Annotated in this window: 51 protein-coding genes (2 of these 51 cut by a window edge); 24 read left to right on the top strand and 27 right to left on the bottom strand. The window is 65.1% G+C overall.

Features of this window, described 5'->3' with window-relative positions:
* The 9 genes from ABIA70_RS07335 to ABIA70_RS07295 form a co-directional block, all read right to left on the bottom strand.
* Positions 1–875 carry the 5' portion of a type II toxin-antitoxin system HipA family toxin gene (locus ABIA70_RS07335; RefSeq protein WP_354146933.1) on the bottom strand. It extends 349 nt beyond the left edge of the window, so only the first 875 of its 1,224 coding nucleotides appear in the window; its start codon is at positions 873–875; its stop codon lies off the left edge, out of view.
* Positions 872–1,171 (bottom strand): helix-turn-helix domain-containing protein, encoded by a 300-nt coding sequence (locus ABIA70_RS07330; protein ID WP_354146932.1) that lies wholly within the window; start codon positions 1,169–1,171, stop codon positions 872–874. The genes ABIA70_RS07335 and ABIA70_RS07330 overlap by 4 nt, the downstream gene beginning before the upstream one ends.
* Positions 1,172–1,305: 134 nt before the next feature.
* Positions 1,306–2,067, bottom strand: coding sequence for an HpcH/HpaI aldolase family protein (locus tag ABIA70_RS07325; protein ID WP_354146931.1), 762 nt, complete (start codon positions 2,065–2,067; stop codon positions 1,306–1,308).
* 65 nt (positions 2,068–2,132) lie between these two features.
* Entirely contained in the window at positions 2,133–3,110 is a 978-nt protein-coding gene (locus ABIA70_RS07320) for an aldo/keto reductase (protein ID WP_354146930.1), read from the bottom strand.
* The gene (locus ABIA70_RS07315; protein ID WP_354146929.1) at positions 3,110–4,009 is read right to left on the bottom strand and encodes an ATP-binding cassette domain-containing protein; all 900 of its coding nucleotides are present in this window, start codon (positions 4,007–4,009) and stop codon (positions 3,110–3,112) included. The genes ABIA70_RS07320 and ABIA70_RS07315 overlap by 1 nt, the downstream gene beginning before the upstream one ends.
* Positions 4,006–4,857, bottom strand: coding sequence for an ABC transporter ATP-binding protein (locus ABIA70_RS07310; RefSeq protein ID WP_354146928.1), 852 nt, complete (start codon positions 4,855–4,857; stop codon positions 4,006–4,008). Before ABIA70_RS07310 ends, ABIA70_RS07315 begins: the two co-directional genes overlap by 4 nt.
* Positions 4,854–5,774: an ABC transporter permease gene (locus ABIA70_RS07305; protein ID WP_354146927.1), complete on the bottom strand. Its 921-nt coding sequence runs from the start codon at positions 5,772–5,774 to the stop codon at positions 4,854–4,856. Before ABIA70_RS07305 ends, ABIA70_RS07310 begins: the two co-directional genes overlap by 4 nt.
* Positions 5,771–6,706: an ABC transporter permease gene (locus ABIA70_RS07300; RefSeq protein WP_354146926.1), complete on the bottom strand. Its 936-nt coding sequence runs from the start codon at positions 6,704–6,706 to the stop codon at positions 5,771–5,773. The genes ABIA70_RS07305 and ABIA70_RS07300 overlap by 4 nt, the downstream gene beginning before the upstream one ends.
* Positions 6,707–6,710: 4 nt before the next feature.
* Complete coding sequence (locus ABIA70_RS07295; RefSeq protein ID WP_354146925.1) at positions 6,711–8,339, bottom strand: ABC transporter substrate-binding protein; 1,629 nt, start codon at positions 8,337–8,339, stop codon at positions 6,711–6,713.
* A gap of 191 nt (positions 8,340–8,530) precedes the next feature.
* Between ABIA70_RS07295 and pdxA the strand changes: the two genes are divergently transcribed.
* Entirely contained in the window at positions 8,531–10,999 is a 2,469-nt protein-coding gene (gene pdxA / locus ABIA70_RS07290) for a 4-hydroxythreonine-4-phosphate dehydrogenase PdxA (protein WP_354146924.1), read from the top strand.
* A gap of 79 nt (positions 11,000–11,078) precedes the next feature.
* Complete coding sequence (locus ABIA70_RS07285; protein WP_354146923.1) at positions 11,079–11,855, top strand: DeoR/GlpR family DNA-binding transcription regulator; 777 nt, start codon at positions 11,079–11,081, stop codon at positions 11,853–11,855.
* A 28-nt stretch (positions 11,856–11,883) separates the two neighbouring features.
* Here the strand turns inward: ABIA70_RS07285 and ABIA70_RS07280 are convergent, their stop codons facing one another.
* A complete protein-coding gene (locus ABIA70_RS07280) occupies positions 11,884–12,612 on the bottom strand; it encodes a hypothetical protein (RefSeq protein WP_354146922.1) in 729 nt (242 codons plus the stop codon).
* 489 nt (positions 12,613–13,101) lie between these two features.
* On the opposite strand from ABIA70_RS07280, the gene ABIA70_RS07275 reads away from it, so the two are divergent.
* The gene (locus ABIA70_RS07275; protein ID WP_354146921.1) at positions 13,102–15,096 is read left to right on the top strand and encodes a rhamnogalacturonan lyase; all 1,995 of its coding nucleotides are present in this window, start codon (positions 13,102–13,104) and stop codon (positions 15,094–15,096) included.
* Positions 15,097–15,236: 140 nt separating this feature from the next.
* On the opposite strand, the gene ABIA70_RS07270 is transcribed toward ABIA70_RS07275, so the two are convergent.
* The 3 genes from ABIA70_RS07270 to ABIA70_RS07260 form a co-directional block, all read right to left on the bottom strand.
* Complete coding sequence (locus ABIA70_RS07270) at positions 15,237–15,704, bottom strand: nucleoside deaminase (protein ID WP_354146920.1); 468 nt, start codon at positions 15,702–15,704, stop codon at positions 15,237–15,239.
* A 74-nt stretch (positions 15,705–15,778) separates the two neighbouring features.
* On the bottom strand, positions 15,779–16,834 hold the full coding sequence (locus tag ABIA70_RS07265; RefSeq protein WP_354146919.1) for a 2,3-butanediol dehydrogenase: 1,056 nt from the start codon (positions 16,832–16,834) through the stop codon (positions 15,779–15,781).
* A 233-nt stretch (positions 16,835–17,067) separates the two neighbouring features.
* Entirely contained in the window at positions 17,068–18,858 is a 1,791-nt protein-coding gene (locus ABIA70_RS07260) for an NAD(P)/FAD-dependent oxidoreductase (protein WP_354146918.1), read from the bottom strand.
* A gap of 146 nt (positions 18,859–19,004) precedes the next feature.
* Here ABIA70_RS07260 and ABIA70_RS07255 point away from each other — a divergent pair, with 146 nt between their 5' ends.
* The 3 genes from ABIA70_RS07255 to ABIA70_RS07245 are packed head-to-tail and all read left to right on the top strand — an operon-like array spanning position 19,005 to position 21,152.
* Entirely contained in the window at positions 19,005–20,291 is a 1,287-nt protein-coding gene (locus ABIA70_RS07255) for a GAF domain-containing protein (RefSeq protein ID WP_354146917.1), read from the top strand.
* Between the two features lie 58 nt (positions 20,292–20,349).
* Positions 20,350–20,619, top strand: coding sequence for a type II toxin-antitoxin system TacA family antitoxin (locus tag ABIA70_RS07250; protein ID WP_354146916.1), 270 nt, complete (start codon positions 20,350–20,352; stop codon positions 20,617–20,619).
* On the top strand, positions 20,616–21,152 hold the full coding sequence (locus ABIA70_RS07245; protein WP_354146915.1) for a GNAT family N-acetyltransferase: 537 nt from the start codon (positions 20,616–20,618) through the stop codon (positions 21,150–21,152). Before ABIA70_RS07250 ends, ABIA70_RS07245 begins: the two co-directional genes overlap by 4 nt.
* On the opposite strand, the gene ABIA70_RS07240 is transcribed toward ABIA70_RS07245, so the two are convergent.
* Positions 21,062–21,928, bottom strand: a complete 867-nt coding sequence (locus ABIA70_RS07240) for a hypothetical protein (protein ID WP_354146914.1) — start codon at positions 21,926–21,928, stop codon at positions 21,062–21,064. The two genes, ABIA70_RS07245 and ABIA70_RS07240, sit on opposite strands and share 91 nt — an antisense overlap.
* Positions 21,929–22,256: 328 nt before the next feature.
* Here ABIA70_RS07240 and ABIA70_RS07235 point away from each other — a divergent pair, with 328 nt between their 5' ends.
* The 3 genes from ABIA70_RS07235 (at position 22,257) to ABIA70_RS07225 (ending at position 23,837) form a co-directional block, all read left to right on the top strand.
* A complete protein-coding gene (locus ABIA70_RS07235) occupies positions 22,257–22,403 on the top strand; it encodes a hypothetical protein (protein ID WP_354146913.1) in 147 nt (48 codons plus the stop codon).
* Positions 22,400–23,008, top strand: coding sequence for a hypothetical protein (locus ABIA70_RS07230; protein WP_354146912.1), 609 nt, complete (start codon positions 22,400–22,402; stop codon positions 23,006–23,008). The genes ABIA70_RS07235 and ABIA70_RS07230 overlap by 4 nt, the downstream gene beginning before the upstream one ends.
* Positions 23,009–23,111: 103 nt before the next feature.
* A complete protein-coding gene (locus ABIA70_RS07225; RefSeq protein WP_354146911.1) occupies positions 23,112–23,837 on the top strand; it encodes a hemerythrin domain-containing protein in 726 nt (241 codons plus the stop codon).
* A 132-nt stretch (positions 23,838–23,969) separates the two neighbouring features.
* On the opposite strand, the gene ABIA70_RS07220 is transcribed toward ABIA70_RS07225, so the two are convergent.
* Positions 23,970–24,821, bottom strand: coding sequence for a helix-turn-helix transcriptional regulator (locus ABIA70_RS07220; protein WP_354146910.1), 852 nt, complete (start codon positions 24,819–24,821; stop codon positions 23,970–23,972).
* Between the two features lie 141 nt (positions 24,822–24,962).
* Between ABIA70_RS07220 and ABIA70_RS07215 the strand changes: the two genes are divergently transcribed.
* The 3 genes from ABIA70_RS07215 to ABIA70_RS07205 all read left to right on the top strand — a co-directional run bounded on the left by ABIA70_RS07215 (position 24,963) and on the right by ABIA70_RS07205 (position 29,190).
* Entirely contained in the window at positions 24,963–26,435 is a 1,473-nt protein-coding gene (locus ABIA70_RS07215) for an MFS transporter (RefSeq protein ID WP_354146909.1), read from the top strand.
* Positions 26,436–27,007: 572 nt separating this feature from the next.
* Entirely contained in the window at positions 27,008–28,597 is a 1,590-nt protein-coding gene (locus tag ABIA70_RS07210; protein ID WP_354146908.1) for an alkaline phosphatase D family protein, read from the top strand.
* Positions 28,598–28,737: 140 nt separating this feature from the next.
* Positions 28,738–29,190: a DUF4383 domain-containing protein gene (locus ABIA70_RS07205; protein WP_354146907.1), complete on the top strand. Its 453-nt coding sequence runs from the start codon at positions 28,738–28,740 to the stop codon at positions 29,188–29,190.
* Positions 29,191–29,337: 147 nt separating this feature from the next.
* Here ABIA70_RS07205 and ABIA70_RS07200 read toward each other — a convergent pair whose 3' ends face one another.
* On the bottom strand, positions 29,338–30,123 hold the full coding sequence (locus ABIA70_RS07200) for an IclR family transcriptional regulator (protein ID WP_354146906.1): 786 nt from the start codon (positions 30,121–30,123) through the stop codon (positions 29,338–29,340).
* 175 nt (positions 30,124–30,298) lie between these two features.
* On the opposite strand from ABIA70_RS07200, the gene ABIA70_RS07195 reads away from it, so the two are divergent.
* Both ABIA70_RS07195 and ABIA70_RS07190 read left to right on the top strand, forming a co-directional pair.
* Positions 30,299–31,117: a maleate cis-trans isomerase family protein gene (locus tag ABIA70_RS07195; protein ID WP_354146905.1), complete on the top strand. Its 819-nt coding sequence runs from the start codon at positions 30,299–30,301 to the stop codon at positions 31,115–31,117.
* Between the two features lie 12 nt (positions 31,118–31,129).
* Positions 31,130–32,521: an SLC13 family permease gene (locus ABIA70_RS07190; protein ID WP_354146904.1), complete on the top strand. Its 1,392-nt coding sequence runs from the start codon at positions 31,130–31,132 to the stop codon at positions 32,519–32,521.
* A 67-nt stretch (positions 32,522–32,588) separates the two neighbouring features.
* Here the strand turns inward: ABIA70_RS07190 and ABIA70_RS07185 are convergent, their stop codons facing one another.
* Positions 32,589–33,209, bottom strand: coding sequence for a flavin reductase family protein (locus tag ABIA70_RS07185; protein WP_354146903.1), 621 nt, complete (start codon positions 33,207–33,209; stop codon positions 32,589–32,591).
* A gap of 34 nt (positions 33,210–33,243) precedes the next feature.
* Here ABIA70_RS07185 and ABIA70_RS07180 point away from each other — a divergent pair, with 34 nt between their 5' ends.
* Complete coding sequence (locus ABIA70_RS07180) at positions 33,244–33,990, top strand: haloacid dehalogenase type II (protein WP_354146902.1); 747 nt, start codon at positions 33,244–33,246, stop codon at positions 33,988–33,990.
* A gap of 21 nt (positions 33,991–34,011) precedes the next feature.
* Here ABIA70_RS07180 and ABIA70_RS07175 read toward each other — a convergent pair whose 3' ends face one another.
* Both ABIA70_RS07175 and ABIA70_RS07170 read right to left on the bottom strand, forming a co-directional pair.
* Positions 34,012–34,695 carry a haloacid dehalogenase type II gene (locus tag ABIA70_RS07175; RefSeq protein ID WP_354146901.1) on the bottom strand — a complete coding sequence of 228 codons (684 nt, stop codon included), beginning with the start codon at positions 34,693–34,695 and terminating at the stop codon, positions 34,012–34,014.
* A gap of 92 nt (positions 34,696–34,787) precedes the next feature.
* Positions 34,788–35,525 carry a hypothetical protein gene (locus ABIA70_RS07170; RefSeq protein ID WP_354146900.1) on the bottom strand — a complete coding sequence of 246 codons (738 nt, stop codon included), beginning with the start codon at positions 35,523–35,525 and terminating at the stop codon, positions 34,788–34,790.
* Positions 35,526–35,847: 322 nt separating this feature from the next.
* Here ABIA70_RS07170 and ABIA70_RS07165 point away from each other — a divergent pair, with 322 nt between their 5' ends.
* The 3 genes from ABIA70_RS07165 to ABIA70_RS07150 all read left to right on the top strand — a co-directional run bounded on the left by ABIA70_RS07165 (position 35,848) and on the right by ABIA70_RS07150 (position 38,929).
* A complete protein-coding gene (locus tag ABIA70_RS07165) occupies positions 35,848–36,615 on the top strand; it encodes a hypothetical protein (RefSeq protein ID WP_354146899.1) in 768 nt (255 codons plus the stop codon).
* Positions 36,616–36,709: 94 nt separating this feature from the next.
* Positions 36,710–37,291 carry an HNH endonuclease gene (locus ABIA70_RS07160; RefSeq protein WP_354146898.1) on the top strand — a complete coding sequence of 194 codons (582 nt, stop codon included), beginning with the start codon at positions 36,710–36,712 and terminating at the stop codon, positions 37,289–37,291.
* Between the two features lie 648 nt (positions 37,292–37,939).
* Positions 37,940–38,929 (top strand): S1C family serine protease, encoded by a 990-nt coding sequence (locus ABIA70_RS07150; protein ID WP_354146897.1) that lies wholly within the window; start codon positions 37,940–37,942, stop codon positions 38,927–38,929.
* A 242-nt stretch (positions 38,930–39,171) separates the two neighbouring features.
* Here the strand turns inward: ABIA70_RS07150 and ABIA70_RS07145 are convergent, their stop codons facing one another.
* The gene (locus ABIA70_RS07145) at positions 39,172–39,846 is read right to left on the bottom strand and encodes an aspartate/glutamate racemase family protein (RefSeq protein ID WP_354146896.1); all 675 of its coding nucleotides are present in this window, start codon (positions 39,844–39,846) and stop codon (positions 39,172–39,174) included.
* A 305-nt stretch (positions 39,847–40,151) separates the two neighbouring features.
* On the opposite strand from ABIA70_RS07145, the gene ABIA70_RS07140 reads away from it, so the two are divergent.
* Entirely contained in the window at positions 40,152–40,577 is a 426-nt protein-coding gene (locus ABIA70_RS07140; RefSeq protein WP_354146895.1) for a hemerythrin domain-containing protein, read from the top strand.
* Positions 40,578–41,089: 512 nt separating this feature from the next.
* Positions 41,090–41,851: a DUF4352 domain-containing protein gene (locus tag ABIA70_RS07135; protein WP_354146894.1), complete on the top strand. Its 762-nt coding sequence runs from the start codon at positions 41,090–41,092 to the stop codon at positions 41,849–41,851.
* A 378-nt stretch (positions 41,852–42,229) separates the two neighbouring features.
* Here the strand turns inward: ABIA70_RS07135 and ABIA70_RS07130 are convergent, their stop codons facing one another.
* The gene (locus ABIA70_RS07130) at positions 42,230–42,607 is read right to left on the bottom strand and encodes a VOC family protein (protein WP_354146893.1); all 378 of its coding nucleotides are present in this window, start codon (positions 42,605–42,607) and stop codon (positions 42,230–42,232) included.
* Between the two features lie 22 nt (positions 42,608–42,629).
* Entirely contained in the window at positions 42,630–43,085 is a 456-nt protein-coding gene (locus ABIA70_RS07125) for a nucleoside deaminase (protein WP_354147332.1), read from the bottom strand.
* 306 nt (positions 43,086–43,391) lie between these two features.
* Here ABIA70_RS07125 and ABIA70_RS07120 point away from each other — a divergent pair, with 306 nt between their 5' ends.
* Genes ABIA70_RS07120 through ABIA70_RS07105 form a run of 4 tightly spaced genes read left to right on the top strand, consistent with a single transcriptional unit; the run spans position 43,392 to position 50,125 of the window.
* Complete coding sequence (locus tag ABIA70_RS07120; protein WP_354146892.1) at positions 43,392–44,831, top strand: DUF3375 domain-containing protein; 1,440 nt, start codon at positions 43,392–43,394, stop codon at positions 44,829–44,831.
* Entirely contained in the window at positions 44,828–45,472 is a 645-nt protein-coding gene (locus ABIA70_RS07115) for a DUF4194 domain-containing protein (protein ID WP_354146891.1), read from the top strand. Before ABIA70_RS07120 ends, ABIA70_RS07115 begins: the two co-directional genes overlap by 4 nt.
* On the top strand, positions 45,469–48,876 hold the full coding sequence (locus tag ABIA70_RS07110; protein WP_354146890.1) for an ATP-binding protein: 3,408 nt from the start codon (positions 45,469–45,471) through the stop codon (positions 48,874–48,876). Before ABIA70_RS07115 ends, ABIA70_RS07110 begins: the two co-directional genes overlap by 4 nt.
* Positions 48,866–50,125: a Wadjet anti-phage system protein JetD domain-containing protein gene (locus tag ABIA70_RS07105; protein WP_354146889.1), complete on the top strand. Its 1,260-nt coding sequence runs from the start codon at positions 48,866–48,868 to the stop codon at positions 50,123–50,125. Before ABIA70_RS07110 ends, ABIA70_RS07105 begins: the two co-directional genes overlap by 11 nt.
* A 53-nt stretch (positions 50,126–50,178) precedes the next feature.
* Here ABIA70_RS07105 and ABIA70_RS07100 read toward each other — a convergent pair whose 3' ends face one another.
* The 5 genes from ABIA70_RS07100 to proA form a co-directional block, all read right to left on the bottom strand.
* Complete coding sequence (locus tag ABIA70_RS07100; protein ID WP_354146888.1) at positions 50,179–50,811, bottom strand: hypothetical protein; 633 nt, start codon at positions 50,809–50,811, stop codon at positions 50,179–50,181.
* Between the two features lie 264 nt (positions 50,812–51,075).
* A complete protein-coding gene (locus ABIA70_RS07095; protein WP_354146887.1) occupies positions 51,076–51,855 on the bottom strand; it encodes a DUF4230 domain-containing protein in 780 nt (259 codons plus the stop codon).
* A 108-nt stretch (positions 51,856–51,963) separates the two neighbouring features.
* Positions 51,964–52,851, bottom strand: a complete 888-nt coding sequence (locus tag ABIA70_RS07090) for an EcsC family protein (protein WP_354146886.1) — start codon at positions 52,849–52,851, stop codon at positions 51,964–51,966.
* A 174-nt stretch (positions 52,852–53,025) separates the two neighbouring features.
* Positions 53,026–53,265, bottom strand: coding sequence for a hypothetical protein (locus ABIA70_RS07085; RefSeq protein ID WP_354146885.1), 240 nt, complete (start codon positions 53,263–53,265; stop codon positions 53,026–53,028).
* A 48-nt stretch (positions 53,266–53,313) separates the two neighbouring features.
* Positions 53,314–57,671, bottom strand: partial view of an anti-phage protein ProA gene (gene proA / locus ABIA70_RS07080; protein ID WP_354146884.1) — the 3' portion only. 2,065 nt of this gene lie beyond the right edge of the window; 4,358 of the gene's 6,423 nt are visible here — the last part of the coding sequence; the start codon falls outside the window, past its right edge — the gene reads right to left on this strand; its stop codon occupies positions 53,314–53,316.

The following is a 57,671-nucleotide window of genomic DNA, read 5'->3' as shown; positions in this document are numbered from 1 at the left end:
AAGGCCATCCGCCGGAACAGTTCTTGGCGGTCCGCCTTGGGTTCCTCGGAGTTCTCATCAATGACGTCCAAGAGATCGAGGTAGTCGCCGTCCGCGCCGTCGCTCTTTTCAAGCATCGTCATCGCCGACAAGTAGCCGGTCCTCCGCTCCCCTTCCCGATCAAAGCGATCGAGGACCAGGACTGAATCAGTGCTGCCCAGGTGCACGAGCTGGTGTTGGGGAATGGTAATGCCGGCCGCTTGGGCCATCCGCAGCACGGCCGCTTCCCAAGCTATGACCGCCCAATCGTCTCCCTGATGTCCGAATTTGGCGATCGCCAACCGGCCGCCGTCCTGGATGGATGCCTTGGGACGGGCTCCCCCAAGGCTGCCCGTCCCGGCGTCGAGCAATTTCTTGAGTGCACTCAGGTTGTCTGGATCGTTCTCGACATCGCTGGCGGCCTGACGGAGCTCGGGCAGCTGGACGAGCTTGGGCACTTCGGTTCCGTCACTCAGATACGGGCCGTTCCCCACCCGGAACCGCAATGCGCCCTGCCTTGTGCGGTCGGATACGCCGAGGAGGAAATCCGGGGCCGTGAGGGTCCCGGCGTTCTTGCCAAGCTGCCGCGCCTCTGCCTGAAGCCGTTTGGTGATGATGTGGCGTCCCCAGCGGTCAGGCGAGGCGTCGTCAAAGGCTCCGGGGAGGCCCCTGGCCGCGTGGTTTCCACCCGTCAGGGGCAGCCTGGGGTCTATCGGATAGGAACCGGGCAAGGCGAGATAATCGAGGGCGTATGTGAAGTTGGTGGTGACGACCCCCCGCTTCGCGACAATGAAGGCACGTCCCACGTGCACGGTCCCCGATTCCATTTCGAGATCGACTTCAATGGGTTCACTCACCGGCGCACCCGCTGCGGCAATTCCTGGTCTGCCCGCGCGCGGCCGAAGTCGCTCTCGTACGGGTCAAAGGCGACGTTGAGCTGATCGCTGAGGCCGAGGACTCGCGCCACGTCGAGGAATGCCTCGAAACCGACTCCGAGCTCGCCATGTTCGAGCTTGCGAAGCGTATTGCGGCTTAGGCCGGCACGATCGGCTACCTGCTCCGCCGTCAGGCCTAGAAGCTTGCGCCACGTAACCAACTGTTCGCCGATGGTGCGCGCAGTCCGGTGAGTCTTCTGGGACGTTCTCTTTGTCACCACACCTTAAGGATAACGCTAATGATAGCAAATATGAGCATTAAGCCTTTTTATGGTCACATTAATGACCATTAGAACAGTTTCCTGGAACGACGACGGCGCTGGCCGTGGGCCAGGCAGGCGGGCCGACCGTGCTACTCCCCGCGGGCCCTGGACAGGTGGTTCGCGGCTGCCATTTCGAGGTGCGTCAGGTCGGATGCCACAGTGACGAAGGTGAATCCTTCCGCAATGCGCTGGCTGGCGATCTCGCCCGTCGCCGTGTGGATGGCTGCGATCACGCCGGCAGCCTGGGCAGCCTCGCGGATGGTCACCAGCGCGGCGTTGAACTCGTCCGCAACGTCCGGGTCGTTGGGGAACTTGCCGCCCACGGCCAGGCACAGGTCGGACGGGCCAATGTAGATGCCGTCGATCCCGGGCACGGCGCAGATCTCCTTCACGTTCGCCAGCCCCTCTGGGGTCTCAATCATGGCCAGGCACAGCACGGTGGCGTCGGCCTCAGCCGGCACAGGCCCGATCCGCAAGGCGGAGCGCATGGGCCCGTACGACCGCATGCCATGGGGCGGGTAGCGCACAGCCCGGACCGCCGCGGCGGCTTCCTCCGCATTGTTCACCAGTGGGACAATCACACCGGCGGCACCTGCGTCCAGTGCCTGCCCGATGAACGCTGCGTTGTTCGATGGGACCCGCACGATCCCGGCAGCACCGGCGGCGTCAATCGCCATCAGCCCGTGCAGCCAGCCCGAATAGCCCATCAGCCCGTGTTGCGCGTCCAACGCCACATAGTCGTAGCCCAGCCGTGCCACCCGCTCAGTGGAAACCGGCGAGTCCAGAACCACCCAGTATCCGACGACGGGCTCATTGGCTCGGGCTTTGGCGGCAAACGATGCGGCACTCATGTCAAGTTCCTCTTCAGTTGGGTTGATGACAAGACTCGCAGGCAGGCCGCGGTCAGGCAGGAAGGCTAGCGGTTGTACTTCGGCATGGGTCCATGGATTTCCGCGGCCACCGCATCGCAGGCCGCCACCACGGCCTCGGGCAGGGTCCCCTTCGCGGCAGCAGCGATATTGGCCTGCAGCTGATCCAGTTTCGAGCCGCCCAGCAGGATGGAGTTCACGCCCGGTTTGCTGAGCAGCCAGCGGAAGGACAGCTCGGGCAGGGGCAGGCCCGCGCCCGCGGCAATGTCCCCGAGCTGACGGACAGCGTCGAACAGCCGGGGGTTCCAGTACCGCTGCCTGTACATCTCGGCCAACCGCGAGGTGCCGAACCGGCCTGCCTCGGGGGACTCCGCGAACGAGTGCTTGCCCGTGAGCAGCCCGCCGCCCAGCGGGTTGTAGACCATGGTCAGCAACCCGGTGTGCTGCGCGAACTCCATATATTCGTCCTCGATCCGCGTGGCCAGCAGGTTGTAGAGCTGTTGGGCCACCACCGGCCGGGGCACCCCGGAGGCGTCGGCTGCGATGTTCAGCTCGCTAATCTGCCAGGCGGCGAAGTTGGACACGCCCCAGGCGCGGATCTTGCCGTCGCGGATCAACTGGCCAACGGCGGCAAGCGTCTCTTCCAGCGGGGCGTTCCGGTCCGGCTGGTGCAGGTAGAAGAGGTCCAGCCGGTCCGTGGCCAGCCGCCGGAGGCTTCCCTCCACGGAACGGCGGAGCCCCTCGGCGGACAGCGGCGAGTTCTCTCCCGCGTCCGGGTGCGGCATCCCGGCTTTGGAGGCCAGAACGACAGCGTCGCGGTGCGCGGGCAGGATCTTCGCCAGGATTTCCTCGCTGGCTCCGCCCGCGTACCCGTTCGCTGTATCCACCACAGTGATGCCGGCGCCGAGCGCGGCCGCCAGCATGCCGGCGGCCACCCCCTCCGACGTCGTGTCCCCGAACGTCATGGTGCCTAGGGCTAGCTGCGAAATGGGAAGCTCCAGGCCTGCCACGTTGGTTCCCTGCATCAGCTGGCTTCCTCCATCAGTACGGGTTCACCTTGGGGTGCCACCTTGTTCAGTCGTGAAACCAGCTCGCGGGGTTTGCGGCCGGTCATGGTCAGCGGATCCAGCGCCGCGGCCCGCAGCGCCCGGGTGTAGGGGTCCCGGGGCCTCGTGAGGACCTGTTCGGTGGGACCCTGTTCCACGATCTTCCCCTTGGACATAACCACCACGTGGCTGCTGCTTTCCCGCACCACCCCAAGGTTATGGCTGATCATCAGGTAAGTCAGCCCGCGGTCCCGCTGGATGTCCGCGAGGAGTTCCAGCACCTGCGCCTGAACGGAAACGTCGAGGGCGCTGGTTGCCTCGTCACAGACCAGCAGCTCCGGCTTCGAAGCCAAAGCTCGCGCGATGCCGATCCGCTGGCGCTGCCCGCCCGAGAATTCGGCAGGCCGCCGGCCCAGCGCTGACGCGGGCAGGCCCACCTGGTCGATCAATTTGGCTGCCTCCGCGCGGCGTTCCTTTCCGGAGCGGATGCCCCGCAGCGAAAGCGGCTCGGCTACGATGTCCTCGGCCGTCAGGTGCGGGTCCAGCGAGCCGTAGGGATCCTGGAAGACCATCTGCACCTTGGCCCGGAGCGGCCGCAGCTGCCGCGCGGGCATCCCGGCGATGTCCTGGCCGTTAAGCAGGATCTTCCCGGACGTGGGCGTGAGCAGGCGGACGATTGCCTTGGCGATGGTGGACTTGCCGCAGCCGGACTCCCCCACAATAGCTACGGTGCTGCCGCGCGGAACGTCGAAACTGACGTCGTCCACGGCCCGGAAGCTGGTTCGGTGCACAGCGTAGTCCACGGTGAGGTTCTTGACGGAAAGGACCAGGTCCTGCCCGCCGGCCGTTGCGGGCTGGGTGCTCCAGGATGAACTCACGGGTGTGCTCCGTTCAGTGCGGCCGGGCCGGATTCAAGCGGCTCCACGTGCGGTTCGCCGTCCCAGTGGCCCAGCTTGGGCACTGCGGCCAGCAGCTTTTTGGTGTACTCGGTCTGCGGGTGTTCCACGATCTGCTCCACTTCGCCGCTTTCCACGAACCTGCCGTCCTTCATGACGTGGATCCGGTCCGAGACCAGCCGGGCCACGCCCAGGTCGTGCGTGATCATCAGGATGGCCACGTGCGTGCGTTCCTGCAGTTCCATCAGGAGGTCCAGAATGCCGGCCTGCACGGTGACATCCAGCGCGCTGGTGGGTTCGTCCGCCACCAGCAGGACGGGATCAACGGCGAGCGCCATGGCGATCAGGACACGCTGCAACATGCCGCCGGAAAGCTGGTGTGGGTACTTCTTCAGTTGGACAGCCGCTTCGGGGATGCGGACCTGTTCCAGGAGTTCCACGGAACGGCCGCTCAAGTCCGCTTTGGAGGCCGGGCCTTTCCGCAGGATGGCCTCGCCCAGCTGCCGGCCGATGGTGTGGACCGGGGACAGCGCCGTCATGGCGTCCTGCGGGATAAGCGCCACGGACCGGCCGCGGAGCTTCGCGAACTTCCTGGGCTCGGTCACCACGTCCACGCCGTCGAGCACGGCGTGGCCGGAGACGACGGCGAGGTCGTCCGGCAGGAGCCGGAGGAGGCCCATCGCCGTCGTACTTTTGCCGGAGCCGGACTCACCGATGACGGTGACCGTCTGTCCGGCGTCGATGGAGAAGGAGATGCCATCCACGGCACGGATCACGCCGGCGGTGGTCATCAGTTCGATGGAAAGGTCCCTGACCTCCAGCACGGTCATGAGGTGGCTCCCTTCCGGCGGCGTACGCGGTCCCGCAGGCCGTCGGCCAGCAGGTTGACCCCCACCACCAGGGTGGCGATCACGGCACCGGGCAGGGTCACGATCCACCAGGAGGTGGTGATGAAGTCCTGGCCGTCGGAAATGATCCGGCCCCAAGTGGCGAAGGGCCGCTGCGGGCCGGCGCCGAGGAAGCTCAGCGCGCTTTCCATCAGCACGGCCGTCGCCAGGAGCAGCAGGACCACCACAATGACCTGGCTGATGACGTTGGGGATGATGTGCTTCACCAGCGTGGTGATCTGCGGCAGCCCCAGCACCTTGGCGGCCTGCACGTACGGCTTTTCACGTTCCACCAGAACCAACGAGCGGGTGAGGCGGGCGGGTTCGGGCCATTGGGCGATGGCGATCACGAAGGTGATCACCGGGATGGAGGGGCCGAACAGCGCCACCACCAGCAGCAGCATCATCAACAGGGGGAGGGAGAGTTGCGCCTCGATCAGGCGGGAAACCACGGCGTCCACCCAGCCGCCGAAGAACCCGGCCAGGGCACCCAGGACCACACCCACAAGGCCGGAAATCACGACGGCAAGCACACCGATGGTCAGCGACACCTGGCCGCCGTGCAGAACCCGGGAAAGGATATCCCGGCCCAGCTGGTCGGTTCCGAACAGGTGGCCCGGGCTGAACGGCGGCAGGAAACGGGAGGTGATGGCCTGCGCGTCCACATCGGGCAGCGGCAGCACCTGCGCGAGAATGATCGGCAGGACCACGACGGCGGTCAGGAAACCTCCCAGCACCATCTTCACCTTCGCCGAGCGTTCCCTGCGGGCCGCGGAGGAGCGGCGGAGCAGCCGTTTGGTGACGGCCGTCGGCCGTTTCACAGCCTGCCCCGCGGGCTGGGTTTCGTTGAGGGTACTCATGCGACGGACACCTTTCCGAGCCGGACCCGGGGGTCAAGCAGCGGGTAACACAGATCGATCAGCAACTGGACGCCGACTGCGAGCACGGACGTCACCAGTACGGTGGCCTGGATCAGGGGGTAGTCGCGGGTTTCCAGAGCCCGCACCACGAGCGAGCCGAGGCCTGGCCAGTTGAACACCACTTCCACCACCACTACGCCGTTGAGCATGCCGGCGAACCGGGTGCCCAGCGCGGTGAGGATGGGGATGGAGGAGTTGCGCATCGCGTAGGCCCAGGTGAGCTTCTGCTCGCCGGTGCCGCGGGCCCGGGCCACGGTAAGGTACGGCGCGGCCATGTTGGTCCCCACCTCGCGGCGGACCATTCGGGAGACAAGCGCGATCTGCAGGATGGCCACCGTGGTGACGGGCAGGACCACCCCGGACCAGCTGGTGAAGCCGGAGGACGGGAAGATGGGGAACACCACGGCGAACAGGGTCAGCAGCATGATGCCGATCCAGAAGTCCGGCATGGACTGCCCGGCGATGGTGAGGACGTTGACGCCGAGCTCCCGCTTCGTGTCTGCGCGCTTGGCCATCCAGACACCCAGCGGGATGGCCACCACGATGGCCAGCAGGATGGCGAGGACGGCCAGGAAGATGGTGTTAGGCAGCCGCGACAGCACAACTTCCAGGGCCGGTGCCTGGAACGAGTAGGACTTGCCGATGTTCCCGGCGCCCAACTCCTTGAGGAAGATGCCGTACTGGGCCAGCAGGGGCTCGTTGAGCCCCATGGAGGTGCGGATTTTTTCGAGGTCCGCCGTGGATGCCAGCGGCCCGGCCAGGGCGTAGGCCGGGTCCCCCGGTGCCATTCGGATCAGGACAAAGACTGTGGACACGGTCAGGAAGATCGTGAGCAGGCTCTGCCCCAACCGCTTGGCGACGTATGGAAGCATGTGCCTAGCCGTTCACCTTGACTGCGGAGATCTGGTACGAGTTGGTGGGACGCAGCTTGATGCCTTCGACGCGGGAGCGTCGGGCCAGCACGGCATTGGGGATGAAGGCCCACATGCAGGGCCATTTGGCCCAGATCTCCTTCTGGACCTGGGTGAGCAGTTCGGTGCTCTTGGCCTTGTCCGTCTCGGAGGTGGCGGCGATGATCTTGCTGCTGATCTCTGGGAAAACGAAGCCGTGGTAGGTGTCGCGGGTGGCTTCCTTCTCGGCGGTGCCCGCGTACATGCCTTGCAGGTTGGTCAGTGCAAGGCCGGTCTGGTTGCCGTAGCCGTTGCCCAGGATGTCCCAGTCGCCGGCCTTGCCCTGCCGCCAGGTGGAGATATCGCCGCCGGGCTGGAACTGCTGCAGCTCGGCCGTCACGCCGATCTTCTTCATCATTTCCACGAGGGCTTCCATGATGGAGACGTCGCCGGCGAACTCGCCGGTTTCCCAGATGACTTTGAGCTTGAGATTGGAGACGCCGAGGTCGGCCAGCATGGACTTGGCCTTGGCGGGGTCGTACTTGTACTCGCCCGTTTCCACCGAACCGGCCAGGGTCTGCGGGACCACGCCCTTGGCGGAGGTGACAGTGCCGCCGAGGATGCCATCCACCACGCTTTGGTGGTCAAAGCCGTAGGAGAGGGCTTCGCGGACCTTGGGGTCTGACATCGGGCTGTCCGCGGGCTTGCGGAAGTTATAGAACAGCTGGTTGTAGCGGGTGCCGGTGACGGACTCGATCTTGATCCCCTCAACGGACTTCAGCTGGGACACCGAATCCGGGGTGATGGAGTCAATGACGTCCACTTCACCGGAGCGCAGGGCCACCACACGGCTGGATTCCTCGGACATGAACCGGACGTTGATTTCACTGACGCTGGGCTTCTCGCCCCAATAGTTCTCGTTGATGACCAGCTTGTAGGTCCCGGTGCCGCGGTCAGCGGAGGCCACCTTGTAGGGTCCGGTGCCCACGCCTTCCTGCAGCTCTTCGGGCTTGTTTGCGGCAGCGGGGGTGATGAGGATGTTGGACATCAGGGTGTTGAGCACGGGCAGCGGGGCCTTGGTGTCCAGGGTGAAGGTCAGGTCATCCTTCTTGTTGACCTTGGGCCATTCGGGGAACTGTGGGGCCAGGAAGGAGCCGTTGACCTGGCTGTACATCTCCAGCGCCCTGGCCACGTCCTCCACGGCAACCTTGGTGCCGTCCGAGTACTTGATGTCGTTGCGGAGCTTGACCGTCCACTGCTTGGGGCTGGTGAGCTCGAAGCTTTCGGCCAGGACGTTGCGCGGCTTGAGGTCGTCCCCGATTTCGGTGAGCGCCTGGCGGACGGCGCGCTGGACAGTAACGGCAGCATCGAACTGATTGAGCTTGTTGTCCAGGCTGACCAGCGAGCGGTTCAGGCCCAGGGTGAGGGTGGTGGTGCCCGTTCCTCCGCCGCCGGAGGGGGCGCTGGGGCCAACGCAGGCCGTGACGGCGGGGGCCAGGACTGCGCCCGCTCCGGCCAGGGCGCCCCACCGGAGCAGTGAACGCCGGGAGAGGGAACGCTGTGCCACTTCGCCGAGGAATCCGCTGCCGCCGGCAACGCTGTCGGAACGAGTCATCTTTGACCTCCAAGTAAGGGCCGGCACCTGCCGGCCGGGGGCGTTGCATCCTGGTGATACGTGCCCCACTGGTGTTACTCCGATCACAATGCCACGATTGCGCAAAGCGCGCAATAGAGATAGCGTGTTTTGTGCAGGGCCGTTGAGCCTGCGTCCAGCACCACTTCCAGCCAGTGCCATAGGAGGCAGCGATGCAGCGCATTCTCGCCATTGCTGATGATCTCTCGGGCGCGGCTGAGACTGCCGCCGGGCTGCGGAGTTTTTCGCAAAACTTGATCGAACCTTTTGCGCAGAGTGCGCAAATCAGGGGTCCCCGCCAAGGGATGGCCGACGACGGCGCCCCGCGGGTGTGCCTGCTGCCCCACCTTATTGAGGAGCTTGGGCCCGCCGTGCGGCACCTTCTGAAGGACGGTGTTGGCTGGTCCGGCAATCAGCCCGGCGCAGGGCCGGGCAAGGGAGAGGGCGGTGGTGCCACGGCACCCTTGGTGCTGGACACGGACAACCGCAGGTTCCCGGCGAACGTTGCAGCGGAGCGGCTGCGGATTGTGGTTGAGTCCCTGCCGTCCGGGGGCTCCCCCATTGTGTTCCTGAAGCTTGACTCCCTGCTCCGCGGCCCTGTCCGGCCCCAGCTGGAAATCCTCGCCGCGGAGGGGCCCGTGATCCTGGCGCCCGCGCTGCCGCCGCTGGGCCGCAGCACGGTGAACGGTACGGTGCACCATCAGGGTGTGCCGCTGCACAAAACGTCGCTGTGGCACGCCGAGTCCTCGGCCCCGCCGGCCACTATTGCCGCCGGCCTTGAGCCTTTGGGCACCGTTCTGGTGGACCTGGCAACGGTCCGCAGCGGGAACGAAGCCCTCATTGCCGCACTCTCACAAGAGAGCCAGAGCTACCCCTGCCCCGTCCTGGTCTGCGACGCCGAGACGCAGGAGGACCTGGACGCGATTGCCGCTGCGGGCCTTACGGTTCCCCGCGCCCGGTTTGCCGGCGCGTCAGCCCTGGGAGCGGCGCTGGCACGGACCGCAGGCTTGGCACCCGGGCCAAGTGCCGGCGTCGTACGCTCCGTACTGGGCGGGCGCGCAATCGGAGGTTTTCCCCTCCTGGTTGTCGGCTCGGCGTCCGCCGCGGCACGCGAGCAGCTGCAGGTTCTTGCCGCTGATGGCATCCCGCTGATTACTCTGTCTCCCACCGATCTTCTGGCGGGAACCGCCAAGCTTGCACCATTGCAGCAAGCCCTTACCACTGGTCCGGCGGCGGTGACGGTGGATGCGTCCACGGTGGACGCCACGTCGTCGTCCCGTATCGCAGCGGCGCTGGCACGGTCGGTGGGGCCGCTGGCGAAGGACCGGCCGTTGATGCTCACGGGCGGGGAAACCGCCCGCTCCGTGCTGGATGCGCTGGGCGTGCTGCAGTTGCAGGTGCTCGGCGAGATTGAGCATGGCTCTGTCCTGTCTCGTACTTCCGCCGGAATCCCCGTGGTCACCCGCCCGGGCAGTTTTGGCAACCCCAGCAGCCTCCGCACTAGCCTGGCCGCACTCGCCGGCCACCCCACGCCAGCATCCCAGCCGGGGAGTCGCCCCGCACCGCACTCCCCTCTGCCGACGGCGCACCAGCCGTCCCTGCCCGGAAAAGGACCTTCCATGAACACTGTTGATCCCGCCGAACTCCCGTACGTAGCCGTCACTATGGGCGACGGCGCCGGTGTTGGACCGGAGGTGGTGGTGGCAGCCGTCCTGGAAGCTACCATCAACGCGGAGTGCAGGCCGGTGGTGATCGGGGACGCGCTGCGGCTCCGCCAGGCCGCAAACATCCTGGGCCTCGAAGCGGACATCCGGAGCATCGCCGCAGTAGAGGACGCGGCGTTCACCGCGGGCCGGGTGAACGTAATTGACCTGGCGCTGCTGCCCGAGGACCTCCCGTGGGGCCAGCTCTCCCCCGTGGCCGGACACGCCGCGTACGAGTACATCCGGGTGGCCAGCGAGCTGGCCATGGCCGGGACGGTGCAGGCTATCTGCACGGCGCCGCTGAACAAGGAGGCGCTGCATGCCGCCGGGCACATCTTCCCCGGGCACACCGAGCTGCTGGCGCAGCTGACGGGGACGGAGGAAGTGTCCATGATGCTCTCCACACCCAAGATCAAGGTCATCCATGTGACCACGCACATCGGGCTGATGGACGCCGTCCGCAAGATCAACCCGGACCTGGTGGAGCGCACCATCCGCCGCGGCCACGAGGCGCTGGTCCGGGCGGGTGTGCCGAACCCGAAGATCGGGGTGTGCGCCATCAACCCGCATGCCGGCGAGGGCGGGCTGTTCGGCCAGGGCGAGGAAGCGGAGAAAATCGAACCCGGTGTGAAGGCAGCGCAGGCGGCAGGCATAGACGTGACGGGCCCGTTGCCCGCGGACACGCTGTTCTTCCTGGCCGGCCGGGGTGACTATGACCTGGTGGTGGCCATGTACCACGACCAGGGGCACGGCCCGGTGAAGGTGCTGGGCATTGAAGCCGGCGTGAACATCACCGTGGGCCTGCCCGTGATCCGCACCTCGGTGGACCACGGCACCGCCTTCGACATTGCCGGCAAGGGCATCGCCGACCCGCGCAGCATGGTGGAGGCGCTGCACCAGGCGGCGGAGATGGCAACCCGCCCGGCCGTGGCCGTGTAGAGGTAGAGGGCAATGCTGCGCTCACCTGCCGGGGGCCGGAACTAGCATGGTAACCACGCCCACGGGAAGGAGACCGGGAATGCTGAGCGCGAATGCCAGGCGCGAGGAGATCTACCACCTCGCCGTCACCACCGGCCTGGCCTCCGTGGAGGAACTTTCGGCCCGGTTCGGGGTGACCGCGTCCACCATCCGCCGCGACCTGGCGCTGCTGAACGGGCAGGGCCGGCTGGCCCGCACCTACGGCGGCGCCATGGCCATGGGCGCCCACCCCGAGGCATCGCTGCGGCAGCGCACCGGCGAGGCGTTTGAGCAGAAGCACGCAATTGCCCGCTGGGCGGCGTCCGTGATCCGGCCCGGAGAGAACATCCTGCTCGACGCCGGCTCAACCGCAGGTGCCCTGGCCCACGAACTGCGCGGCTTCGAAAAGCTGTCCGTGACGACGCCCGGCATCAACACCATGCAGGAACTGTCGGAGTCCGATGGCATCGATGTGGACTGCCTGGGCGGCCGGCTGCGGAGCGTGAGCCAGAGCTTCGTGGGGCCACTCGCCGAAGTAGCCCTGGAGCGGATGAGCTTTGACCGCGTGTTCCTCGGCGCCGACGCCGTCACAGCCGAGGACGGCATCTGCGAGGCCGACCACGCCCAGACCCGGCTCAAGGAACTCATGGCCCGGCGCGGGAATGCGGTTTATGTTTTGGCGGATTCCTCCAAGCTCGGGCTGCGGCCCTTCCACGCCTGGGCCAGGCTCCCACTCCCCTGGACTTTAGTGACGGACGACGGCGCCGACCCGGCCCAGGTGCAGAAGTTCCGGGACGCCGGGGTTGCGGTTGAAGTGGCGCCGGTGACTCTGGAGTAATCGAAGCCCTGCTGCATGGTTCACACCTCTATCGGTCACTTCGGCCTGGATCGGTGGGTACTCGGCGCCTTTGCGGGGCGGTTAGGGCGATGTCGTGTGAAAGCCGGGCTTCACGCGCTCCCGCACCCGAACGCGGCGCGTTCGGGGACAAAGCACCGATTGACATATCCGGAGCACGCAGGGGCCGCCCGCTTTCAAGAGCCCGCGCCCAATGCGCCAAGACTGCCGCGACGGTCAGGAACTGCAGCAGCACCATCAAGGAGAAAAAGAACATGCCGCTAAGACCAACGTTGGTGGCGCGGACATCCGTGAAATCCGTCGTGGTGACGTAGGACCAAACGCAAATCCCGAGGACGAGAACAAACCAGTAGACCGCACGGACAACTCGGGCAGCGGGACGCGATAGCGGGACAAGCGCCGCCGTCTTTAGTGCCCTCAACATCACGGGAGGACGGGCTTCCGGTTTCTTCATCTCAACGCTCGAAAGCCGGGCATGCGAAGCAACAAGCTGCTTGCGCACTTCCGCCCGCACTTTGCTGGCTTCTCCCCCCTTGGAACCGCCGGCCAGGAGCTCGGTCTCCAGCCACGCCTTCAAATATGTAACGTGTTTGGTTTCCTCCGCCATCACTCGCCGTCGGCGCTGGGCCGCATTACGTTCCTTGCGCAGCTCCGAAAACCACAGGCTGAGTGCGGCGAGAACTGCTGTAATCAGCGGTGGAAGCACCGCGCTGACAAGGGCACGTCCGGTCTCATCCACAAGCACCCACCCCCCCGAATGAGTAGGACATCATTGTCCGTAACGTAAGCATGCGCCCACAGACGCAACCGGTCAACGTCTTGCACGGCTTGATTCCACAGCCGTCGGCTGCGCAGCGTTTCGCCGCGTTTTGGCGGGGCCGCTGGCCGAGGAGGCGCGGGAGCGGATGGGCTTTGACCGGGTGTTCCTGGACGCTGGGGCTGCGGTTGAAGTGGCAGCGGTGCTGCCCGCCGACTGACTTTCCCGGACCTGCAGCGGAGGACACCCTGCCGGGCGAGACCTCACACCAACGGAACAAATTCTCACATCAAGCATCGTCAAGGTCTTGACCGGGTCAGTCACATCCTGATAAACCTTAGGGGCGGAAAGCGCTTTCTTGCTCCAGCCCCGGCACCCTCTCAATTTCAGGCGCTCGGCCGCCGCAAGAATGAAACGTTACAAAACACGAGCGGCAGACTCAGCTGCCGCCTGCATCAAAGGAGATGTTCCTTGACCCATCCCGCGAAATGTTCCCCTAACTACAAACCCTTCAAGGCTGCGCCGTTGGCAGCCGCGGCCGCCCTCACGGCAGCGGCCCTTGCCTTCACCGGCGTCCCGCTGGCGCAGGCAGAACCCGGCCGGAACGCGGCCGCCCAGAACTCCGGCACCGCTGACCTCAAGCGCCAGGTCGAAAAGCTGGACCGCGCCCCGGTTGCAGTCCTTACCGATCAGGGCGTGACGCTCAGCTGGCGGATGCTCGGCCTGGACAAGGACAGCATCGGCTTCCACGTGATCCGCGACGGCGTCCAGCTCACCGTGGACCCCATCCGGAACAGCACCATGTACGTGGACCCTGACGGAACGGCCACCTCGAAGTACGTCATCCAGGCCGTCGGCAACGGCAACGGCCAGGACCGGCTCACGGAAGAGTTCACCCCGCTGGCGCAGAACTACCTGGCGATCAAGCTGGACAAGCCGGCCGACGGCGTCACGCCGGCGGGGCAGGCCTACACCTACTCCGCCAACGACTCCACCGTGGCGGACCTGGACGGGGACGGCAAGTACGAGATCATCCAGCTGTGGAACCCGTCCAACGCCAAGGACAACTCCCAGTCCGGCTACACGGGCAACGTCTATGTTGACGCTTACAAGATGGACGGCACCAAGCTGTGGCGCATTGACCTGGGCCGCAACATCCGCGCAGGCGCCCACTACACCCAGCTGCTGGCGTACGACTTCGACGGCGACGGCAAAGCCGAGCTCTCCCTGAAGACGGCAGAAGGGACGACGGACGCGGCAGGTACCGTGATCGGCAACGCAGCAGCGGACTACCGGACCAGCGCCGGGTACGTGCTCTCGGGCCCCGAGCTCCTGACCGTGTTCAAGGGCGAAACCGGCACCATCATGGACACCGTGGCCTATGAGCCGGCCCGCGGCGCGGTCTCTTCCTGGGGCGACGGCTACGGCAACAGGGTGGACCGTTTCCTGGCGGGTGTGGCCTACCTCGATGGCGAACACCCGTCCATGATGTTCAGCCGCGGCTACTACACCCGTACGGTCCTGGTCACCTATGACCTGGTGAACGGCAAACTGGTGAAGCGCTGGATCTTCGACTCGGACGTGGCCGGCGCCGAATACAAGGGCCAGGGCAACCACAACCTGTCCGTGGCGGACGTGGACCAGGACGGCAAGGATGAGTTTGTCTTCGGGTCCATGACAATCGACGACGACGGGAAGCCCCTCTACAACACCAAGCTGGGCCACGGCGACGCCATCCACACCAGCGATCTGGATCCGTCCCGCCCGGGCCTGGAGACCTTCGCCGTCCACGAGAGCATGGGCCAGAGCGGCAACCGCGGCGCCACGTTCCGGGATTCCGCCACGGGCGAGATCCTGTGGAGCATCCCGGCCGTGAAGGACACGGGCCGCGGCGCTGCCGGCGACATCGATCCCCGCTACGCAGGGGCCGAAGGCTGGGCTGTGGGCGGTGACGCCTCCTGGAACTCACCGCGGGGCCAGCTGATGTCCGCCAAGGGCGAGCTGATCGCCGAGAAGATCCCGGCGGCCAACTTCCTGGCCTGGTGGGACGGCGACCTGCTGCGCGAGATCGTGGACCACGATTACGACGCCGCCGTGTCCCGCGGCGTGCCCACCATTTCCAAATGGAACTGGGAAACCGAGTCCAGCGACCGTCTGCTGACCGCCACCGGCGCCCGGTCCAACAACACCACCAAGGGCAACCCGTCGCTGCAGGCGGACCTGCTGGGCGACTGGCGCGAGGAGCTGGCCTTCCCGTCGTCGGACAGCAGTGAACTGCGGATCTACACCACCACGGCACCCACCGAGGTCCGGCTCCGCACGCTGATGCACGATCCGATGTACCGGACGGGAGTGGCCCGCGAAAATGTGGCGTACAACCAGCCGCCGCACCCGAGCTTCTTCATCGGCGAGGGCATGGAAACCCCGGCGATGCCGGCAGTTACGTACGTGGGCGCCGCCGGGTAGGCACCCGGCCCGCCAACAGGAACGGTCCTGCCGCGCACGAAAGGTGCGGGGCAGGACCGTTTGCGTTTCACACCGGCCGGCCCGGGGGAACGTGATCGACGTAGCGCTGCTGTCCGAGAACCTTCCGCGGCGCCCGGGGCCTACTCGGCGATGTCCTCAGCCCACAGGTCCGGGTTGTCGGACTGGAAGGTGCGCATCATATCCACGCAACGCTGATCATCCAGGACCACCACCTCAACCCCGCGTGAGCGCAGGAGCTCCACTTCGCCGTCGAACGTGCGTGCTTCCCCCACCACCACGCGCGGGATCTTGAACTGGATGATGGTTCCGGCGCACATGGCACACGGGGCGAGGGTGGTGTAGAGCGTGGTGTCCCGGTAGCTCCTCTGCCGGCCGGCGGCGCGGAGCGCGGACATTTCCCCGTGCGCGATCGGATCGGCGTTTTGGACCCGTTCGTTGTGCCCGCTGGCGATGACCATGCCGTCCCGGGCGAGCGCTGCTCCGATGGGGATGCCGCCTTCAGCCAGGCTCTTTCGGGCGGCCTGATGGGCGGCTTCGAACGCGGGGTGCGGGGCGGGCGCAAGGGAGTGGTGCTGCTCGTGGGTCATGGCGCCATTGTCGCACGGGCTGTTTCCAGTACCTTGGCTCGCAGGCCGGCGAGCCAAGGTACGGCCCGCTGCGCCTACGGGTGGACCAGCACCTTCACGGCCGTGTCCTTGTGGTTGATGAGGGTATCGAAGCCCTGCTCCACGAGGTCATCCAGGGCGATCCTGCCGGTGATAAACGGCTTGAGGTCCACTTTGCCCTCCTGCACCATCCTGATGACGGCGGGGTGGTCCCGGACGTAGGCGATGGTGCCGCGGAGGTCGATCTCCTTGAGTACCAGCTTCTGCATATCGATGGTTGCCGGCGCACCCCAGATGGACACGTTGACCACCACGGCACCCGGCCGGACGGCGTCGAGCATGGTGTCCAGCACGGCGTTCACGCCGGCGCATTCGAACGCGACGTCGGCCCCGGCTCCCCCGGTGAGTTCCCGGACCCGCGCCGGGACGTCCTCCTGGCTGGGGTCGAGCACGTGGTCGGCCACGCCGCTGGAGGTGGCTTTTTCCTTGCGTGTCTGGGTGAGTTCGCTGATGATTGTGGTCACCCCCATGCCCTTGAGAACCGCGGCGGTCAGCAGCCCGATAGGACCCGACCCGCCCACCAGCGCCGTATCCCCCGCCTGCACGCCGCTGCGGGCCACCGCGTGATGGGCCACGGACAGCGGTTCGATCAAAGCCGCCTCATCCAGGGGGATGCTGCCGATCGGGTGCACCCACCGTTGATCCACCACGATCTTTTCGCTCAGGCCTCCCCCGCCGCCGGACAGCCCGATGAAGCCCATCTGCCGGCACAGGTGGTAGCTGCCGGCCTGGCACATGTCGCAGTCGCCGTCCACAAAGTACGGTTCGACGACGACGTTGTCGCCCACTTCCAGCCCCTCCACGCCTTCGCCGATTTCCGAGACCGTCCCGGAGAATTCGTGCCCCAGGGTCACCGGCGATTCCTCGTGGGAGAGCGGGTGCGGATGTCCCGGGGCGGGACAGAAGATGGGACCTTCCAGGTACTCGTGCAGGTCGGTGCCGCAGATGCCGCACCACGCGACGTCGATCTTCACTGCCCCGGCCCGGAGCTCCGGCTCCGGAATGTCTTCGATGCGGATGTCCTTGCGGGCATGGAAACGTGCTGCCTTCATGATGATCCTTCCATTCTGTGAACGTGAATATCCTCGAAGGGCCCGGTCCTGCGGGGCGCCCGGGCCGCACCCGAACATCCTCGCACCGGATCCGGAGGTTCGGTAGGGACCTTTGGTTGGTTGGTTGCCGGCGAAGAAGGGTCCTGTGCCGCGACGGCGGGCTCCGGCTGATGCTGTCCCTCCCGGTGGTTGAGCCTGTCGAAGACTGGCTTCGGCAGGCTCAACCACCCCGGTCAGCGGGCGTGGTGGGTGGGCTGCAGTTCGTAGACGGGCGTGTCCAGTCCTTCCATGCGTGCCTTGAGCTGCAGGGCCAGGTAGGAGGAGTAGTGCCGGCTTTGGTGCAGGTTTCCGCCATGGATCCAGAGGTTGGGCACGTTGGTGGGCTTCCACATGTTGCGCAGTTCCCCTTCCCAGGGGCCCGGGTCCTTCGGGGTCTCCGAGCCGTAACCCCAGCATCTTCCCACCTGGTCCGCCACTTCGGGAGAGACCAGATCGGCCAGCCAGCCGTTCATGGACCCGTACCCGGTGGCGTAGACAATGAGGTCCGCCTCCAGCTCGGTTCCGTCGGCCATGACCACGGCGTTCCCGGTGATTTTGGAGACCTGGCCGGCCTTGAGCTTCACCCGCCCGTCGATCAGCAGCTGGGAAGCGCCGACATCGATGTAATAACCGGAGCCGCGACGCAGGTACTTCACGAACAGCCCGGAACCGTCCACGCCGAAGTCCAGGTCGAACCCTGCGGCCTCCAGCTGGGAGTAGAACCCGGCGTCGCGTTCGGCCATCGCCTGGTACACCGGCACCTGCGTTTCGGGCAGGATCCGCATCGGCAGCGAGGCGAACAGCAGGTCGGCCTTCTCGGTGGTTACCCCGTTGGCGAGGGCCTCCTCGGAGTAGAGCCCGCCCAGCGCCAGGTCCATCAGGGATTCGCTGCGGGCGATGTGCGTGGAGGACCGCTGCACCATGGTGACGTCGGCGCCGTGCTCCCACAGGTCCGCACAGATATCGTGCGCCGAGTTGTTGGACCCGATCACCACAGCCTTCTTGCCCTCCCAGTCTCCACCGCCCGGGTGCTGGGAGGAGTGCCGCTGCTCCCCCAGGAAGCTCTCGGCGCCGTCGAACGCGGGGATGTTGGGGTAACCCGAGACGCCCAAGGCGAACACCAGCTGCTTGGGCCGCAGCGTCACAGGTTCGCCGTTGCGGACCACGTTGACCACCCATTCCTGGGTGCCGTCGTCGAACGCCGCCCCCACGCACTCGGTGCCCGACCAGTAGTTCAGCTCCATGATCCGGGTGTAGTGCTCCAGCCAGTCGCCGATCTTGTCCTTCGCGGCGAAGACGGGCCAGTCGTCCGGGAACTGCAGGTAGGGCAGGTGGTCGTACCAGACCGGATCGTGCAGGTGCAGGGACTTGTAGCGGTTCCGCCAGGAGTCCCCCGGCTTCTGGTTCTTTTCGATGACGATGGCGGGGACGCCCATGCGCCGCAGCCGGGCCGCGAGGCCGATGCCGCCCTGCCCCCCGCCCACAATCACGCAGTAGGGCTGCTCGTCGTAGCCGAGCCTCGCCTCCTGCTCTTCCTTGAGCTCCAGCCAGGAGCGGCGGCCCTTGACGATTTCGTGGGCAACGCCCTTTTCGCGGCGCGGACCCTTCTTCTCCTCGAAGCCCTTCAGCTCCTTCATGGTGGTGAGCAGGGTCCAGCATTTGCCGTGCCGCAGCCGGAGGTGGCCGTAGCCGCGGGCGGCGCCGGTTTCGAAGGTGATCCAGGCTTCCACGGCGTCGGCGTCGCCGGTGGCGTCCTCGGCGAGTGCCCAGTTGGCGGGCTGCACGCGGTCAAGGGTGGATTCGAGCATCCGCCGGATATCGGCCTTGCCTTCGAGCGTTTTGAGGTTCCAGGTGAAGGCGACGAAGTCACGCCAGTAGCTGGTGTCCTCGAAGAGTTCCAGGGCTGCGTCCACGTCGCGCCGCTGAAGGGCGTCATCCAGGCCCTTGAGCCAGGCCTGCGCGGCTGCAGTGGGTGTTTCGGTCATGTCCACTCCTTTGTGTGATGGTCCGTGTAGCTGGTGGTCCGGCGGCCCCGATTCCGTCCGGGCTCCTGCGATATGCTGGACGGACGTGAGCTGCATCACCCCAGTGAAACGCAGTGGGGGTTACAGCAGCGTTGCATCAGCACTGCATGGTCGACGGCGATCGGCAGTGGGAGGGAACCATGGACCACGGCCTGAAGTTTTCAGACCCGGCGAAATATTCGCGGGTGCTGCGCCGCGCCCACGAACTGGTGATCTCCGGCGTTCCCCGTCCCGAGATTCCGGAGCCGCTGGCGGATTCGTGGCGCCGGTCGATGGCGCTGGGCATCAGCCCCGACCAGCACAGTCCCCGCCACCTGCATGAGGTCTCCGAGGTGCTGGAGCTGCGGCGGGAACACCGGCTGCAGCTGGTCATGCCGGCGCTCAGGGAGCTGCTGGCCGATGAATCCGGCGATGGACGGCACCTGCTGGTGCTGACGGACGCCGGCGGGGAGATCCTGTGGAGGGTGGGCAGCCCCCGGGTGTTGGGGCGCGCGGACCAGCTTGAGTTCTCCGAAGGTGCGGACTGGTCGGAGGCCGGGATCGGCACCAATGCCATCAGCGAGGTCCTGGTGACCGGCCAGCCGGTGCAGCTGTTTTCCGCCGAGCACCTGGTCCGCACCCACCACGAGTGGGCCTGCACCGCGGCGCCCATCAGGGATCCGTTGACGGGCAAGTTGCTGGGCGTGCTGGATGTCTCGGGCCCGCTGGAGTCCCTCACCGCGGACACGCTGCGCATGGTGCGGTGTGCTGTCAGCATGGCGGAGATGCTGCTGGCAACGCCCGACGGCGGGAGGCCAGCGGGTGCCTCGGGGTCCGTTCGGGGGCGGCCAGTAGAGCGGGCCGTTGCGCGACCGACGGCGGCTGTTGCGTCGCTCGAACTGCTCGGCGACCGGCCGGCTGCGGTTTTCCGTGACGGCAGCCGTGTGCCGCTGACGCCGCGGCGTGCGGAGATCCTGGCGCTGCTGGATTCGCGGACGCAGGGTTGGTCAGCGGAAGAATTGGCGTATGAGCTTCACGGCGATGCGGGCATCGCCGCCTCCATCCGAACGGAGATGTTCAGGGTGCGGTCCCTGCTGGGCGATGCCGTGGCGTCAAATCCTTACCGCCTTGTAGCGGGGCTCGCCGGGTGTTCCGATGCCGGGCGCGTGCTGCGGCTCCTCCGTGAGGGCAGGGTGGCCGAGGCGCTCGACGCCTACGGCGCTCCCCTGCTCAGCCGCTCCGGGACCATGGCGGTGCAGCTCCTCCGTGACCGGCTGGACCTGGCGCTGGGAGCCGCTGTGCGATCCAGTGGTGACGCCGGGCTTATCAGCCGCTGGCTGTCCACGGATATGGGCTCCGCGGATTCGGCGGCTGTGGAGGCTCTGGGGCGCCTGGCGGGTCGACCGGACGAATAAAGACTCCTACCTCCTACCGTACAAGTGCCGTACACTGTCCGAAGGAGGCTGACATCCCATGACAAGCGCCAAGACACGGCGGTTAGAGCTGCGCACGGACGAAATCACCGATGAATTGATTACCGAAGCCGCGGAGTTGCTTCATGTGACAAAGTCGGCATTCGTCGCTGAAGCCGCGCGGCAGGCTGCCCAAAAAGTTATATCCCGGTCGGACGTCACGCTCATGGCACCGGAGATCTTCGACGCCATGATGGCCTCCCTCGACATACCGGACGAGTCCGCAGAACTGGCCGCACTGTCCAAGCTGCCGCGTCGTATTGCTCGATGAGTGAGCAGACTGTTCGCGTTGTGAAGCTGGCCCCCGGGTACGATCTGGGGGCCTTTGACTGTGGTGAAGCAGCCTACAACCAGTGGCTGACAGACTATGCAGGTCAGGCCGTAGTGGCCGGCGCCAGCATGGTTTACCTGTTGGTCGAACACCGGCCCGACGAAGCGGAACGGGTCGTAGGATACTTTGCCATCTGCCCCGCGCTCGTGGTCCGGGACGGTATGCCGAAGCCGCTCCAGCGGAAAGTACTGCGCAACGCGCCTGGATGGCTATTGGCCAAGCTGGCGCTGGACGTTTCCCTGCGCGGCGACAAGATCAACCAGTGGGGGTGGCAGCTTCTACGTGTGGCGCTCGAGACGATCGTGGGGGCTTCGGAGCTCGGCGGCGGCCAGATAATCGGGGTCGACGCCGACAATCCCGGCTTGGTGGACTGGTATGCCCGTCACGGATTTCTTTCAACCGGCGGAGGCAACTTGAGGATGTATATGAAGGTCGCAACTGCACGGAAATACCTGGGAACACCCCCAGGCTGAGCGGGCAGTTCAGACTCCACACAGCAGCTCTGGTTGCCATACGGAACTCCGGCCGCCGCTTCTGCCGCTTCCAGGGCCTGGGAAAACCTGTCCACCGCGAGCTTGTATTCACCCGGATTACCGGTGGTCCTCGCGTGGTTGGCGGCATGCCTGGCCCTGATCATCGCCGCGGTTGCCGGAAGGGAAGTGTCGGACATCGCGGGGTAATCGAACTGCAGCTGCGGGTCCACCTCGTAGGTCAGCCACCGCCGGTTCAGCAGATCGTGGCGGTCAGCGGTCCTGCCGTATTCCTTCACATCCGCCAGGGAAAGGTGGGCCAGCAACGCCGCGTCCACGCGTGTGGCCATGGACACCGCCCTGACTGCCTCACGCTGGCGGGCAAGAGCGTCTTCACTCCCCACCTCCAAAGGGGTGACCCCCTTCTGAACGAACTGGGCGTTGAACTGGTAGGCCTGGATCTCCGCCGGCGACATGCGGTCCAGGTCAGCGGGAGATTTCCTCGCCAGCTCCCTGAATCCATACGGGCTCGCCACGCTGCTCCGGGGAATCGGGTAGAAGTACTTTCCGCCCACAAACCCGCCAACGGCTGCGACCCAGAACAGCCAGTCGGGAGAATCCACGGACACTGCCCCGAAGGCTGCGCCCAGCGTGCACGCTATATGGCCACGTGTCAGGAGGATCTTGGTGCGGCCGAGCCGGTAGACACGGCGGGGCCGGTCCAGCTGCTTTTCGTGGAATGCCTTGAGCCTGACGGCCCATTCACTGGCGTTGCTCACCAGTCACGCTCCTAAGTCATGGTGACGGCGGCACTGCCGTCGACGCGGACACCGGCGATGCTGCTGCTCGGCCTCGCCGCGCTCAACCGAACACCGGTGTAGGACATACCGGTACGGTCCCCCCTCCCCAAAGATACCTTTTCGGCGGGCGGACCCGTCTTCGCCGGACTTCGCCAACAGACGACCGCGGTAACGGACGACGGCGCCGGGCCGGGTCAGGCGCAGAACGGGACACCGGGAAGAAATACGTCATGAAATCTTTTCCTAATTACTGAGACAGGCTGTACTGTTCCGGAGTTAGGCAAACCTAATTCCCTCTAGGAACACCATGACTCCATCGACGCCGCCCGCGCACCGCCGCGCGCCCGGCCACCGCCGTTTCCGCCGCAACACCGTCAGGCTCCAGCCTTCTGCTGCCGCCGTCACCGCCGGGGCATCGCCAGCCGCGGCCAGGCACGAAAGGCCAGCAGGGTGACGGCCCCTGCCCTGACGAAGGCCGAACCGCCCCCCGGACCGGACCGGCAAGTGGCCGGCAGGACCACTGGGACCCGGCTCTTCCTGCTTGGCCTGCTCTGCACCGCCGGCTGGCTGGCCTCGGTTCTGATAGGTCACAACGTGGACTGCGGACCGGAACTTCACCGCGTCGGCCTTGCTGTCCACATCCTCGCCCTCGTCCTCTCTTTCGGCACCATCCTGGGGGTGGATTGGCTGGGTCTGCTCTGGCTGTTGGGCAAGGTCCAGATGCATGAGTCGGGCAAACTCGAAGCCGCAGCGAAGCCCCTGATCTGGGGCGGCCTCGCCCTGCTCCTGGCCTCCGGAGCGCTCATCGATCCAGACCTGGCCAACCCCGTCACGGCCGTCAAGCTCGGCTGCGTGCTGGTCCTGATGCTCAATGGATTGAGCATTGCCCCGGCGATGCACCAACTGATGGCGCTGCCTGCTGAAACCCGGTTCGGTGGGCTCGGCCGCAGGCTCAGGGCACGGCTGCTGACCGCACTGACCATCTCCCAGGCATGCTGGTGGACAGCCGTGCTGATCGGACTGATCAACAGCACCCTGCGGCGTTGGTCAGGGACCTGACCGGCGGAAATCCGAGGCCATTGTTCGGCAAGAGGTGCGGGCGATACCATGCTCCCGGGGAGAGGCTGTGGTCTCGGACTGACAACAGTTAGGGGCAATCCAAGTGACCGACTTCTTCACCATGCAGCCCGGCGAGACCGCAGCTCCACTGCCGCCCGGGCCCGTACTGTGCACCGGGACCGCGGGCATGCGGCGGATTCACCGCTTCTTCCTGTGGGCGTATGGCGAGGCACCCGGGCTGGTGCGTTCGGTCGCGCCCGGAGATACCGCCCGCGCCGCCTACGTGGGCGAAGTACTGGGCAACTTCGACAAGGTCCTCCATATCCACCACGAGGGCGAGGACCTGCTCATGTATCCGCAACTGGAGGAACGGGCTCCGGCATGCGCCTTGCATGTAGGGCAGATGCTCGCGCAGCACAAAGCGGTCACACAGCGGCTGGAGCACATCGAGCCCGTGCGCCTGCGCTGGATGGAGACGGCCGATGCAGAGACCGGCCGCGAACTGGCTGCACTTTACGAGGACCTGTCCGCCGTCCTCCATGTTCACCTGCGCCGCGAGGTCACCGAGATCATGCCCGCCGTGGACAGGGTGATGACCGAGGAGGAAATGAACGCGGTAGGGCAGCACGGGATCAAGAAGTTCGACAAGAAGTTCATGGTCGCCTACCTCGGGATGGTGCTGGCCACCAACCCGCCCGCAGACAGGAAGGAACTGTTCAAGGAGATCCCCGCCCCGGTCCGCCTCGCCTACCGCCTCATCGGGCGCAGGATGTACCGGAAACAGTACTCGACGCTTTTCCCGGGGCGCGCGATTCCCGAGACCCTTTAGTCCGCACGCCCGGCTGATAGGCGGATGCCATTTCTGGAATTCGTCTGCACAGAGTGCCATAAGTCGGCTGGACTAGCGGTTCACGGGCTCGCTCATACTGCCTGCTCAAGCCTTGCCCTTCCCCTGCGAGGGTCAGCGCCGGCCGCTGCAAGCGGGCGAGGGCGACGGCGGCCTCGCTGTCGGGTGCTGCCGTGTACGTGACGTGATTATGCGATGACCGGAGTCATCGGGCATGGTCAGGACCTCGAACCCGAGATCCAGGGACCCGATCTGGGGGTGGTTCAGTGCTTTGATTCCTGACATGCAATTCTCGACGGGGTGTTCTGCCCACATTGTGCCGAACTCGGGGCTTCTTAAAATCAGTTCACCAACGAGGGCGGCCAGCCCGGTGTCGTCGGAGAACCGCCCGGAGAGCAGGCGCAGTGACGCAACAGCGCGGCTGGCCTCGGAACGCCAATGCGGGTAAAGAGAGCGGGTGGCCTCGTCGAGGAAGAGCATGCGTGTCATGTTCGGCCGCTGCGAGGGCGTGTCCGGGGCATGGAAATCCAGGTGGGAAGCGACCAGCCGGTGGCCGGCCTGGTTCCAGGCGAGGACCTCGGTGTGTCTGCCCAGCACCACCGCCGGAACCGCCCCCATGTAGTCGATGAGGCGTTTTGTCCCTGGCCGGACGTTGTCGGGACGGCTCCGGGAAGTCCCGGCTCTGCGGTTCTTGCCGCCAGAGAGGTCCGAGAGATGTTTCCTTTCAACCTCCGTTAGGGCCAGCGCCCGGACGAGGGAGTCGATGACGGCGTCGGAAGCGTTGACGTGCTGGCCTTGCTCCAGCCTGGCGTAGTAAGTCACGCTCACCCCAGCCAGCATGGCCACTTCCTCACGTCGCAGCCCGGGCACCCGCCGGGTGCCGTAGTCCATCAGCCCAACGTCTTCCGGGGTCAGCGCGGCCCGTCGTTTGCGCAAGAAGTCGCCCATGGCTGCTGGTTGGTTCATACCTGAGAGTATTCACGAGCATTCCCGAAGGTGGGTAGCACTGCCAGTGCTACCCACAACGCGGCGTGTCTGTTTCTGATCTGAGTTGACAGGGTGGAAAGGAACCCCGCCCACGCACCTCACTGATTGGATACATCCCCGATGACTGCAAACGACACCTCGCCCCTCGCTCAAGTCACCACACCACCGGGACTTCCCGTTCGACTTGCCCCTGTCCGGATGACGGGGCGGCAGCGGCTGACCATGATTCTGCTTTTGACCGCGAGTTTTACCCTCGCGGTGGACTTCTCCATTCTGAACGTAGCGCTTCCCCGGATCGGGGCCGATGTCGGGTTCTCCCTGGAGCACCTGCAGTGGGTCGCCACAGCGTTCGCGCTGTGCGCTGCAGGGTTCACCCTGTTCTTCGGCCGGGTCGCTGATCTCTTCGGCCGCAAGCGGCTCTTCATCGCCGGCATGGCGCTGCTCGGTGCCGGCTCACTGGCCGGCGGACTCGCCACCGACCCCGGACTGCTACTGGCCGCCCGAGTCGCCCAAGGCCTCGCCACCGCAGCCGTCACCCCGGCCGCATTGTCCTTGCTGACCACGTCCTTTCCGGAAGGACACGTGCGTGACAAAGCCCTGGGTTTGAACGGGTCCTTGATGGCTGCCGGGTTTACCGCCGGCGCGATCCTCGGCGGGCTGCTGACCGACCTGCTCTCCTGGCGGTGGGCGTTCCTCATCAACATCCCCATCGTCATCTTCGTCCTCGTCCTCGCCCCGAAACTGCTGACCGAGTCCGACCGCGGCCAGCGAACGAAACTGGATGTGCCGGGCGCGGTCACCGTCACCCTCGCACTGTTGCTGCTCGTGTTCGGCCTGGCCACCGCCGGCGAAAAGGGCTGGGCCGAAACGCTGGCCTGGGGACCACTGGCCGCAGGTGTGATCATGTTCGGTGGCTTCTTCTTCATCGAAAAGAACACTGCACATGCGCTGGTGCCAGTAGACATCCTGCGGCGGAACAACATCGTTTGGGGTAACATCGCTGGGATTCTGGCCTTCGCCACCGAAACCTCACTGGTGTTCGTCCTGACCCTCTACCTACAGCAGGTCCTCGGCTACACACCGCTCGGGGCCGGGCTGGCGTTCGCCGTACTGGGCATCGGGACCGTAGTCGGCGGGGTCGTCGCCCCGAAACTGATCGGCAAACACGGTCACAAAAACACCATCATCACCGGTCTCACCATCCAGGCCGCAGCTACCGGCTCCCTGCTCTTCATCAACACCGGCCAGGCATCTCTTGTGATCGTGCTGATCGCCACATTCGTCGGAGGTGTGGCGAACCTCGCCGCGATCGTCGGGTTCATGGTCACAGCCACCACCGGACTCCCCGACACCGAACAAGGCCTCGCCACCGGACTGACCACCATGAGCCAGCAAATCGGCATCACCATCGGCATCCCGGTCATGAGCACGGTCATCGCTGCGTCGCTGCTCCGCCACGGCACCAGCGGCGCCGCCCCGGGGACGGTACTGAACGCGGTACTGGCCGCCATCGGAACCAACGCGGCCCTTTGCCTCTTCACGGCTGCCCTGGTCGGGATCTTTCTCAACAACCGGGATCGGGAGAGGATCTGATGCACCAAGGGCGTCCGGCGGAACTTCCGGCTTTGTGAGTCCTTGAAGGGCTGGGGCGGACAACCTCCATTACAGAAATCAACCTGCCGCAATCGAGGGCCGGGAAGCTAAAATAGACCATGTTGGTCTTCATCGGACTCATACTTTGGATTGCTTTCCTCCTTGCCGTTTTTGTCATTTGCGGCATCGTCTGGGGCCTGTCCCATCTGGCACTCGGGATTCTTAGCCTGGTAGAGCGGCCCGGCCAGAAGAGAGCCTCCGCCGTCAGGCGGAACACTCCCCAAGTCCAGCGCCCTCTCCCCCACCGGGCTCCGCCCCGGGCAGTAGCTCCAGTTCGCAACGTCGCACCCCGGCCTGCACCAGCCCCGGCCCCCTCCGACATCTGGCCCAAGTGGACTCCGGCCCACCGGCGCTACGTGGACGAGGAATTGGCTCTCTGGCAGAAGCAGTTCGACGCCCTAAACTCCCGCAAACGGGGAATCGTCCCAGGTTAACTGTTCTTGTCACGCAGTTAACTGTCCATTCACGCCGCCCTCACAACGCGTCCAACCGGCCTCCGTACGGTCGGGGCCATGGACAACATTTCACGCAGATCCCTCCTGACCGCCGGCCTCGGGGCCGGGCTCGTCGCCGCCTGGCCGGGTGCCGCCGTCGCCGTTTCAACCGCGGACGACGCCGGCCTCCGCACCGATCCGTTCCTGCTGGGCATCGCCTCCGGCGAGCCGTGGCCGGACGGCTTCGTGATCTGGACCCGGCTGGCGCTGGACCCGGTGGCCGGGGACGGCCTGGGCGGCATGCCCGCCCGCAACGTCGCGGTGGCCTGGGAAGTCGCCGAAGACGCCGGCATGCGCACCGTCGTAGCCCGCGGCGTCGAGCAGGCCCGGATCGAAACCGCCCACTCCGTGCACGTGGAGCTGAAGGGGCTGCGCCCGGGGCGCGAATACTTCTACCGGTTCCGCACCGGCCGGCACATCAGCCCGGTGGGCCGCACCCTCACCAGCCCGGCGCTGCACGAGACGCCTGCCGCGCTGGCCATGGCGTTCGCCAGCTGCGCGCAGTACGAGCACGGCTACTTCACCGCCTACTCGCGGCTGGCGCAGGACCACCCGGACCTGGTGCTGCACCTTGGTGACTACCTGTACGAGTACAAGAAGGGCAGCTACGTGATCGGCGGCGGCAACCCGCGCGACCACGAGGGCCCGGAGACCACCACCCTGGCCGGCTACCGGCAGCGGCACGCGCAGTACAAGGCCGACGCCGACCTGCAGGCTGCGCACGCGGTCGCACCGTGGCTGGTGGTCTGGGATGACCACGAGGTGGACAACAACTGGGCGGACGAGATCCCGGAAAACACTGACCCCGCCCAGCTGAACGACACCACCGAGCATTTCCGGCAGCGCCGTGCCGCCGCGTTCCAGGCGTACTACGAGAACATGCCGCTGCGGGCCTCGTCCGTGCCGGCGGGTGCCGACATGAAGATCTACCGGAAGCTGCAGTGGGGCCAGCTGGCCAACTTCCACATGATGGACACCCGGCAGTACCGCGACGACCAGCTCGCCGGCGACGGCTGGCGCAAGAACGTCACCGAGCGCCTGGCCGAGGACCGCACCATCACAGGCGCCGAGCAGGAGAAGTGGCTGCTTGACGGGTTCAGGAACTCCACCCAGCGCTGGGACATCCTGGGCCAGCAGGTCTTCTTCGCCGAGAAGGACAGGAACGCCGCCCCCGAGATCGACGACGTCTCCATGGACGGGTGGGACGGCTACGCCGCCTCCCGCCGCCGCATCACCCAGGGCTGGGTGGACGCGAACGTCCGCAACGCCGTGGTCCTCACCGGCGACGTGCACCGCAACTGGGCCAACGACGTCAAGGTCGACTACAAGGACCCCGCCTCCCCGGTGGTCGGCTCCGAACTGGTCTGCACCTCCATCACCTCCACCGGCAACGGCACAGGTTCCACCGTCGATCCCGTGATGCCCTGGAACCCGCACCTGAAGTTCTACAACGACAACCGTGGCTACGTGAACACCACCATCACCAAGGACGCGATGACCGCCGACTTCCGGGTCCTGGACTACGTCACGACGCCGGGCTCCCCCGTCAGCACGAAAGCCTCCTTCGCGATCCAGGACGGCGTGCCGGGGCTGGTGGCCCGGGGGTAGCTGGCTAGTGCGGTCGGGCAAATTATCAAGTCTGCACCCATCCGAAATCCGACATAGCCCGAATAGCTGGCATAACCCGTCGGTTAGGCAGGCAAAAAGCCGGCGTAGCCGCAACCACATATCGCTTTCAGGAGTTCACCGTGGCAACACACACCAACACCCCCACCTCAACGCGCACCAACGTCCAGAAGGCATCCATGGTTGTGGGTGCCGTGTTCCTGCTGGTCGGCGTGCTGGGCTTCGTTCCGGGCATCACGGCCAACTATGACCAGCTGCACTTCGCGGGGCACCACTCCGAAGCCCTGCTGCTGGGCCTCTTCCAGGTCTCGGCCTTGCACAACATCGTCCATCTCCTCTTCGGCGCGGCGGGCCTGATGCTGGCCCGGACGGCCACGGGCGCCCGCTCGTTCCTCCTCTACGGCGGCATCATCTACCTGGTCCTGTTCGTCTACGGCCTGGTGGTCCCCCAGGATTCAGCAGGTAACTTCGTTCCGCTGAACGGCTTCGACAACGTCCTGCACCTGCTGCTCGGCGTCGGCATGGTTGCCCTCGCCGTCATCCTCACCAAGGGCCACGCCAAGGCACACGCCTAGGTCGCTCGCGCGCAGGCAGTAATACCGCCACATCAGTAGGCGGCCATGGTCCCGACAGCAGCTTCACATGCTGTCGGGGCCATTTGACGTTATAAGCAACCTTCAGGGGTGGGCGCCGCCCGCATGCCCGGCCGGTTGGCAGAGGTGTCAGCCAGCCGCGTGGGTCCCGTCATACCCGAGTGCGCGGCTGGCTTCGAGGCCTGCGCGGGCAACCACGGGACCCAGCCGTTCAACGTCCGCGGGGCGGATCCGCTGGTTCGGGAATCCCAGGCCGATGGCGCAAGCGAGCCGCCCTGCGTGGTCGAACACAGGTGCGCTGATGGAACCCACGTCCTCGTTCCGTTCCCCGAAAGCCGCGTAGAACCCTTGCTCCCGGGCCACCGCGGCCTGCTCCCGGAGCAGCTCCAAGGAGACCGGCGTGTCCGGGGTAAAGCGATCGAGGCCGTGCTCGTCCAGGGCGTCCCAGGCGTCGGGGTCGAATGCAAGAAAGATTTTGCCCGGGGCCCCGGCATGAAGCGGCATCACCATGCCCACCATGAACGGCCGCATCACCACATGGCGCGTCTCCGCCACGGCAATGATGGTCCGGAAGGCCCCGTCGCGGACGTACAGGCATGCCGTTTCGCCGGTCTCATCGCGCAACTGCTGCAGGACCGGCTTCACCAGCCGGACCACGTCCAGCCCGAATGTCCCGGGCGTAGCCCAGCGGACCAGCCCGATACCGATCCGGTACCGGTCGCCGTCGCGGTCCAGGAAGCCCTCCCGCAGCATGTTCTGCACCAGCCGCTGGCAGGTGCTGGACGGCAGCCCCGTCATGCGGATGATCTGCTGGAGCGTCGGCTCCGGCGCCTCGACGGTAAAACAGTCCAGGATTTCCGCCACCTTGTGTAGGACCAGCAGGGGTGAGGCCCCAGCGCCCGGTTCCGTCGCCACTACTTGTACGTCCTTTCAACTACTTTTCCGCGAGCAGCCTCCAGCTTAGTGAGCCGGAAGCGGACCCTCGGAACGTGATCTATTTGACATCCTACCGCCGTGACCCACATCATGGGAACCGAACCCGCAGTGTGGGTCACACCCCCAAGTACCAGCACAAAGACGTGGAGAAACCATGAGCATCCCCGACATCACTTCCGAAACCGCGCCCGAGCCCAAGCGCCCGGGCTCCTCCCGGGTGGGACTGATCGTCCCCAGTTCCAACACCACCATGGAGACTGAACTGCCGGAGCTGTTCCGCCGCCAGGCCGAGGCGACCGGCCACAAATACACGTTCCACTCGGCCCGCGCCGGCATGAAGAAGGTCACCCGGGAAGAGCTGCTGGCGATGGTGGGCAAGGCAGCTGACTGCGCGGAGGCGGTCTCGGACGCCGACGTGGACGTCATCGCCTATGCCTGCCTGGTCGCCGTCATGGCGCAGGGCCCCGAAGCCCACGTGGGCTCGGAGAAAGTCATCGCGGACGCCGCCGCCGGCAACGGGCACCCTGCCCCCGTCACCAGCAGCGCAGGCGCCCTGGTCCGGACCCTGCAGGAAATCGGCGCACAAAAGGTGGCCATGATCACCCCCTACATGAAGCCGCTCACCCAGATGGTTGTGGACTACATCGAAGGCTCGGGCATCACCGTGCTGGACGCGATCAGCCTCGAGGTGGCGGACAACCTTGACGTCGGCTGCCTTGACCCGCAGAACCTGCCCGCGCTTGCCCGCAGCCTGCAGCGCGAAGGTGCAGACGCCGTGGTGCTTTCGGCCTGCGTCCAGATGCCGTCGCTGGCCGCGGTCCAGGCGGTGGAGGACGAACTGGGGCTGCCCGTCATCACGGCGGCCACGGCCACCACGTACGAGATTCTCAAGGCCCTAGGCCACCGGCCCGCCATCACCGGAGCCGGCAGCCTGCTGTCCGGCGCCGGCGTCCTGACCCCCGCGAACTCCTAGGCGGGCGGCACCGTGTCCCTGTCACTTATCGCGTTCCTGGTCCTGGTGGCGGCCTTCGCCGTCGGCTCCTTCACCAAAATCAACGCCGGCCTGCTGGCCACCGTGGCCGCGTTCGGCGTCGGAACCCTCCTGGCCGGCATGTCCATCAAAGACGTCATCGGCCAGTTCCCCGCCGGGCTGTTCTTCATCCTGGTGGGTGCCACCCTGCTCTTCGCCATTGTCCGGATCAACGGCACCATCGACCTGCTGGCGTACTGGGCTGAACGCCTTGCCGGCGACCGGAAGATCCTGGTCCCCATCCTGATGTTCCTGCTGACGGCCGCCTTGGCTTCGGCCGGCGCGTTCACCCCCGCGGCGATCGCCATCGTGGCGCCGGTAGGCCTGGCGCTGGGCATGCGGTTCGGCATCAGCACCCTTGCCATGGGCCTCGTCATTGTCCAGGGCGCCAACGCCGGCGCTTTCTCCCCGGTCAACCCTTTCGGCGTACTGGCCAACAAGATGCTGGACGGCGCCGGAGCCGCGGACGATTCCTTCAAGCTTTACGCCTACTGCTTCGTCTTCAACGCCATCCTGGCCGCGATCGCCTATGTCCTGGTACAGGCCATCATGAAGCGCCGCACAGCCAAGGCGGAGGCCGGTCACCAGACCGGTGACGCTGGAGATGTAAGGCACGACGGCGGTGCTGCCGCTCCCTCCGGAAGCAGCGCGACAGGCCCGGCCGGGACAGCAACGGCTGTCCTCACCGCCCCGGCGCACACCGGCGTCGGTACCTCAAACACCACCCGGACCGGCACCGAGAAGGTAGCCGCAACGCCCATGCGGATCCTCACCCTGATAGGCATCGGCGCACTGCTTGTGCTCACCACCGTCCTGGGCCTGGACGTCGGCGTCGCTTCGCTGGTCATTGCCACCGTGCTGATCGTCCTGGACTCGAGCGTGCAGAAGCCGGCAGTGGAAAGCATGCCGTGGTCCGCGATCATCCTGGTGACAGGCATCGTCACCTACGTGGGCATGCTGGAAAAGATGGGTGCGTTGAAGGAACTCCAGGAAGGCATCGCCGGCCTGGGCAACAGCTCCCTTGCCGCCCTGCTCACCAGCTATGTGGTGGCCATCGTCTCGGCCTTCGCCTCCACCACCGGCACCCTCGGGGTGATCAGCCCGGTGGTGGCACCCATTGCCATGGATCCGCTGCTCACCCCCATCGGGGTTGTGACGGCCATTGCCATCAGCTCCTCGGTGGTTGACGTGAGCCCGATGTCCACCAGCGGCGCCCTGCTGATGGCGAGCGCGCAGCCCAAGGACGAGCGGATGTTCTTCCGGGCGCTGCTCCTCTGGGCCATCGCCATGATCGGCGTAGTGCCGCTCCTGGTGTGGTTCGTGTTCGTGCAGCTCGGCCTCGGCTAACACTGCGGGGCTGAAGGGAAAGGGGTGTCCTGACGGGCGCCCCTTTCCCTTCCCTTGCCCTCAGTGTTTACGCCTTCGGGCGGAAATGCCCCGGCCAGTCCTTAAGCCGGATCCGGTTGAGGTCCTGGATGGTGCCCAGGGTGCCCCACTCGTCCAGGCCAAGCCGGGACAGCGGCTCCAGCAGTTCGATCCGCGGGTGGCTCCCGTCCAAGACCGCATCGCTCACGGCAGCGTGCGTCACTTCGCCGAAGACCAGGATGGAGTCTCCCATCGGCAGGACCGAGTGGAGGCGGCATTCGAACACGGCCGGGGATTCCTTGACCCGCGGCGCCCCCACGGTGAGGCTCGGCTCCCGTGTGAGGCCGGCGGCGTCGAACTCGCTGACGTCCGGCGGGAAATTGGTGCCTGTGGCGTTGACCTCCTCCAGCAGCGAGGCCGGGGCAAGGTTCACCACGAACTCGCCGGATGCGGTGATGTTGCGAAGCGAATCCTTTTCCCCCACCGACGTGAACTGCACAATGGGCGGATTCGTGGAAGCCACCGTGAAGAACGAGTGCGGGGCAAGATTGTCAACGCCCTCCGGGGAGACACTGGAGACCCACGCGATGGGCCGGGGCACCACCACGGCGGTGAGGAGCCGGTAGAAATCGCGGGCGGACGTGTCAGTGGGGCTGAAATCAGTTCGCATGCTGCCAGACTACGGGCAGGGAAGGAGACAGGACATGAGGTTCCAGCCATACCGTTCACCATCAACGGGGTGCGAGGTGCGCGCCGTCCTCTTCGACACGTTCGGCACGGTGGTGGACTGGCGCACCGGCGTTGCGCGGCAGGTGGCTGCCTTCGCCGCTGCGCGCGGGCAGGAGCTCGACGCCGAGGCGTTCGCCAATGAGTGGCGCGCGCTGTACCAGCCAGCCATGGAGGCCATCCGCTCCGGATCCCGTGAATTCGCCACCCTGGACACCCTCCACCGCGAAAACCTGGACCAGGTGCTCCGCAGCCACGGCTTCGACCCGGACCGGCTGGACGCACGGACCCTGGAGGACTTGAACAGATCCTGGCACCGCCTGCCCCCTTGGCCCGACAGCGTGGAGGGCCTGGCCGCGGTCCGCCGCGGCTACATCGTGGGCCCGTTGTCCAATGGCAACACCTCACTGCTGTTGGACATGGCCAGAAACGCCGGTCTTCCCTGGGACGTGATCATCGGTTCGGACATGACGCGCACGTACAAGCCGCTGCCGGCGGCCTACCTTCGAACTGCGGAGTTCCTGGACCTTTGGCCCGGCGAGGTGATGCTCGCGGCCGCACACAACACCGACGTGCGTGCCGCCCGGGAGGCCGGGCTGGCAACGGCGTTCATCGCGCGTCCCACCGAATACGGCCCTGGCCAGGTGGCGGACCTGACGCCAGAGAGCGATTGGGACCTCACGGCGTCGAGCATTATTGAACTTGCCCACCGGCTCGGTGCGTAACCCCCACCGCCTCAAGGACCGCTACGCCGGTCCCGCCCCGAGGGCCTCCGGCAGTTTCTCCAGGGAAGCCACGGTGTAGTCGGGTGCGGAGAAATAGGCAGGGTAGGTGGATCCTGTGCGGTTGATCCATGCCGTTGCAAGCCCGGCCTGCGCTGCGCCGTGGATGTCCCAGGGGTGAACAGCCACCAACAGCATTTCTCCCGGTTCCACGCCGCAGGCTCTGGCGGCGTAGTGATAGGCGGCCGGGGCCGGTTTCCAAGCGGGGGCATCCTCCACGGACAGCAGCCGTTCGAACTGGTCCCGGATCCCGGCGGCCGCGAAAAGTTTCTCCGCGACCTGGGCGGAGCCGTTGGTCAGTGTGACCAGCCGGTATCCGGCTGCCCGCAGGGCCCGGACGCCTCCCGGAACGTCGGGATGCAGGCCGAGTCCTGCCATTCCCGCCATGACACGCTCCACCGCTTGGTCCAGATCCAACCGTAAATCAGAAGAGGCGAGCAGGCCGCGCAGGGCCTCTGCGCCAATCTCGGCAAAGGCGCCGTTGCCGCCGGCCGCGGTGAGCGCGAAGCCGTCCCGCAGCAGCGTGGCAAACCAAAGCTTCGCCAGTTGGGCAGGGGCGCCGACTTCGGCGAACCGCTCCCCCATCGGCGACATGTCCGAAAGGGTCTCGTTGACGTCGAAAACAGTGATTGACGGTGCGGTGTTCATGGTTTCTCCCTGGTGGAGCCTGTCGAAAGCTAGCGCTTCGAAAACGTCGAAACCCCCCGCCCGGATCCCGTCCGGCCGGGGGTTTTCGCTGCTTAGGGCTGGACAACATTCACGAGTTCCGAGCGGCTTCCGGACTTCAGGTCCACGGTCAAGACCAACGCACCGACCTCCGGGCAGTGATATTTGTGCTCCTGGGCGTTCTTTTCCAGCGGTGTCCAGTCGTACACCTTGACGCAGTCGGTGTAGGCGCGGTTTTTCGTGGTGACGGTCTCGCCGACGGCCACGGTGTCCCGCGTATCTTCCGCATGACCGGGGTAAAACTCCTGCTTGTAGGAGTCGCCGACACGCTGCTCGGCCTTCATCCAGATGCCTGCCTTTGCCCCGTCTTTTCCATGGATGAAGCTGCCGGAGCGGTTCACCACGATCCCGTTCGAGTAGTTCTTCACGTCCTCGCCGAAGTACCACACGTCACCGTTTTTGTGTTGCGCCAGGTAATCCCGGGTTTCCTCGACGAGCCGGCCGTTCTTGAATTCCTTGTCCAGATAGATGACCGTCTCAATGCCCTCGATGGTTTTGGTCTCCCGGAGGATCTCGATTTCGATCCTCTCGGTGACCTTTCCCTGCTCAGTGGTCTCGTAGGTCAGCTTCTTGCCGGCGGGGAGGGCGAAGTATTTGTTGGTTATTTTGGTGGTGAAGTCGGCAGGGTTGATCTGCGGGGTGTACTCCGCGGCCCTGCTCCGCTGTGTGTTGTCCAGAACGAATAAAGTCGCCCCGCCAACAACCAGCAGCAGGACGACGAGGGCTACAAATATTCTGTTTCGTTGTTTCATGACCTTTCCCACTCCTTCTGAGTAGAAATTCCTGTAGGGGGTCAGAGCACCGTTGCTTGCCCATGGCCATAGGAGAAAGGTAGTGCAGTCCGTCCTGAACCTGAACCCCTAATTACGTGTGCATGATCGCCGCAGACGTCGGAAGGCTTCCGGAGTACAGGGAAGCCGGCCAGTTGCACGAAACCACCGGTCCCGATTCAGCGGTGCGTGTTCCTGAGCCAAAGCTGCGAGGAACTTGAGGAGGCCTTGATGCATCGGCGTCAGAATTTCCATGGCGTTCCGCACGGTGAGTTCGCATCAACCTGAATTACGGGAGCAATAAATGAATACGCTTTTTCCACGCAATGAAGCGCGGAAGCCAGCCGACAACGAAGTTGGCCATATGCTCCGGACGTCGACGCGTTCACGGATTTCCCGACGGCGGGTGGCCGGTGGGGCTTTGGCGGTCGCCGTCGTGATTTCAGCGACGGCCTGCGGAGGTCAGGCGGCGGCCTCTCTCAGTTCTTCCCGTGGCAGTGAGTCCTCATCCGCGACGGCAACGCCCACTCTAACCGCGCCGGCTTCATCCGCCTGCCTCACCGAAAGCGCGACCGAAAAGTACGCGCCGAAGGTCTTCATCTGCACCAAGACCGACGCCGGGAAGCTGCTCTGGATGGAGCAGTCGGAATCGAAAAAGGTAACGGACGCGCGAGCGGCAGCGGCGGCGAAGGCCGCTGCAGACAAGGCGGCCTCAGAGAAGGCCGCTGCCGACAGGGCAGCGCAGGAGGCTGCGGCAAAGGCGGCCGCAGAGCAGGCCGCAGCAGAAGCGGCCCGTAAGGAAGCTACCGCAGCAGAAGCCGCCCGCCAGCAGCAGGCCGCTGCTGCGGCTGCAGCAGCCGCGGCAGCTGCAAAAGCCCCGGCGCCCGTACGGCCGGCAGCGCCCTCCGGATGCGACCCGAACTACGCGGGAGGGTGTGTGCCCATTGCATCTGACGTTGACTGCGCCGGAGGCAGCGGCAATGGTCCGGCGTATGTCCGCGGACCCGTCACTGTCGTCGGATCTGACATCTACGGTCTCGACAACGACCGCGATGGCGTGGGCTGCGAGTGATAAAGACTTAGCAGTTCGGTGGCAGGGTACCGAAGCTCAGGCCCTGCCGTTCCCGGACACCTCGAGGTACGAGCCATATTGGGGATAAAACGTAGTGGAACTGAAACGCATTTACTGGACCCGGCAGACGCTGAAAATGGCCTACATTGCCACCACTGTGTGGCTGTTCGCGTCAGCCGTCGGAGCGCTGACGCCGGGCAAAGCCGTGACCGCCGACGGCGCAGGCATATCTGCGGTTACAGGAGTACTGAGAGGGATGTTGGACCGGGTCCTGGGCGCGGCCGCCGTGCCCAGCCTCATCCTTGTGGTGCTGATTATCGTTGCGGCGATCATTCGCAGCCAGGACGTCCGGCGACGGGACCCCATCCGGCGCTTCAGCCGCCAGCAGCGCCGCGAGGGCATGGCCCGGGCAGCTGGCGTGTGTGAGATGGAAGCAAGGTTCCGGCGGCGGTGCTCGCGGCCTGCCGAACACGGCGACCATTTCTACCCCTGGTCCAAGGGCGGATCCACCAGCCTGCGGAACTTCGTCGCCGCCTGCGCAAGGTGCAATCGGGGAAAGGGCGCCCGGATTCCGTCGCCAGGCCAGCAGAGCCGAATAGAACGACGACGGCGGGACTACGTTACGCCCGCCGGTTCCGTAGCCGTCGGCGAACGGCAGCCGTTGCCCCGAGTCTAAGCAGCTCCTTCGCTGCGTCGCTGGACGGATTCCTGGTGAGGGCGCGCACCCGCCAGCCGTCGTTGAGGAGTGTGTTTGGTGATGTTGTCCAGCGGGTCAGCAAGGACAACACAGTCGTGGCGCGGTTGCGGTGCCCGGGTACCATCTGGGTGCGTGGCGCGGGCAATCTGCCAGCGGAAAGCGTGCAGCCCGTCGCGCGGGAAATGCACAAAGCAAGGTATTACCGGTGCCCGAAATTGGATGCACGCATCCGGAGACTCAGATAATTCGAGTGTTACTATGACACCGCTGGGGTCACTAAGTAACAAAAGCGGGGCGCTGATCTGAATTATGGAGTGGTCTCTCAGCCACGTACTGAGCGTGCTGTCCCGTTCCTTCAGCAGCGGGAGGCATTGAATGAGCACTAAGCGAAGCCCCAACATCTTTTGTGCGGTTGTGACCTTGTGTCTTTTCACGTCCGGCTGCGCGGGTGGGTTTGGAAATTCCCCTCAGTCCTCGACCAGTTTGCCCGCCCAGCCCGCACCTCAAACGCCTGGTCCTAGCGAGAGCACGGCTGCCCCGAGCCAGAGTCCGGCCCCGAGTGCGCGCCCGACCCCGGCGCCCGTCCCCAGCAGTTGGCCGGAGATCGTTGCCCAGGTGCAGTCGGGGGTGGGGCAATTCAGCGTCACGAGGTGTGAGCGCAGTTATACGGGCACAGGTTTTCTAGTCGGTCCTGATCTGGTCGTGACCGCTGCGCACATGGTGCGGGAAGCGTCAGCGATAAGCATTTCATTTGGTGGTAAAACGGTAAATGCCACAACTCTCGGCACGAATGACCTAGCTGACTTAGCGCTCGTGAGAACCGAAACTCCAGTTGAAGGTCATCAGTTTCAGTTCAGAACGGCGGAACCGCCGATTGGAACTGATGTTGCTGCCCTCGGATTTCCCTTAGGCCGGCCTTTTACCCTGACCCGGGGGACAGTAAGCGCTCTGAACGCGGAACAGCAAATGGGTAACCGGGTTCTTAGCAATCTGATTCAAACCGATGCCGCTATCAACCATGGAAACAGCGGCGGCCCCTTGATTACTCAGGACGGCCAGGTTTCAGGGGTTATCGTCACCATCGAATTCGACGAAAACGTCCGGGCGGAAGGCATCGCCTACGCCGTGACTGCGCCACGGGCTGCTGCCGCCGTCAAGGAATGGCAGGCACGTTCGGTGCCGGTAACGCTCAAAGACTGCGGGAACGCCCCGGCACCGGGCTCCGGCTCCTTCCCGCTTACAGTCAAGGCCAGCCACGATCAAGCAAGGAACATCGGGCAGAGCCTCCTGCTCCATGGCCAAGGCATCAACCAAGGGGCCTACGCCGCCGCGTTCAAACAACTTACCCCGGAACTGCAGGCCACTTTCGGTGACTCAACCACATGGAGCGCTGACCTGGGATCCTCGTATTGGAAACAGGTTGAAGTTGTCAACGTTACCGGAAGCGGCGATACCCTTTCCGCCGACGTCAACCTGCAAACAAGCCAGGACGCAGTACACGGCAGGAACGGCCAAACGTGTTCAAACTGGAAGCTCAGGTACGCGATGCACTGGGACGGCAGCGCCTGGTTGATAGCCGGCACGTCCCTGCCGTTCGGCGAACCGACGGCCTGCTGATCATTAGGCGATGCTGGAACGGGCGGACTTGGAGACGGCCATCGTGGCGGTAACTCGACCCATTAAATGCCCCCCGGCGGTTCTCGTATCTCATCCACAGCCGATTCCGATCGGTGCTCTTGGTTTCAGGGGCTCGTCGCACGGCAGGACTACCCTGCAACCCCAAGGGGCAGTGCGGTCCGCTGTGAGCGGCCGGTCCGTTCATTGTGCCTCCACCTCCACCTGCTGTTCGGAGCCGCACGTTAGCTGGACGGGACGGCCGCGGCCACCGCTTCGACGGCTGAGCGGGGGCTCGTCAGGACAGGCGTCGTGAGCCCGGCCAGCAGGGCGGCGGCAGGTTCCATGGTCGCCTGGGCGAGGACGACGACGTCGCAACGGCTGGAGAGCGCGAGGGCCGTCGTCGCGATGCGGGAGCGGTAGTCCTCCGCATCTCCGCGCAGGAACGCGTCCCATGCGCCGTCCACCACGCAGACCTCGACAGCTATGGCCGACTCCGTACGGGCGGCCTCCTCAGCAAGGACGCGGGTGGTCGGCTCGACGGTGCTTGCCAGCGCCGCGACCACCCCGATCCGCGGGCCGAGGGTGACGGCCCGGCGAAGCATCGGCCGGTCGATGCGGATCACATCGAGACGGACCCTCGACAGTTGTTCGGCCACCTCGCCAAGTGTTGAGCACGTGCAGAGGATGACCTCGCACCCGGCCTCCCGGAGCTCGAAAAGATGGCCGGCTACGACTGCGCGCACGCGGTCCGCTGTTCCCTCCTGTCTGGCAAGCTCAAGCACGTCGGGGTCCACTTGGTGGACCGTGCGGGCGGAGGGTACCAGCTCCCGGGACAGGGCCTCGAACGTCGCCACGTGAACCTGTGCTGTGTGCAGGAAGCCGACTGCGCGGGGACCGTCGGGACGGAGTTCGGTCATGGGGCCTGACTGTAACAGAACGGGGCCATCGTGCCCCTGCCCGGACGCCCGCCGTCGGAAACCGAATCCCCTTGTGCGGCATGGGGGCAGCCGAAACGATGCTGCCGGGAGAGGCCCTGGTCTGCCGTAACGAGAGTTAGGGGCCCAGCAATGTCCGACTTCTTCACCTTGCAGCCCGGCGAGACCGCTGGGCGAAGTGCTGGGAAACTTCGACAAGTTGCTCCACATCCAGCATGAGGGGGAGACGAGCTCATGTACCCCCAACTTTGCGGAGCGCGCACCCGCATGTGCTTCACATCGGGCAGATGCTTGAGCAGCACAGGCAGGTCACACAGCGGCTGGAGGAGATCGAGCCTCTCCGCCTGCGGTGGATGGAAACGGCAGACGCAGAGGATGGCAAGGAACTCGCTGAGCGTTACGAGGCGCTGTCGGCTGTCCTCAACGTGCACCTGCGCCGCGAGGTCACTGAACTGATGCCCGTCGTGGACAGGGTGATGACCGAGAAGGAAGTAAAGGGCGTCGGGCAGCACGGGATCGATCAGTTCGACAAGAAGTTCCTGGTCTCCTACCTCGGCATGGTGCTGGCCACGAATGCGCCCGCGGACCGTAAGGAACTGTTCAAGGAAATCCCGCCGCCGGTCCGGCTTGCCTACCGCATCGTCGGGCGCCAGATGTACAGGAAGCAGTACTCCACGCTGTTCCCGGGACGCCCGATTCCCGAGACGCTTTGACTGTCTCAGAACTTAGTCGCCGCCCGGGCCACGCCATCAGGAACGGATACGACGACGGCGGTTCTACGTCATGCCCGACGGTCCGGTTTGCGTTGGCGAACGGCAGCGTCGCAATCACTCCAGTCAGCCTCGTGCAAATGGCCAAGACCCATATCGACCCGGGGACATATCTGCGCCCACTGCCAGATTTGCCCTCCTGCAGACAGACCCGTCCGCAACCCTACAACCCACGATCCACGCAACCCAAGGTCATCTTTAGTTAAAGGTTCAACAATACATTAGTTGTTGTAAATAACACGTGTCATGCTACTTAGGCTTGTCATATTCGGAATTACGGATTATCCAAAGGCGCGAAAGGCTTTTGCGTCTGCCATATTTGAGCCATGACAACACCAGAGTTCCCTGGGGCGGGCTCACAGCAGACTTCGCCCAACCACCCATCTCTCGCACAGGCTGATCACGGGGCGTCAACGCAGACCCTCCCGCCTCAGCCGGCGAAGGTTAAAAAGCCGTTGAACGTACTGGGCCTCATCGCCCTCATCACAGCAGCGCTCGGGTTTATCTTCGCTTGTATGCCAGGAGCCCTGATCGTTGGCTGGATTCTGCTGCCGATCGCATTCGTTCTGGCTCTAGTTTCTTTGTTCCTCAAAGACAAGCCCAAGGGAATGGGCATCGCTGCCTTGATCCTGTCAATCGTTGGAACAATTGTCGGCGTCGTCGTATTTTTCTCCGTCGTCGGGTCGGCGGCCAGCAACGCATTCGGCAGCGGCGACACGAAAGTCGTGGCACCGTCCGGGGAGGCAGGCGCCACTAACGGAGGGGCAGCGGCAGCTCCCGCTGCAAAGACCGGGACCCGCGAGACACCATATCCGGTCGGCTCTGTCATAGAGTCCAAGGACTGGCGCGTTGTGGTCAACTCGGTCACCCTCGCCGCAACAGACGCTGTTGTCGCTGCCAATCAATTCAACAAACCGCCTGCTGCCGGTTCGGAATATATCCTCGTGAACTACTCCGTCACCTACATCGGCGATGATGCTAACGGACAGACGCCTTCGTTCGTGTCAGTCGAATACGTGACAGCAGACGGGAGGACCGTGAACAGCTACGACAAGTCCATCGTAGAACCGGATCCCATCAGCTCAAACGCGCTCTTTAAGGGCGGCTCGGCAACCGGCAATCAGGCTTTTGAAGTGCCGTCGGCCACCGCGTCTCAGGGCGTTCTCGCGGTCAGGGCAGGCATGTTTGGTGACAAGGTATTCGTCGCAGCCAAGTAAAACTGACATTGGAAGTTCGCGAAGCCCCCGGCTGATCAGCTGGGGGCTTCGCTGTTCCGCCCTGCGGAACTGAGGCGTTAGACTCGGCAAGCACGTCACCGCCGCCTCGGAAACGCGTGATGTGGCAGCAACGTTCTGGTGCGTTGGCGGTTCAACTGCTCCGAGACCAGCTTGATTTGGCCCTCGGTTCGGCCGTGCGTGCCAGCGGTGATGCAAGGCTTCTGGTCCGGTGGCTGTCGACCGATATGGGCTCCGCAGATGCTGCAGCAGTTGTGAGGCTGGGCCGTCTCGTTGGCCGCGGTGATGCGCGGTAGTTGTCATTCCATGCTGGCACGAGCGCCACCGGTAGAAACTTGTTGGGTTAGCCGCGGCGTCCGGTCAGAGATCAAGCCGCTTGCGCAGGAGGCAGAACTCGTTGCCTTCAGGGTCAGCCAGGACGTGCCACTGCTCGCTGCCTGTCTGCCCGACATCGGCCGGGCGGGCCCCAAGGGCAAGCAAGCGTTCGAGCTCCGCGTCCTGGTCCCGGTCCACGGGGTTGACGTCGACGTGCAGAGGGAGGCGTCCGGTGTGCGGGTTGTTGCTCGGGCTCAGGATGATGGTGGGCTGCAGGCCGCCGAACCCGGCGTCCGGCGGGCCGATCTCGATGGCACCGTCCTCCCGGCCCAGCTCGACATATCCGAGGACCCCGCTCCAGAACCCTGCGAGGAGTTCCGGATCGGAGCAGTTGAGGACCAGTTCGCTGATACGGGACACCATAAACGCCAGTGTACTGCGAGGCCTACTCGGCGATGTCCTCAGCCCAGAGGTCCGGGTTGGCGGACTGGAAGGTACGAATCATGGCGACGGAACGCTGATCATCCAGGACCAGCACCTCAACCCCGCGTGTCCGCAGGAGCTCCAGCTCGCCGTCGAAGGTGCGTGCTTCACCCACCACCACGCGGGGAATTTTGAACTGGACGATGGTTCCGGCGCACATGGCACACGGGGCGAGGGTGGTGTAGAGCGTGGTGTCCCGATAGCTCTTCCGCCGGCCGGCGGCGCGGAGCGCCGACATTTCTCCATGGGCAATCGGATCGGCGTTCTGGACCCGTTCGTTGTGCCCGCTGGCGATGACCATGCCGTCCCGGGCGAGCGCTGCTCCGATGGGGATGCCGCCTTCAGCCAGGCTCTTCCGGGCGGCCTGATAGGCGGCCTCGAATCCCGGGTGGGCGGCGCTCTTCCCGGGGCGCCCGATTCCCGAAACGCTGTAGGCTCCACGGCGGGCCGTCCGTGCCGTGAAGGGGAGTAGCGAGACCTGCTGGAGGAAGTGTGCCCGACGCCGCCCGGGCGGCGAGAGTGCGAGAGCGTCCTCCGAAAAGGCGCGTCAAGTGCGAGAGCGTTGGAGGGGCGGCCGGCGATTCCCGGTCCGGCTGACACCTGCTGAAGGGCTGGCAGCCGTGGTCCGGCAGAAAAAGGATGGTCCATCCCGCACTGGTGAGAATGTCGTGGGCATCGCCTAGAGTGATTTTCGACGACGTGACGCACCAAACACGGGACCCCAATGGACTTCTACGCTATCAATTCCCTGCGCGAGAACCATGCAGGCTGGTCACTGCTCCGTGCCCAGAACGCGCCCCTGGCCCTGACCTTCTTCATGGCTGCGTTCACGGGACCCAATCAGCGCAACCTGGGCCGGCAGGAGCTGATCGACGTCCTGGATGATGTGCTGTTCGGCCTGCGGGACAGCGAAGGTGAAGACCGGTTCCCGCGTCCAGCAGGTGAGTATCTGGATGACTGGGCCGCCGACGAACGCCAGTGGTTGAGGAAGTACTACGTCCCGGGCGAGGACGAACCCCACTACGACCTCACGGCCGCCGCCGAGGACGTGGTCCGCTGGGTGGAGAACCTGCGCGGCCGGGACTTCGTGGCCACCCAGTCACGCCTCACCAGCATCTTCGCCGTGCTGAAGCAGCTGGTGCAGCAGTCCGAGACGGACCCGGAGGTGCGGCTCGCCGAACTGCAGCAGCAGCGGGACGGGATCGACGCCGAGATGCAGCGGATCCGCGACGGAAACATCCGCGTCATGACCGGCCCGGACGCGCTGGACCACCTCCAGCAGCTCACCGCCCTGGCCAAGGACCTGCTGTCCGATTTCCGTGAGGTGGAGCAGAACTTCCGCAGGCTGGACCGGCAAGTCCGCGAGCAGATCGCCACCTGGGACGGCACCCAAGGCGAGCTGCTGGAGTCCATTTTCGACAACCAGCAGGACATCAGCGGCTCCCTGCAGGGCCGCACGTTCCAAGGTTTCTGGGACTACCTGATGTCGCCCCAGCTCCGACATGAGCTGCAGGACCTTCTGCACAGGGCAACCCACATCGAAGCCCTGGCCAAAACCGACATGCAGGCGGTGGCCAACCTCCACCAGGACTGGCTGCCCGCCGTCGAACAGACGCAGGCAACGGTCCGCCAGCTGTCCCAGCAGATGCGCCGGCTCCTGGACGACAAGGTGTTCCTGGAGAACAAGCGCATCATGCAGCTGATCCGCAGCATCGAATCCGGTGCGCTGGGCTCCCGGGAGGCACCGCCGTCGGGCGCTTTTATGGAGATTGACGCGCCCTCCGTGGACGTGGTGCTGCCCTTCGAACGGCCCCTCTATGAGCCCAGCCGCAAGGTGCTGGTGAACGATGCCGTAGAAACGGCCGACGACGCCGACGTGGACGCATCGGCCCTGTTCGGCCAGTTCTTCGTGGACAAGGAACGCCTGCGGGCCAACATTGATGCCATCCTTGCCGAGGCGGAGCAAACCACCCTCGCCGAAGTCACCGCGGCACACCCTCTCTCCCATGGCCTGGCGGAGGTGGTGGCGTACTACCAGCTGGCCACCGAATCCGACTGGGCCACCATCAACCCTGAGCAGTCCCAGCGCCTGTCCTGGCAGCTGCCGGACGGCTCCGCCCGGGAAGCCACCATCGAACAGATCATCTTCGGAAGGCCGGCATGAACACCCCAGCCACAGCTGAAACCCTCACGCCCGAGGAGCTTCCCGCCGTCGTCACCCGGCTGTTCAAGGGCGTGCTGTACGCGGAAAACGATGAGAAGCTGTGGCAGTCCCTGCTCGGGCTGACCTCACACGTGCGTGACTACGTCTCGGTGCTGGGCCTGGACCTCGTCCTGGACGAATCCGAGGGCTACGCGTTCCTGCGGTCCAAGGATGATCCGGACGGCACGCTCCCCCGGCTCATCGCCCGCCGCACCCTGACCTTCAACGTCAGCCTGCTGCTGGCCCTGCTCCGCCGCCGCATGATGGAGTTCGACATTAACAGCAGCGAGGTCCGGCTCATCATGACCGAACAGGAGATCGCGGACATGGTCTCGGTGTTCCTGCCCGAATCCAGCAACGAAGCCCGCATCCTGGACCGGCTGGGCACGGACATCAAGAAGGTGGTGGAGCTCGGTTTCCTGCGCAAGCTCAAGGGGCAGGCGGACACCTACGAGGTGGCACGGATACTGAAGGCGTACGTGGATGCGCAGTGGCTGGAGGAGTTCGACGCGCGGCTGGCTGACTACCGTGCCACGCTCGCCGGTGAGCCGCCCGCCGCAGTCGCGGCCGGCGGAGCGCCCGGGAAAGGGGAAGACCAGTGACGGCGGACCTGGCCACGGACCTGCAGGAGAGCCTGTTCAGCCTGGACGATACCGCGACCGACGGCGGCACTCCCCCGGGCTTCCGGCTGCACCGTCTGGAGCTGCTCAACTGGGGCACCTTCCACCAGGGAGTGCGCACGTTCCGGCTGGACGGGGCGAACAGCCTGCTCACCGGCGACATCGGTTCGGGGAAGTCCACCGTGGTGGATGCGATCACCACGCTGCTGCTTCCGGCGCACAAAATCGAGTACAACAAGGCCGCGGGCGCGCAGAAGAAGGAACGCTCCCTGATGTCCTACGTGCGGGGCTTCCACAAGAGCGCCCGGAGCGCCGGAGGGGAGTACTCCAAGCCGGTGGCGCTGCGCGGTTCGGGCCAGCTGACCGTGGTGCTGGGCGTCTTCCACAACGCCGTGCTGGGCAAGTGGGTGACGCTCGGCATCACGCTGTGGGCCACGCAGGAGGCGGGGCAGCCCAACCGGTTCTACTCGCTCGCGGAAGCGAACCAGACCATTGCTGCGGACTTCAGCAACTTCGGCCAGGACCCGCTGAAACTGAAGAAGAAGCTCCGCGCGGCCGGGGCGTCGGTCCACGATGCGTTCGAGCCGTACTCGGCCGCGTTCAAACGCCAGTTCGGGATCAGCGGCAACCAGGCGATGGAGCTGTTTCACCGCACGGTGTCCATGAAACAGGTGGAGAACATCACCTCGTTCGTCCGCAGCAACATGCTGGAGGAGGACGACGTCGCCACCCGGATCACCAACCTGATCCACCACTTCGACGACTTGAAGAAAGCCCACGATGCTGTCCTCCGGGCCAAGGACCAGATCGCCCTGCTGACACCCATCAAGGAGGGTGCCGCCCTGCATGCCGGGCTGACCGCCGACGACGAGCTGGCCCGCACACAGCGCGACCAGCTGCACCCCTGGTTCACGGACCGGAAGCTGCAGCTGAGCCTGGAGCACCAGGCCGAGCTGGAGCAGACGGGAGTGCGGCTGCAGGAGGATTCGGTGCGGCTGAACGGCGAGGTCAAGCAACTGCGCCGGGACTTGGCCGGGGTGGAGGAGGACATCCGCACCAACGGGGGCGGGCGGCTCACAGCGATCGACGCCGAGCTGGCCGCCTTGGCCGTCAAGTCCGCCGAGCAGAAACAGCGGTTCGAGGCCTACTCGGCCGCCGCAGCGGATCTTGGCCTGCAGGCCCCCGAGGACCGTGTGCTGTTCGATGCGAACCGGGCGGGGCTCGCCGGGGTGGAACAGGACCTGGCTGTCCTATCCGAGGCGCTGCACGAAGAGCGCACCGCGCTGTCCATGCAGCAGGCAGGGCTCAACACGAGGTCCGGGGAGATCAAAGCGGAGCTCACCAGCCTGCAGGCCCGGCGCAACCTGATCCCGCTCCCCCAGCTGGATATCCGCCGCCGGCTCTGCGAAGGCACCGGGATCCCGGACAGCGACCTGCCCTACGTGGGTGAGCTGCTCAAGGTCCGGGACGGCGAGGCCGCGTGGGAGGGCGCTGCCGAGCGGACCCTCCGCGGGTTCGCCCTCTCGCTCCTGGTCCCGGCGGAGCACTACGCCGCGGTCAGCAGCTGGGTGGACACGAACAACCTGCGCGGCCGGCTGGTGTACCTGAGGATCGGCGAGTCCCCTGCGCCCAGGGCCGCCGAGCCGGGGACGCTCGCGGCGAAGATCGCCATCAAGCAGGGCACCCCGTTCCGGGACTTCCTGCAGGACGAGCTCAGCAGCCGGTTTGACTACTTCTGCTGCGAGAGCCTGGCCGATTTCCGCCGCTACCCCAAGGCGCTGACGGCCAACGGCCAGCTTAAAGGCGGCCGGGGCCGGCACGAGAAGGATGACCGCAAGGACCTGGCGGACCGGCGCAACTACGTCCTGGGCTGGGACAACCACGACAAGATCGCCGGGTTCCGCGCCGATCTTGACGAGGTGCAGGGCACGCTGAAGGTCGTGGCCGGTCAGCTGGACCGGGTCAACACCAGGCTGGGGGCGCTGGGCCGGCAGAACCGGCAGCTCGGCGTCGTCGGTTCCGTCACGGAATTCGGCGAGATCAGCTGGCAGGCCACAGCCCGGAGCATCGAGGACCTGAAGGCCGAAAAGCAGGCCCTGGAGACCACCAGTGACGTCCTGCAGCAGCTCATGGGCAAGCACGAGCAGATCGTCGACGGGCTGGAGCGGCTGGAGGAGAAGGCGGGCAAGCTCCGGGAGCGCATGGGTGCCAACACGAAGGACGCGCGGGACATTGCCGAGGCAATCGAGGAGTGCCGCGGCACCCTCGCGGAATCGCCGGTGACGGACGACGCCGGGGTGCTGGCCGCCGTCGAACGCCTCACCGCTGCAGCGATCGGGGACAAGCCGCTCACCTATAAGAACACCGTCACGGTGGAGAGCGCCGTGCGGAACGGACTGACGGACACCATCGACGCACTGTCCAAGCGGATTGCCCGGGCTGCGGAGAGCACGGTCCGGCAGATGGCCGATTTCCGCAACAAGTACCCGAATGAAACCACCGACGTCGACGCCTCGTTGGAGGCCGCGGCGGACTACAACCGGCTGCTGGAGCAGCTGGTGGGCAACGACCTGCCCCGGTTCGAGAACCAGTTCAAGGATCTGCTGAACCAGAACACCATCCGTGAAGTGGTGGCATTCAACGCGTTCCTGGACAGCCGGCGGCAGAACATCATGGACCGGATCGGCGAGATCAACCAGTCCCTGGCCGGCATTCCCTACAACACGGGCCGGCATATCCAGCTGGAGCACCAGGCCGCCTCGGACCAGGACGTCCGCGAGTTCGGCAGCGACCTGCGGGCGTGCTCGGAGGGGACCATCGGGCGGACGGATCAGTACTCGGAGCAGAAGTACCTGCAGGTGGAGCGGCTGATTGACCGGTTCCGCGGCCGGGAAGGCCTGACGGACCTGGACCGGAAGTGGACGGCGAAGGTGACGGATGTGCGGAACTGGTTCACGTTCTCGGCGTCGGAGAAGTGGACGGAGACCGGCGAGGAATACGAGCACTTCACGGATTCGGGCGGCAAATCCGGCGGGCAGAAGGAGAAGCTGGCGTACACCATCCTCGCGGCGGCCCTGGCGTTCCAGTTCGGGCTGGGCTCCGGCAAGGGAGCGGGCAGGAATGCCGGCAGCGGCAGGAGTTTCCGGTTCGTGGTGATTGACGAGGCGTTCGGCCGCGGCTCGGACGAGTCCGCCAGGTATGGGCTGGAGCTGTTCCAGCGGATGAAGCTGCAGCTGCTCATCGTCACTCCCCTGCAGAAGATCCACGTGATCGAGCCGTTCGTCTCGCACGTCGGGTTCGTGGCGAACACCAATGGCGATGATTCGCAGCTGCGCAACCTGACCATCCAGGAGTACCGCGCGGAGAAGGACCGGCATGGCGGCTGAGTCCTGGACCACGCTGGCGGACCTGAAGGCCCTGTCGCTGAAGGCGTGGAACAGCGGTTCGCTCCTCCGGGAGCTGCTGGAACCCACCGGACTGTACCCCCGGCGTCGTGCGTTGAAGCGTCCGACGGCGGCTGCCCTCCTCCGGGATTACGCCGCGGCCGGTGCGTGGGCGGGTGAGCTGTTTGCCGCCGCCGGTCCGTTCAGCCTGGAGACCGTGGAGGTTGGCCGGAGCACGATCGGTTCCAACCGGCTGCCTGCCGCTGCGGTGTTTGCGGCGGCCGGGGATGAGGTTGGGTTTGCCGGGAAGGCTCGGGAGGCTGCCCGGTTCGTGGAGCTTGCCGGCGGCCTGACTGCCCTCGATCGGTGCTTCCGCCCATGGGTGTTGCGGCGGCCGCTCAGGCTGCTGGAACTCGGGGCCGATGCGCTGACAGCCGGGCGGGTGGCGCTGTGGCTGCGTGACAATCCTGCTCCAGGGGTTTACGTCCGGCAGCTCAGCCTGCCCGGTGTGCACACCAAGTTCATCGAGAACCACCGGAGGGTAATCGATGAACTGGCGGAGTGTTTGCGTTCGCCGGCTCTCGCGGAGGCGGCACTCCCGGAGACGCTCCCCGGTGGCGGGGACCTGCCGGACGTCCCGGCGGAACCGGAAGCCCTGCTGGGGCAGCCGGCAGCGCGGACGCCCGCCGCCCGCTTCGCGGCACGGCACGGATTTGTGCATCCGCCCGAACTGGTCCGGTTCCGGATGCTGGACCCTGCGGTTCCCCTGCTTGGCGGTGCGCGGGACCTCACCGTCACGGCGGCGGCGTTCGGCTCGCTGCGGCTGCCCGTGGCATCAGTGATCGTCACAGAGAACCTGGTGAACTTCCTGGCCCTGCCGGAGCGTCCGGGCTCGCTGGCGATCTACGGCGGCGGCTACGGATTCTCGTCCCTGCGCGACGCCGCCTGGCTGCGTGAGTGCGAGGTCCTGTACTGGGGTGACCTGGATACCCACGGCTTCCGGATCCTGGATGAGCTGAGGGCGGTGCACCCGCACGTGGAGAGTGTCCTGATGGATGAGGCCACCCTGCTGGAGCACCGGGACGCGTGGGGCAGCGAGCCGCAGCCCTCGACCGCTGAACTGACACGGCTGACGGAAGAGGAATTGGCGCTGTACCAGTCGCTGGGGAGTGACACCTTTGGCCGGGCGGTCCGGCTGGAGCAGGAGCTGATCCGGTGGGAGTGGGCACAGGAGAGGCTGGCGGCGGACTGAGTCTTGCGGGGAGAGCCAGCCAACGACGCATTACATCCGTCAAAGGAACAGAGCTAGATTGTCCACCAAGGGGAGTCGTCCTCCCGTCTTTGGTCCGCGGCGGCCGCCGTGACCCGTGGCCCAAGTTCGGCCCATGGTGTTGGGCCCCCGGAGAGCACCCGGACTTTGGCGATTCCCAGGCTTTTTTGTCCAGTCGCGGCCAAAACACTGCGGGGCACGACGTGAAACTCCCATTGGGCAACGTTCAACTGGTCATATTTGGCGTGATCGGTCTCGGTGTGTGCGCAGAAGACGTAGACCATTGCATTGAAGCGTCTTCCTGCAGGATCCATCCCATCGCCAGGTGCGCGAGGGTGGTAGCGCGTTCCCTGCAAACCGGAAAACGTCAGTGCGCTGATCTTCTTCTGCTCCCAAGACTGCAGATAGGCCGATGACTTGATTTCGATTGTTATGTCGCCGAAGAGCAGATCGTAGGAGTCCCACTCGATCCGCCTAAGATCTTCGATTCCGAGTGCCTTTCCGACGAGGAACTCGGCCAGATATCCGCGCGCGTTGTTCATCCGAAGATCACCGAGGGCGAACTGCCAAAAGTCCCTGACGGTCGTTCCTGACATTCCGGTGAACGTCTCATCACCGGAAAGCTGGTTAGACGCGGGCGGGACCAGCCACTGAATCTCGTCTGTCATAAACGGAGCATACATTTTGAAGCTCTACCACGGGAGAAGTCGTCTGTTTATGGATTCGGCGCTCATGGGCCTGTCGAAACTGCGGAGGTTTCGACAGCGCGTGTGGTGCGTCGGCTGTGGTTTGTACACCGGCCTCTCCAGCCCCTCCATCCGAGCCCTGAGCTGCAGCGCCAGGTAGGAGGAGTAGTGCCGTCTCTAGTGCAGGTTGCCGCCGTGGATCCAGAGGATGGGGACGTTGGTTAGTTTCCCCATGTTGTGGCCGGACTATTTGTCGAGAAACATGACCTGGATTTCGACCGAGCCGAACATGCTGGTAAGCATGGCTTTGGTGTTGTCGGTAGCCTGCTTCCGAAGCTCCGATTCCTCCGCGGCCGTGGCCATCTTCGTTTCGGCTTGTATGTAGAACTCTGTTTGCTCGGGCGTCTCCAACGCGTCGACAACCCTGTCAAGCACGCCCCGGTCCTGGCCGAACACATAGGACCTGTCGTGGTCGAGGTTGGGCTTGTCGAGCTGCGAGTCCGGCAGCAGCACAGTCACCGACTTGCCGTCCGGAGAAAATGTCAGGTCCTTTTCGGCGAGGCCAGACAGATCGACGTAAGCGTCGACCGTACCAGCCGCTACAAACAGCGTCCGCCTTCCGGCGATGACATCGGGGACTCCCGCGACGTCGTCCTCGATATCGAGGACCAGCTCAAAGTTGCTGACCGCGGCATGGTACCGGCTCAGGTTCTGTAACGACTTCAGAAGCGCTGGCTGGCTCCGGTCCGTCTGGCTCACCTGGAATGGTTTGAACCCAAAAATGTTCACCACACCGGAAAACATGTTCACGACACCGAGCCCGGTCAGCGTCAGCGCGACGAGCGCACCAACCACAACCAACGCGATGCCCCTCAAAGGCTTGCCGATCATCGGCTCCTTCTCCCCCTTGAAACGCCATGGAGCCGTTCCGATTTGTTTTCCTGTCCGGCGGTGCCGGTATGGCATGTTCAGCATGAGCGTAGCGCTTTTTCGACCGCGATAAGTCACCAGCTCGTGAGCGAACACCGATGCTTTCCCCTAGGCCTCTGCAGTCGCGCGGACGCTGGCGAAAGTACATGGAATCCGCACGGCCCGGCAGATGCATGAGCTCGGCGGTGGCTGAAAGCGAAGTGATCAGTCGATGGGAAACATCGATCTCGACGTACGGCCGATAACGCCCGTCATGGTTCCGTCCACTGCACCGCCGACCACTCCACCAACGAGGGGAATACCCTTCACCAGAGTCACGACTGCACGCTTCGAGCCATACTTGGCCAAGAGCATAAAACCGGCCTTCTTGTTGATCTCGCGAATAAGCACGATCGGGAGTTTCTTGATCGCTTCCATGGCCACCTTCTCGCCAACCTTGATGCCGATCGTCTTCGCGATCTGTTGTGCGTTCGAGCCCACAGCGATGAGCGTGACCACCGTCCGGACGTGTGGATCCTTGGGATCATACCCGCGCAGGTAGGCGATTGCGGCCGCGAGGCGCGCGTTTATCACAAGTGCGCCAGCCATATTGGCCGGAACAGTCAAGGGCATCGCGATGAACCCACCCAGGCCAGTTACGAAACCATTGACGCTTGCCGCTTGGACCGATTCGACGATCAGCTTGGCGATCACTTTGTCGACATCGACATGCTCGTCCTGCCTAATTTTTCGTGTCGGCTCCGCGTTTGGCTCGTAGCGGTCGCCCTGGACGCGCGACAGACGATCTTCGGCCCACGCGATCGACCCTGTCAGTGGACCGACGCCCGTATCGACTACGCTGCCGACCAGCTTCAAGAGTTGCTTGGATGCCTTCTCGGACGTAGTTGTCGGCGTATCCTCGGGATCGGCGGCGGCGTCCGAAAACGGCTCGTCACGTCCGGGGACGGTATCCCTCGGCGTCTCCTCAGGTTCAAGGACTGAAGCCGTTGGCGTCTCCTCAGGTTCAAGGACTGAAGCCGTTGGCGTCTCCTCAGGTTCAAGGACTGAAGCCGTTGGCGTCTCCTCAGGTTCAAGGGCGGTCGTGTTGGTCATCGCGATTCCTCTCTTAGGTCTTGCGTGAGTGTACCGAATGCGGGAACCGGCCGTTGTTGGGCTCGCTCACATCCAGGTGACATCTCTGTCGGGATCCACGTAAGTCGGTAACTTCGATTCACGGGATCAGTCCACGACGCGCTGTCGTAGCAAATGGGGAGGGAGCGCGCTGCCCTACTCGCCATAGGACCGGTCATCAACCGTGCGCTCCCTAAGCCAACAAAGGCTGCCGTTCTCGTCGTGGAATGGGTACGTCTGCGAATGCTCCAGACTTGCCAACGCGTAATCGATGTTCATGTGGTCCGCGGTTGCCATGACGAGCAACGCCTGCTGCCAAGTCATGTTCGTACCGACGACGTTATCTACGCCGCCTACGAAAGGCTCACCGCGCCTTGTGATTTCGTATCGCTTCAAGGTGTCTCCTGATCTCGGTGCGAGAATTTTCTGGGCGAAGTAAATGCGTCAGCTTGACGTGTGGACGACGTCACCGCGCAGCTCAAGCCGCTTGGTATCCACTCCGTACTGAAGACCCTCGTTGAGCCGCGCCGTTACCCCTGCAGTCCGCCGTTTTCCGCCAAAGTGTCGGATGGTTTCCCGGTGCAACTCCGGAATGGAAATTCCGCCACTCACCCTGACCACCTCTATCATCGCGTTCCGAAGCTCCACCACACTGATGTGTTCCGGCTTCCTGTCTGTGTCCTGTCCATTTGTCCGGAACTCCGACCAAGCGTCCCGGTCAATCGATGCATCCCAGATAAAGCCGTCCTCATCGCAGCTGTGCGCTGAGTCATCCAAGACATCCAGCACGGAATTGGCGCGCTGGGCATTAACCTTGTTCAGGTTGAAGGCCGCACAAGCAAGCTTCGCCAACCGCTCCTGGTGAATCGGGCCCTCTGCATCGACGATGGCGCGGATCGCCTCGCGGACAGTAGCAGCCGACCGACGGGATGGCAGGCTGTCGAGAACATCGATACCGCCGAAACTACGGACGGTCCAGGGCTCATACCTGGGATGTTCAGACTCCACAACGGCGACTGGCGGTGCTGAACGCCCCAGCGAAGCCGCGAACAACGGCCCAGGAACGGCCGCTGCAGCACGGCCGATTGTGTCGCCTTCACTGTCCACCGCTACTGTGGCTGTCGATCTATTACTCGGCACTCCACCGGCAACACCGCCATCATTTGTATTTGAAGATTCTGCTACCGCCTTCGAAAATGCCGCCTCCAGCTTGTCCAGCACGGCCTCCTTGTCGCTGATCCACGCCGGCAGCCAAACCCTCTCAACCGCAGGCCAGCGCATCATCCGCGTCAGGACATCGCCAGGCAGCCCGTCCCTGTCCCCGGCTGTTCGCCGCGCGGCCCAGGCGGGGCTGTCCAGAAGCACAGCCATCAGCGGCCGGTCAGGCGCGTCCTGCGTGGCCACACTGATGTCCACCTTGAAGTCCGACAATCCCACGTCGGTGGCCACCACAAAGCCCCGGTCGCGCAGCGCGTCTGCGATCTCTTCCCGGTGCAGGTCCACCGCAGGGCTCCGGCGACCGTCATAGGGCAAGGCGCCCGTCCCCTGCTCGGCGAGATCCAAGTAGGAACGCAGGTGCTTTATACCTACAGAACTCGTCTCCTCGGCCCGCAGCTCGGAAGGGCTGAAGCTGGAGAAAACAATCACCTGCCGGCGCGCGCGCGTCACGGCGACGTTGAGCCGCCGCTCTCCCCCTGCTCGGTTTAGCGGTCCAAAGTTCAGCGGAAGGTAGCCCTTGTCGTTCTTGCTGAAGCCCGTCGAGAAGAGGATGACGTCCCGCTCGTCACCCTGGACGTTTTCCAGGTTCTTGACGAACAGTCCCTCGGGATCTTCATCGAGAGCCTTGATAATCCGTGGGTCGTCCGTGTCCCGGAGGAGCCCCTCAATCAACGCCCGCTGCTGCAGGTTGAAGGTGACAACGCCAACGGACGGCGAGTCGCTGGCACCGTTGAAGTGCTTCCGCACCTCCTCGACGACGGCGGCCGCCTCCACAGGGTTGGTGCGCAGCACTTTTGAGGGTCCCGAGCGATGGAACTGGCCGTCGACGCGGACAAAGTTCACGCCGTGACCATGGATTCCCGGGTTGGGCGCGCCATGCGACGGCCCCGGGAACGAGGAAAGCTTGCTGTCGTAGTACTGCTGGTTGCTGAATGCAATTAAAGACTCATCCTGGCTGCGGTAGTGCCAGGAAAGCCACTGCCGCGGGACCCGCGCCTCGACACACTCGGAGAGAATCGATTCCATATCCTCGACTGCGGTGATCTCGCTCTCCACGTCGTCCAGGGAATCGCTGGACGATTCTGCAAACGAGGTCGGCGGCATCTGCTTGCTGTCGCCAACCACTACCACGGACGCGCCGCGCCCCATGGCGCCGACAGCATCTGCCACGCGGATCTGCGAGGCCTCGTCAAACACCACAATGTCGAAGAGATCCGCTCGCGCCGGGAAGAACCGCGCCACCGAATCAGGGCTGACCAGCGTGCAAGGCATGATCTGTGTGATCAGATCGGCATAGCCTTCCATCAGCTTGCGGACGGTGAGGCCACCGCGTTGCCTTGTCAGCTGGCGCTGCAGCTCCCCCATGCGTCCGGATGTGGATGACGAGGAAACGCGCCGGGAATTGACGACGCCGGCGGCCAGGTTGCGCTTGAGGAGCTCACGGACCAGCGTGGCTCGCGTGGTGAAGCGGTCGATGGTGCGTTCGTGGGAGCTGGCGTCGAAGTCCTCCAGACCGGTCGCCAGCTTCCGTTCTTCAAGGGAGCTTTCGGCGAGTCCGCGCTCGAACGCCGTGGCGGCGTCATCGGCTTCCAGCGAGCCATCCAAGATCGCCTCTCGGACGTCCGGGAGGCGAACAGAACGCAGCGGCTCGACGTGGTGCAGCAGCTCGAGCCACCGGTCCAGGCTGCGGGACCCTGTGGCGTCGAGGACACGTGCGCCTTGGGTACGCGCCCAGACTTCCAAGAATGGAGCGACTCCTGTCCACCGCTCGAGCTCAGTGCCGTCCACGGCGGGAATTTCGGTGAGTGCATCCCACGAAGCGGCCAGCTCGTACAGCCAGGCGATCACGTTTTCATGTACCGGCCGGCCGGTTTCGAGGAACGCACGCAGTCGGGTCTGGAACGGGGCCTCGTTGCCGGCGCTTGGCTGGACAGCCTGCGCCGCCCACCGCAACCAGCCGAGCCTGCGGTTGAGAGCCTCCCTGGCAGGCTCAGTCAAAGGGTTCCAGCCCTGCGGGACAGCCACCCCGGGGGTGCCGTGTGCCTCTGTTTGGAGACCCCAGATCTGATGCTGCGTATTTGCGAGATTCTGCAGCAGCGGTACCAGCTCCTTGTGCCTGATCTCGGCACCCGGGTGCATGACGGCGTCGAGCTCGGCGGCCACCGCAAGCAGCCGTTTCTTGCGCCCGAAGAAGCCGCTGGCCGCGGCCTGTTCTGCGCGTCCGAGAATCTCCGGCAGAGGCAGATCCATGGCTTCCGGCCGGACTTTGTCCAATCCTGGATGATTTACAGCGGCGAACGCTGCCACCAAGTTCTCAAGGTGCTGCGCTCCGGCTGACCACTGACCGGACCTAACATCGTCCAGTGTCCCCACCGGGACACTGCGGTCCTCAAGGAGGGCAGCAAGGACGCGGAGCTCCGAGGAGGAAGCCGCCGACTCCGCAACTGACAGCAGGTCGTCAACTGAACTGACGGCGTCGAGCGCTGCATCTATGCGGCGCCCCGCGCGCGTAATCTGGGCAGCACCAACCGGATCCGGTGGAGTCGCGATGAAGCGCCACGGATGGTTCTTGGCTGGACGGGCCCGGTCGGTGAATTCGGGCAGCTCACGGAGCAGCGCACGCACCGGCTCGAGGACCGTGCCATTGGCCGTGGACGTGAACTGCGTAGTCAGCGAGAGCACTGGGTCGCTGGGATCGAAAGTCAGGGCTTTGGTGCGCGCGCTGTAGAGCGACAGTTGGGCGCCGTTTTCCTCGTGGAGGTGGCTGGCGTAGCGGACGAGTCCTCTGCGTGCAGCAGCAAGATCGGTGGAGGCAGTATCCAGCCGCTGCTGATCCGAGCTGAGGCTCAGCTCCAGCGCATTCTTGATCTGGGCGCGGACCATGGCCGGTTTGCTTCCCTTGTCATGCAGGTCAAGGGAGAAGGGACCCATGCCCACCTCCTCGAGACGCTTCTGGACGACATCCAGGGCGGCACGTTTTTCAGCCACGAAGAGGACCCGTTTGCCCTCGACGATGGCCCTCGTCAGCAGGTTGGTGATGGTCTGGGACTTGCCTGTTCCTGGCGGCCCTTCGAGGACAAACGTCTGGCCGGCGACGGCGGAGGCAACCGCCTGCAGCTGGGACGAGTCTGCGGGGATCGGGCATGTCGCGGCAAGGGCGTCGAGGTCAGGCTCCGCAGCTGCTTTCACGGGATCTTGGAAGAGCTCGGTCGGGCTGCTGATGAGGTGGTCCACGAGGCGGTTCTTCCCGAACTGCTCCCAGCTCTCGTCCAGGTCTTTCCAGAGCCGGAACTTCGCGAACTGCAGCATGGACAGGTCCGCTGTGTTCTCCACCCGGAAAGCGAGCCCCTTGGCGGAGACGGCTTCCCTGACTGCGTGGAACGCAGCGTCGAGGTCAATACCGGAGCCGTCTTCCGCCGGTTCGGCCAGCCCGGGAATCTTGAGCCCGTGGGCCTGGGACAGCTTCTCCAGCAGGCAGTAATTCGGCGTTGACTGACCCGTCTCGTCAAGGGTGACCCGGTAAAGGCCCTGCTTGCCGGCGGAGGTCAAGTTCACGGGTACCAGCACCAGCGGCGAGCGCAGCG

Origin of the sequence: Arthrobacter sp. 754 (assembly GCF_040548695.1) — a bacterium.
Lineage (GTDB): Bacteria > Actinomycetota > Actinomycetes > Actinomycetales > Micrococcaceae > Arthrobacter.
The sequence above is the reverse complement of the archived record's forward strand: the minus strand, read 5'-3'. Positions and strand labels throughout refer to the sequence as shown.

What these genes read in the sequence shown, in the direction of transcription:
- ABIA70_RS07220 (WP_354146910.1), bottom strand. Translation starts at nt 24,821, where the DNA reads ATGAACCAACCAGCAGCCATGGGCGACTTCTTGCGCAAACGACGGGCC.
- ABIA70_RS07310 (WP_354146928.1), bottom strand. Translation starts at nt 4,857, where the DNA reads ATGACCGTGCTGGAGGTCAGGGACCTTTCCATCGAACTGATGACCACC.
- ABIA70_RS07260 (WP_354146918.1), bottom strand. Translation starts at nt 18,858, where the DNA reads ATGACCGAAACACCCACTGCAGCCGCGCAGGCCTGGCTCAAGGGCCTG.
- ABIA70_RS07140 (WP_354146895.1), top strand. Translation starts at nt 40,152, where the DNA reads ATGCTTGAGCAGCACAGGCAGGTCACACAGCGGCTGGAGGAGATCGAG.
- ABIA70_RS07235 (WP_354146913.1), top strand. Translation starts at nt 22,257, where the DNA reads ATGACTCCATCGACGCCGCCCGCGCACCGCCGCGCGCCCGGCCACCGC.
- ABIA70_RS07175 (WP_354146901.1), bottom strand. Translation starts at nt 34,695, where the DNA reads ATGAACACCGCACCGTCAATCACTGTTTTCGACGTCAACGAGACCCTT.
- ABIA70_RS07105 (WP_354146889.1), top strand. Translation starts at nt 48,866, where the DNA reads ATGGCGGCTGAGTCCTGGACCACGCTGGCGGACCTGAAGGCCCTGTCG.
- ABIA70_RS07130 (WP_354146893.1), bottom strand. Translation starts at nt 42,607, where the DNA reads ATGGTGTCCCGTATCAGCGAACTGGTCCTCAACTGCTCCGATCCGGAA.
- ABIA70_RS07210 (WP_354146908.1), top strand. Translation starts at nt 27,008, where the DNA reads ATGGACAACATTTCACGCAGATCCCTCCTGACCGCCGGCCTCGGGGCC.
- pdxA (WP_354146924.1), top strand. Translation starts at nt 8,531, where the DNA reads ATGCAGCGCATTCTCGCCATTGCTGATGATCTCTCGGGCGCGGCTGAG.
- ABIA70_RS07255 (WP_354146917.1), top strand. Translation starts at nt 19,005, where the DNA reads ATGGTCGACGGCGATCGGCAGTGGGAGGGAACCATGGACCACGGCCTG.
- ABIA70_RS07305 (WP_354146927.1), bottom strand. Translation starts at nt 5,774, where the DNA reads ATGAGTACCCTCAACGAAACCCAGCCCGCGGGGCAGGCTGTGAAACGG.
- ABIA70_RS07270 (WP_354146920.1), bottom strand. Translation starts at nt 15,704, where the DNA reads ATGACCCACGAGCAGCACCACTCCCTTGCGCCCGCCCCGCACCCCGCG.
- ABIA70_RS07195 (WP_354146905.1), top strand. Translation starts at nt 30,299, where the DNA reads ATGAGCATCCCCGACATCACTTCCGAAACCGCGCCCGAGCCCAAGCGC.
- ABIA70_RS07115 (WP_354146891.1), top strand. Translation starts at nt 44,828, where the DNA reads ATGAACACCCCAGCCACAGCTGAAACCCTCACGCCCGAGGAGCTTCCC.
- ABIA70_RS07100 (WP_354146888.1), bottom strand. Translation starts at nt 50,811, where the DNA reads ATGACAGACGAGATTCAGTGGCTGGTCCCGCCCGCGTCTAACCAGCTT.
- ABIA70_RS07165 (WP_354146899.1), top strand. Translation starts at nt 35,848, where the DNA reads ATGAATACGCTTTTTCCACGCAATGAAGCGCGGAAGCCAGCCGACAAC.
- ABIA70_RS07185 (WP_354146903.1), bottom strand. Translation starts at nt 33,209, where the DNA reads ATGCGAACTGATTTCAGCCCCACTGACACGTCCGCCCGCGATTTCTAC.
- ABIA70_RS07120 (WP_354146892.1), top strand. Translation starts at nt 43,392, where the DNA reads ATGGACTTCTACGCTATCAATTCCCTGCGCGAGAACCATGCAGGCTGG.
- ABIA70_RS07265 (WP_354146919.1), bottom strand. Translation starts at nt 16,834, where the DNA reads ATGAAGGCAGCACGTTTCCATGCCCGCAAGGACATCCGCATCGAAGAC.
- ABIA70_RS07145 (WP_354146896.1), bottom strand. Translation starts at nt 39,846, where the DNA reads ATGACCGAACTCCGTCCCGACGGTCCCCGCGCAGTCGGCTTCCTGCAC.
- ABIA70_RS07215 (WP_354146909.1), top strand. Translation starts at nt 24,963, where the DNA reads ATGACTGCAAACGACACCTCGCCCCTCGCTCAAGTCACCACACCACCG.
- ABIA70_RS07170 (WP_354146900.1), bottom strand. Translation starts at nt 35,525, where the DNA reads ATGAAACAACGAAACAGAATATTTGTAGCCCTCGTCGTCCTGCTGCTG.
- ABIA70_RS07325 (WP_354146931.1), bottom strand. Translation starts at nt 2,067, where the DNA reads ATGAGTGCCGCATCGTTTGCCGCCAAAGCCCGAGCCAATGAGCCCGTC.
- ABIA70_RS07180 (WP_354146902.1), top strand. Translation starts at nt 33,244, where the DNA reads ATGAGGTTCCAGCCATACCGTTCACCATCAACGGGGTGCGAGGTGCGC.
- ABIA70_RS07245 (WP_354146915.1), top strand. Translation starts at nt 20,616, where the DNA reads ATGAGTGAGCAGACTGTTCGCGTTGTGAAGCTGGCCCCCGGGTACGAT.
- ABIA70_RS07320 (WP_354146930.1), bottom strand. Translation starts at nt 3,110, where the DNA reads ATGCAGGGAACCAACGTGGCAGGCCTGGAGCTTCCCATTTCGCAGCTA.
- ABIA70_RS07285 (WP_354146923.1), top strand. Translation starts at nt 11,079, where the DNA reads ATGCTGAGCGCGAATGCCAGGCGCGAGGAGATCTACCACCTCGCCGTC.
- ABIA70_RS07295 (WP_354146925.1), bottom strand. Translation starts at nt 8,339, where the DNA reads ATGACTCGTTCCGACAGCGTTGCCGGCGGCAGCGGATTCCTCGGCGAA.
- ABIA70_RS07300 (WP_354146926.1), bottom strand. Translation starts at nt 6,706, where the DNA reads ATGCTTCCATACGTCGCCAAGCGGTTGGGGCAGAGCCTGCTCACGATC.
- ABIA70_RS07250 (WP_354146916.1), top strand. Translation starts at nt 20,350, where the DNA reads ATGACAAGCGCCAAGACACGGCGGTTAGAGCTGCGCACGGACGAAATC.
- ABIA70_RS07090 (WP_354146886.1), bottom strand. Translation starts at nt 52,851, where the DNA reads ATGACCAACACGACCGCCCTTGAACCTGAGGAGACGCCAACGGCTTCA.